Below are 57,671 nucleotides of genomic sequence, written 5' to 3'. Positions count from 1 at the left end.
ACTGCAACAGAGTTATTATATATACCAGTTATTAATTCTGGAGAAAGTCTTTCTAGAACTAAATTGAGGCCTGAAATTATTTCTTTTATTATTGGTTCAGCGGCATCAGCTACAAATTCTGAGTCAATTGATATTTTCTTTGGTCTATTTGTTTCAATGGATTTACCAATGATTTGAGTGCTTAAATTTTCTAATTCTTCATCGCAATGGAACATTCCAACCTCTATTTTAACAGCTTCTGCATCATGTATACCTATTTGAACATTATATTTCTCTTTAACAAGATCTACAATGTTGTTATCGATATCATCTCCACCCCATCTGACAGTTTCAATATCACTTATTCCTCCAAGAGAAATAACAACTAAATCTGTTGATCCTGCGCCAATATCAATAACCATAGTTCCATCAGGTTCTGCTATAGGTAATCCTGCACCAATAGCTGCAGATAGTCCCTCACTGATCACTAAAACATATTCAGCTCCAGCCTTCTTACCAATTTCTTCAGCTGCATTTTTTTCAACTTCTGAAGCATCTCCAGGAATTCCAATTACAATCCTACCAATCCTTTCTCCTTCTTTAGTTCCAATTTCCATAGCTCTTTCTAATAATGCTTGTGCTTGAACTATACTCTCAATAACTCCTTTTCTTAAAGGTCTAAGAGCTACAATATCTTCTGGTGTTCTTCCCAGCATCATTTTAGCTTCTTCTCCAACAGCTAAAACTGTACTAGCATCATCCTTTTTAACAGCTACGACTGAAGGAATTTGATAAAGGTCAAATTTATCTCCAGATGGCTTTGCAATAACTGTGTTTAAAGTACCCAAATCTATTCCTAGACTATTAGTGAGTCCTCTTTTCTGTTCTTCTTTTTTATCATCATCATTTCCAAAAAATTTCATAATCATCCCTCTACTATAATGTCTTTAAAATCTATAATAAATATTTTATTAGCTGTAGCTATTTCTTGAATTTTTTCTACATCTTCCTTATTTCCAGTTGAAATTAAGATAGTTGATAATACTACATCACTAAGATTAAATAATGGAGCTAACATGCTATTGATAAAAGCAGGAAGCTTTGTATTTATCTGTAAGTCAGTTTCTATAAATCCAGTAGTTTGATCTTCTAGTAGTATAGAAAATTCAGACCCCATACGTTCAATATCTCCTACAAATTGCTTTATAACATTGTCTGGAGCTACCAATAACATTAGGTTAGGTTCATTAGTTATATAATAAGGTGCAATCTGAATATAAGCACCGCCATTATCTTTACATATATAACTTAGGTCTCTTATTTTATCAGATTCTCCATACAACATTAGAAAATCAAATTTTTTAATAACATAAGAGTCTTCTAAAGTAACATGTTCTCTAAACAGTATTTTAACGCGCTCTTTGGAAGCAATAGCTGCATAAGCTATGTCATTAACTAGGTCTTTATTACCAGCAATAACACACCACATTCTTTCTGAGCTTTGTTCGTTGGAAACCTTGGCTGCTTTTCTCAGAACTTGTATTTTATCTTCTATCATTATGTACACATCATAAAATTATTTTCATATTTAATAAGTCAAAATTAATATATTAAATCAGATAATTAATTTAATACAAGTATTGTTGTTATCTTATTTTATCTAGTTGCATGAATATATTTATTGATTATGGTTAATCTCATTAATATATTTAATATATTTATTTATTTTCTTTATTTTATTAAGAACTTAATTATTTAAATATTTAATATTATAATATTAATAATTTTAGAAAAATATTTTAGAAAAACTATAAAATGAGAAATATGATATATGATATAAATAAAAGTATGATATATTAATAATCATTATAACCAATCATTATATTAATAAAGAATTATATTAATCATATGATTAGAGAATATTAATAAAAATTAAGTATTTTAGTATAACTTAGAAAAATTATCCCACATAATCAACATAAAGATTAAATAATAAAAATTATCTGTATTTAAAGCAAAAATTAATAAATAACAATAAAAAGAGTATTATTTGGAGTCATGACATGAAATTAAAAGAAACTAAAATAGAATGTTTTTTGGCATTGCCTGATATAATTTCATTGTTGAATTTATCATTTGGGTTTTTAGCTATTTTAATGGCTTTAAATAATCAAATAACAATTTCATCAATTTTTATTATCATTGCAGTGATATTTGACTCTGTAGATGGATGGATAGCTAGAAAATTATCTCGAATTGATAAATATGGATTTGGAAAAAATATTGATTCATTATCCGATATTGTTTCATTTGGAGTAGCACCAGCTGTACTTTTGTATATAATTGGAGCTAGTTTTTCCAATGAAATTGGCTATTTATCAGCAGTTATAGCATTGTTTGTAGTTATTTGTGGAGTGTTGAGATTAACTCGTTTTAATGTTATTTCTGACAAAATAGACTTTAAAGGATTTGTAGGAGTTCCTATACCAACCACAGGTATCCTATTATCAACTTTCATCTTAAGTAGACTTTTTAATATTTATTTAGGAATGTTTTTAATGGTTGTGGTAGGATTTTTAATGATAAGTAATATTAAATATAAAAAATTCTACAACCCCCAAATATTACCAATAATTGCTATATTAGTACTATTAGCTATTATTCCAAATTCAATGATATTTTGGGGAATCAACATCCCTGCAACGATAATTTTTATTATAACTTTAGTATATGTTTTTATTACTCCTATGCTTAATTTATTTAAAAATTAGCTATTAATTTTTTATTAATCTATTGATTTAATTCAAAATTGGCATCAATGTTCTTATAGAAATTATATATATTGTCTATATACTATTTTTCATCTACAAACATGACCCAACATTCTATTTTTTCTATATAGGGTTTGATAATTTGAAAAAAGGTAAAAAAATTGATGATGAATCTAATTCAAAAATAAATAAGATTACTAAGAAGATTCGGGCTAAATTCAATGATGATTTTAAGTTCAGATTAAATAGTAAAATTATGAATAAGTTTAAAAATAATTCTAAAGATATTTTTAAATTAAGAAATGTGAAAAAACAGTTAAAATCTAAAGATATTTTTAAATTACGTAACATAACAATATACCTTAAAAATTTTATTTTAAAAATTTTCAATAAAATAGATGATTTAACTAAAATAAATGTTAATAATAAGCAAAAAGAAGATAAAAAGTCAAATAATAAAGATTTAGAGATGAATAAAAATATTAATAAAAATAAAGAAAGAACTAAAGACTATAATAACATTTCTAATCAAAAAAAGGATAAATTTGTTGAAAGCAAAGATAATAAAATAGATGAGAGATTTCTTAGGCACGTTAATATTAATAATGATTATAACGATATTAATAATGATTATAATGATAAAAATGGTCTTAATGATCATGATTTAAATAAAGAAGAAAAGAAACATGCAAAATATCTAAAAGAATTTAAAAATAGAGAAAAATTTTTTGAATATGAAACTTCTAATGAAAAAATATATTCTAATGAAAATAAAAATTCTAATGAAAAAAGATATTCTAATGAAAAAAAATATAATTCATCATCTGATTTAGTTCAAAATAAGAAAGAGAAAAAACAATTTAATTTAAAAGATATTATCAAATTGGATAAGAATTCTGTGAAAGATTTTAAGAAAACTTTTCTTTCTAAAGATGATGATGAAACTAAAACTATGGTAGGAGGAGCTATTTTTGGCTTGATAATAATTGTTTTGTTGTTTTCTTCCTATTATTTTCTAATATATTCACCTTCTCAAGATGCATTAGCTGCAGCTAAAACAAGTAAATTGAATGAATTAAATTCTCTTTTTAAAGGCCCTTTAGCTCTTGATAATGATGCATTTGTTATTAAATCTCAAATTGAATCAGCTAATTCTCCAGAAGAAGCTAAATCTATTGATATACTTAGGCCAGCTACGGCAAAATGGAGAGAATATCATAATAGAATAATTAACAATGCCCATGATGATTTTAACAGAGTGATGGCAGTTTATGAAGCTACTTCTAATAAAAAAAATGTTATAATGGATGTTGAGGACGCTCATTCATTTGTGGATGAAAATGATGGAACAAGTTTAGCTAATCTTGAATTTAAAAAACCAGATACTGTGGCAGTTCCTATCCTAATAAGTAGACTACAAGCAGGGGCCGGACTTTTAACTGTAGGAAGTATTGTTGATATATATTCTTTAAATTCTGAAAGTAATCAGATTTCTGATTCCAAGTCCAATGATCAAAGCACTGATCAAAATGATTCTCAATCTGGTTCTAGTGAATCTTCAGATCAAGAAGTATCAAATGATGATTCAAATTCTAATTCCTCATATATTTCTTCTCCTACTTCTTCAGATGATAAAAAAATATCTAATTCCCCAATTATAAGTGGAGCTACAATTTTAGCTATTATGCGTTCTAAAGATAGTGGAGTTATAGATGCTAATTATATTAAAACTCACATAACCACAAATGGAGATCAGATAAATCAAATAGAAGATAGTAAAAGTTTTTCAACTAATGTTGAAGAAATGCTTAGAGGAGCTATTACTGGTGGTTTTAATGAGAAAGAAATTGCAGACTTGCTGAATAGCTATGGTTTAACTTTATCAAATTATGAAAGAAGCTCGAATATTGCAGAAATAGATGTTCAATATTTAATATTAGTTGAAGTTCCTAGAGAAGACGTTTCATTTGTTATTAATGATATGGATAACTTAATTCTAACTATTCCAACATCTTATGCTCCAACATGGATGGTGAATGAATTACAAGATACTTACAATAAATAGCTATTTATAATTTATTTTTAAATTATTTTTAAATTGTTTTTTTAAATATAACAAATCCATTTGTTATCTAATTAATTCAAATTAAAAATATATTATTTTATCTTGTAATTCAATAGCTTCTTTATCTTGTAATTCAATAACTTCTTTATCTTTCATTATATAATTAAAACTTGATAATAAAAGTAAGCATCTTAAATAATTCCATTTAAATGGATTATTTCTATAGAAAAAACCAGAATTAATGTCAATATCAAAAATAAATAATCCATTTTCATGATTGGATTTTCTTTTCTATAACTAACACTTTCACCAGTATATCCTCTGCTTAACATACTGTAGTATACTTTTTCTCCTTTTTCAAAAGATTTTAGAAATAACATCATTATAGTATAACCAACTTGTTTCAATCTCCAGAAATAGCTAGTTTTCTTATTCCAAATGCTAAATGACCTTGATTTTTGAGCTTTTCTAATAGTATCTAATTCATCATAAAAAACAAAGAGATATCTGATTGTCATACTCAGTATCATAGACATGATTTTTGGAAATCCTAGTTTTCTCATTGAATTTACTATTGTTTCAATTGGAGTAACAGAAGATAGAAGAACAATAGCTGATAGACAGACTATTAGTCTAGAAATTAAAAGAACTCCAAATAAAACTCCATCATAAGTTATGGTTAATCCCAAAGGTAATGTATAGAGAATAGCTCCGGGTTTTATAAAAGGTTGAAATACTGCTAAAAAGCCTCCAAAAGGCAAAATTAGTAGAATCCTTTTTGCAAAGAATCCGATTGATACCTTAGAAATTAGAAGTAAAATAATTAAATAGATTTCTAGTATCAATAGAATGATAAGATCAGTGGTGTATACACTATAAACAATTATCATAATGGTTAAAATAAGCTTTATTCTCCCATCTAAATTATGTATAGCACTATCCTTCCAAGATTCTTGTTCTATCTTATCTATTGAAACATTCATATTTTCACAGTATTGTAAATTATAGCTATTCTTCTATAAAACTTTTATCTCAACTAGAATCTCTTTTTCTTAGGAAAAATGCCAAAGCATAGGCTCCTACAAATACTATTATGACACCTATTACTATAGCTATTGATCCAGAAATAGGATCTTCACCAAGAGCAGGGATTATATAATCAGGCATAGGTGATTGAACCACTGCTTCATCACTGACACCTGGATTTAAAATTTTTTCTGCAGTACTCTCTAAACCATCAGGATTGCTTGAAGCTAAAAATGGGGCGAGAATAGCTATTACAACAGCTACTACTAAACCAACAATTATGAACTGTTTTGTTCTAGTTTCCATTTGTTTTATCTCCTTTTAATTAATTAATTTTTACTATCTACATCAGTTTAAAAACTTTTATTGCTTACTCTGGTTCCTAAAGCGATTAAATCAGGTCTAACTTGACTAATAGCTACATAAACTATAGTACTTATTACACCTTCTCCAACAATACCTATTATTATGTGATATATACCCATGAAATATAGTCCAGTTATTAATGGGAATGTTCCAGCTACCCACAATTCAATAGCAGCAGCAACTGCCGGAATAGCTACTCCTAAGAAACATGCAATGAAAACTGCAGGAATATCACTTATGAAAGACCTGAGTCCCTTAAACCCATAGAAACCAATGAAACTTCCGAGAACTCCCATGTTAAAAATATTTATTCCAAGGGCAGTTATTCCACCATCTCCAAATACTAATCCTTGAATTATTAAAACAACGGCTAAGACTAAAAACCCCGCAAAAGGACTTCCAATTAAAATAGCTACTATTGCTGCCCCCACCATATGTCCACTTGTTCCCCAAGGTATAGGTATGTTCATTGCTTGTATTGCAAAAATACCCGCTGCTAAAACAGCGAGTAAAGGAATTTGTTTTTCTTGTAAATTAGTTTTTGCCCATCTAACTGCAAAGTATCCAACTACTATTATAATTATATAATATATGATACATTGCCATAGCGGTATAAATCCATCAGGTATGTGCATTATATTCCTCCAGATATTTTATTCTACTCATTCTATGCAATTTTAATTATTCTATACAATTTAAGAAAAATATTAAGTATTGAATCAATTTTTCAATATTATACATGTATTTTTATGATATTAACTTATATTAATCTTAATCAAACCATATACATCTTTATTAGCTAATATACATCTTTATTGACTAATATTCATCTTTATTAGCTAATATTAAATAGTAATCATATTTTTAATTTTTCATAAAAATACGAAGTATTACTTTTTTCTCTTTTATTTATAAATACAGTATTACTCAAAATAGCTTCAATATTTTTAATTTTAATTTGTAGTAATATACAACCTTAAACTATATGATATAAGATACTATATCTACTATTTTTTATAAATGCATGTTTATAAACCTTTTCTTGGTAATACTACACCCCCATTTTTATCTAAAAAAGTAATAACTATAAAATTTAGTAACTCAAAATAGCAAATTTAGTAAATTATCAATTAATAAAAATAAATGATTCTCATTATTAATATATTCAAATAAACACTGAATTTTCCCCAATTTAGTAAACTAAATCTAATGAAAAAATTTATTAAAATTTATGAAATACATCCTAATTCACTAAAATTAAAAGAAGAAGTCAAAAATAGTGTTAAAAAATTCTAAATCCTATATCTTTCCTCATTTTTAAAATGTATGAGTTAAACAGAAAATATTAATACCAAAGATATATATATCTTAAATTCAAAATAAAATATCATTATAAATCATTATTAATTATGACTCTAGTAATTTATTAAGAAATTATACTCATAAAAATTTATAAATTTATAATATTCAAATAATTCTCATTAATCTTTTTTGAAAGATTTATGCTTAATTAATTAGTATTACTATAATGATATGAAATCATGACTAAATCAAAGCTTAATAAAATAATTAGAATTATTGTATAAAATAAAAATTTGCTAAATACTAGTGATTAATGTTATTTATTGTTAATATAGAAATTGCGAATAATATAATAAAAATAATTTATAATAAAGATTATAATAATTTATAATAAAGATTATGATATGTTTTTTATATTACAATATTTATTTATTATAGATAGAATATTTTATTAATAGTAAATTTATTATCAATTAATTTAAAATTGAGTTAAAATAATTGTTAAAATAATTAATAAGAATAAACATAAAAGTTGGTGATAATTTGACACCTAATTCAAGTAAACCTAAAGACTTTAAAGATGACTTTTGGAAAAGTAAAAATATTGAAATTTCTTTTGGTGACATCACTCAAGGTAATGAGAATGATGATGAAGACATTCTAATGGGACCTACTCCAAAACCAACAGTCACTGATTTAAGGTCTTGGGATATGAAATTATTAGAAAGATATCCTCCTTTTTATGCTCCATTTTGTGATATGTGTTGTTTATGTACTTTTGGTAAATGTGATTTAACTGGTAAAAAAGGAGCTTGTGGAATTGATATTGAAGCTCAACAAGGAAGATTTGCACTATTAACATGCTGTATTGGAGCTGCAGCTCATTCAGCCCATTCAAGACATTTGTTAGAATATTTAATCCATAAAATGGGTCCAGATTTCCCTATTGATTTTGGAAACAATATAGATATTGAAGCTCCTATTATGAGGACATTAATAGGTAAAAGACCAAAAACTCTTGGAGACATAAGAGAAGCTATGTCCTATATGGAAGAAGAGAACTTACATCTCTTATCTGCATGTCATACTGGGCAAGAAGGAAATTATTTAGATTTTGAATCAAAAGCACTTCATGCTGGTTTGATGGATCATATTGGAATGGAAATAGGAGATGTTTCCCAAATAGCTGCCTTAAATTTACCTAAAGGAGATGCAGACACACCTTTAGTTGAACTAGGTATAGGAGTTGTAGACCGGGAAAAACCTGTTATACTCTGTATTGGCCATAATGTATCCCCTGGAGCAGGAATTATAGATTATCTTGAAGACAATGATCTTGAAGATGACATTGAACTATGTGGAATCTGTTGCACTTCTATTGATATAACACGATACAATAGTAGAGCTAAAGTTGTTGGACCAATATCTAAACAGTTAAAATTCTTAAGAAGTGGTGTAGCAGATGTTGTTGTTGTTGATGAACAATGTATAAGATCCGATGTTCTTGAAGAAGCTAAAAAAGCGGATACTGCTTTGATAGCTACCACTGACAAAATGTGCTTAGGATTACCTGATAGAACCAATGATGATGCTGATTCAATTGTAAGTGACATACTATCTAAGAAAATTGATGGTGCTTTAATTTTGGACCCTCAAAAAGTCGGAGAAGTAGCCACTAAAATTGTCATGCCCCTATCTAAAACAAGAAAAAATGTCAAAACCCTTCCAGACATGGATAAAATCCAGGAAGATGCTAGTAATTGTAGCGAATGTGGATGGTGTGTTAGAGTTTGTCCAAATAATATTCCAATTATGGATGCAGTATCTACTGCAGGTAAAGGTGACTTTGAAAAAGTTGAGAAATTATATGATCACGATATCTGTTATACTTGTGGAAGATGTGAACAAGAATGTCCTGAAAATATTGAAATAATGTCATTAATGGCTAAAATTGGACAAAATACTCTTAACAATCAAAAATTCAATATTAGAGTCGGTAGAGGACCAATTCAAGATGTTGAAGTTAGAAGGGTCGGAGCTCCAATCGTGCTTGGTGATATTCCAGGGATTATAGCTTTTGTAGGTTGTACCAACTATCCTGATGGTTCAGAAGATGTAGCTAAAATGGCAGAAGAATTCTTAAAAAGGAAATATATTGTAGTTACCAGTGGATGTGGAGCAATGTCCATTGGAGAATACAAAGATGAAGACGGGAAAACATTATATGAGAAATATAGTGGTGATTTTGATGCGGGAGGTTTGGTGAATGTTGGATCCTGTGTATCTAACTCTCATATTCCAGGTGTAGCTATTAAAGTAGCCAACATCTTTGCTAAACGACCATTGGAAGGAAACTTCGAAGAAATAGCTGACTACATATTAAATAGAGTCGGTGCATGTGGAATGGCATGGGGGGCTTACTCACAAAAAGCAGCAGCTATTGCTTCTGGTGTTAATCGTTGGGGCATCCCAGTTATTTTAGGACCCCATGGTACCAAATACAGAAGATTATACCTTGGTAGGTCAGATAAGGAAGAAACTTGGAATTTAAATGATATGAGAACCGGAAAAGTCATTAAAGGAGAACCCGCTCCAGAACACTTACTTTATGCTGCAGAAAACCGAGAAGAAGCTACTGTGATGCTAGCTAAAAATTGCCTTAGGCCTACTGATAACAACAAAGGAAGACAAATCAAGTTGAATCACTATATCGATCTAAATAAGAAATACTTTGGTGTGATTCCTGAAGATGTTTATAAATATGTCAGAACTGAAAAAGACATTCCTATTACTTATAAGAATGATGTTAAGAAAATATTAGAAAAAAATAATTGGGAACCTAGAGAATTAGCTATGGAACCATCCATTCTAGATTTTCCAGAAGATAAAAAGGCCAAAAAATAGCCATAGGGTAGAATAAATAGGTCTGATTTTATAAAAAAAGTTTGGTGATTAAATGAATGAAAGAGTGATTCCATGGCAACCAACAGTTATCGCTGGACCAAAACAAGCATTGCTTGTGACTCCTGAAACTGCAAAATTAATGCTTCAAAAAGCTAAAAGGCCACTGTTCGTTGTTGGACCATATGCAAAAGATGAACCACTTATGAGCCATGTTGTAGACATTTCTAAAGAGTGGAATCTTCCAATTGTTACTACAGCAGATACTTATAAAAAGTTTAATGACAATGAAATCGAAACTGATTCTTATGGAATTGTGGAAATAACTAATTTACTTAAAGATCCAGAATGGAAAGGAGTGAAAGGTGAAGGACAACATGATTTGGCAATATTTGTAGGGTGTATTTATTACATAGCTTCTCAAGGGCTTTCTACCTTAAAACATTTTGCACCTCATCTTAAAACTTTAACAATATGTAAATATTTCCATTCCAACGCAGATGCATCTTTCCCAAACATGAAGGATAAGGAATGGTATGCTTATTTAGAAAAACTAAAAACTAAATAATTGAAAATAAATAGGTCAAATACCTTAATTTAAAAACTAAAATTAAGAATAAACTATCTTAAATATTTGGATATAATTATTTGGATATAATAGGTAAAATATATGAATATAATATATAATATAATATATTAATAAAAAATATTGAATTTATTAATTTAATAATGCTGTAATATTGAATTTATTAATTTAATAATGCTGTAATATTGAATTTATTAATTTAATAATGCTGTAATATTGAATTTATTAATTTAATAATGCTGTAATAATCCATATGATAAAGTTATACTAAAATAAATGAACTAAATTATAGATTAATGGTTAATTGATAGAGGAGGAATTGAATGTTTAGTGATATCCCTGTTGATGTAAGTCCAATGCATGAAGGTGAAAGGATACGTGCCGCTAATATGTTTGTAGAGTTAGCAGGTCCAAAATCCATTGGTGCAGAACTTGTTCAAGTAGATGAATCTGTTAAAGATGGAGAATATAAAGTAATCGGTCCTGAGTTATCTGATATGACTAAAGGTGAGATATATCCATTTTGTATAAAAATTGATATTAAAGGAGAAAAATTAGAAAAAGAGCTTGAAGGAGTTATTGAAAGAAGAACACATGATTTATGTAATTATGTTCAAGGATTCATGCATTTAAATCAAAGAGATCAAATTTGGTGTCGTGTTAGTACTGAAGCTATTGATTCTGGTTTTAAATTAGTTGATTTAGCTAAAGCATTGGGGATTTTATTTAAAGAAGAATTTCCTATCATCGAAAGTATATCTGTTACAATACTAACCAAAAAAGAAGATGTTGAAGAATTTGTGAATAAAGCTCGAGAAATTTACTCTGCAAGAGATGAAAGAGCAAGAGAACTTTCTGATGAGGATGTGGATGTATTTTATGGTTGTTTGATGTGTCAATCATTTGCACCAACACATATGTGTGTTGTAACTCCTGATAGAACTGCACTTTGTGGGGCTATTAATTGGTTTGATTGCAGAGCCTCAGCTAAAATGGATCCAGATGGATCAATTTTTGAAATTGAAAAAGGTGAAGTTTTAGATGATGTGAAAGGAGAATATAAAAATGTTAATGAAATAATAGCTCAAAAGACCCAAGGTGAAACAGACCGAGTATTTTTACACAGTGTTTTCGAATATCCTCATACTTCTTGTGGTTGTTTTGAAGCTGTAGCTTTTTATATTCCTGAACTTGATGGAATTGGAATAGTTGACAGAGATTTTAGTGGTGAAACACCATTAGGTATTCCTTTCTCATCTATGGCAGGACAATGCTCTGGTGGAAAACAAGTAGAAGGGTTCACAGGATTAAGTTTAGAATACATGAGATCACCAAAATTCTTACAAGCTGATGGAGCATATGAACGAATTGTATGGCTACCTAGTGAAATTAAAGAATCTCTTAAAGAATTTATTCCAAAAGAAATATTTGATAAGATACCTACAAATGAAGAGGCAACAACAATCAGTGATATTAAAACATTCCTAAAAGAAAAGAACCATCCAGTTCTTGAAAGGATTGAAAATACAAATGATGGAGAAGAAGGAATTGAAGCCACTGGTGAAATAGCTATGGAAGCTGAACCTACAAATCAAGAATTTGTTCCTGTAGCTAGTGCTTCAGAGATGTCTGTTCCAACTTCTGGTGGAGTTAAAATAATCTTTAAAAATGCGAAAATATATGCTGAGAAAGTTATAATCAAAAAGAAATAATCTCATGGATTATAAATATAATGTTAGAATGTAGCTATTGACTACTCTCATAATAATAATCCTTAGTGATAATACTTTTAATAGCTATTTTATAATAATCTTCAGTATAATATTAGAACTTGGTTTAAAAAGACTTAATTTATATTTAAATGTGATAAATTGATAATTGCAGTTAGTGGAAAAGGTGGAACTGGAAAAACTCTGGTATCATCTATTTTAGTTAAATTATTATCTAAAAAAGATAAAAATATTCTCATAATTGATGCAGATCCTGATTCAAATATTCCAGAAGTTTTAGGAATAGATGTTGAAAAAACTGTTGGAGACGTGAGAGAGGAACTTAAAAAAGATATAAATAATGGAAATATTCCTCCTGGAACCAATAAATGGGACATTTTAGATTATAAAATCATGGAATCCATTGTTGAAACTCAAGATTTTGACTTACTTATGATGGGAAGACCTGAAGGAAGTGGATGTTACTGTGCAGTCAATAATATGCTTAGAAAAATCATAGAAACCATTTCTTCCAACTATGATTACATAATAATAGACACTGAAGCAGGATTAGAACATTTAAGTCGTAGAACAACTCAAAGTGTAGATACAATGTTAATTGTTTCTGATTCTTCAAGAAGAGGTTTGCACACTGCTTCTAGAGTTGGAAAATTAACTGAAGAATTAGATTTATCTTTCAAAAATATGTATTTAATATTAAATAGAGTTAAAATGGGTAATGAAGCAGAATTATCTAAAAAAGCCCAAGAAACAGGTTTAGAAATTATCGGTTTAATTCATGATGACAAAGATGTAGTAAATTATGATTTAGAAGGAAAACCTTTAATTGACCTCCCTGATGATAGTGAACCTGTCATGGTTATTAAAAAAATAGTTGACAAATTACTATAATAATTAGACAACCAATTAAATTATTATTATTAATATTATTATTATTCATAATATTAATAATAATTAGTATTGTATTATTACTATTATTAATATTGATATTACTCTTATTATATTACCATTATTAAGTTAATTATTGTTAGATTAATTATTCTTATTAATTATTATTGATTATTATGATAATAAATTAGAATTTTTAATAACTTCAATATAAGAATAACTCAATATAAAGAACTTTAATATAATAATAATCTTATAAAATCAATTAATGAACTTATAATTAAATTTGTGATAAAAATAAATAGGATGTGGATTTATGGATCAAATCAATCAGCTTTTAAAGCTATTGGAAAATGCAGAATCTGTAGAAATTAATGAATTTAGAATGGATTTTGATGAATTAGAAATACAGTTAGCTCCAGCTATTCAGCAAACAGTTCAGCAAACTGTAGCTAGGCAAAAAACTATTGAAAAAGCTTTATTAAAAGCAGATGAATTTAAACCGCCAATTAAAGAATATCCTGGTCAAATCGCCCAGGTTCAACTTGGTGCAGGTTCTAGAGAACCTGTTTTCTTAGGAGGTCAAACTGCTCTTTATAGATTTGAAGAACCACAACCTAATCCTCCCGTAGTAACTTTTGATGTTTTTGATATTCCTATGCCTGGCCTTCCTAGACCTATTAGAGAACACTTTGAAGATGTTATGGAATCCCCAGGAGAATGGGCCAAAAAAGCTGTTAAAGACTATGGGGCAAATATGGTAACCATGCATTTAATTGGTACTGGTCCTAAAGTTATGGATAAATCCCCAAGAGAAGCAGCTAATGATCTTGAAGAAGTTTTACAGGCAGTTAAAGTACCTCTTGTAATTGGAGCTTCTGGAGATCCCATAAAAGATCCAATAGTACTTGAAAAAGCTGCTGAAGTTGCTGAAGGAGAAAGATGTTTACTTGCTTCTGCTAATATGGATTTAGATTATCATAAGGTAGCTAAAGCTGCTGTAGATTATGGGCATGCAGTTTTATCATGGGCAATTACAGATGTTAATATGCAAAAATCTCTTAACAAGTACCTTATGAAGGATGGTTTAAAGCAAGAAGATATTGTTATGGATCCAACTACCTGTGCTCTTGGTTATGGTATTGAATTTTCAATTGATGTCATCACAAGAACAAGATTAGGAGGTCTCAAAGGAGATCCTGATTTACAGATGCCAATGTCATCTGGTACTACTAATGCATGGGGTTCAAGAGAAGCATGGATGAAAAATGATGCATGGGGACCAACTGATTACAGAGGACCTCTTTGGGAAATTATGACTGGACTCACTCTAATGTTAAATGGTGTAGATATATTCATGATGCTTCATCCAACTTCAGTGAAGATATTAAGAGAAATAGGGCAAACATTTACAAAAGAGTATCTAAGTGCAGACATTAATGAAATTGATAATTGGATTACAGAACTATAATACTATGATAAAATATGGGAGGTTGAAGTATGAAAGTTACAGCAATGGATGTTTATAAATTGTTACCGCAAACAAATTGTGGAGATTGTGGAGAAGCTTCATGTATGGCTTTTGCAACAAAATTATCTGATAAAGAAGCATCTTTAGAAGTATGCACAGAATTAACTGAAGAACAATTTGATAAGCTTGAGAAATTACTTGCTCCTGCAGTTAGAGAAATAATAATAGGTACTGGAGATAAGACAAAGGTTATGGGTGGAGATGAAGTACTTTATAGATATGAAGAGTCATATTATAACCAAACATTACTTGCTATTGATTTAACTGACGATTTAACAGATGCAGAATTTGAAGAAAAAGTTAATACGATTGAAAACACAGAATTTGAAAGAACTGGAGAATTATTGAAGTTAGATGCAATAGCTTTAAGAAATAAATCAGGTGATGCAAGTAAATTTGCAGAAGCAGCTAAAAAACTTAAAAAAGCTTCATATCCAGTGTTTTTATGTTCACTTGATCCAATAGCTATGAAAGCTGCTTTAAATGAAATCGGCGATGAAAATCCTTTAATTTATGCAGCTACTGAATCTAATATAGATGAAATGGCAGAGTTAGCTATTGAATATCATTGTCCAATAGCCGTTTTTGCTCCAGGAGATTTAGAAAAAATGAAAAATCTCGTATTCAATTTAAGATCCAAAGAAATCAAAGATATTGTACTGGATCCAGGTACATTTACAGGTGATGGGATTGGAGATACGATTGATAATTTTGTTATGGTTAGAAGATTGGCTGTTGAAGAAAAAGATGAAGATTTCAGATTCCCGATTTTAGGAATACCTGCTTTGAGCAAATTAAAAAATAATGATGATGAAATTAGTCAAAATATTGATGAGGCAACAATTGGTTCAGTATTATTAAACAAATACGCAGATGCATTAATATTTAAAGGTACTGATATTTGGGAATTAATTCCTATTTTAACCCTTAGACAAAGTGTATACACAGATCCTAGAAAGCCACAATCTGTTGATCCTGGAATTTACGAATTTGGAGAACTTACAGAGGAATCACCTGTAATGCTTACTACAAATTTTGCACTGACTTATTATACTGTTGAAGGAGACCTTAAGTCTGGTGATACAACCTGCTATCTGTTAGTTCTTGATACAGTTGGAAAAGCAGTGGATGTAGCTATTGCCGGAGGCCAGTTCCATGGAAAAGCAGTTGCTGATTTAATCAAAGATTCCGGAATTGAAGATAAGATAAAAACAAGAAAAATGGTAATCCCTGGTTTAGCTGCACCATTAAGTGGTGAAATTGAAGATGAAACTGGATGGGAAGTAATGGTTGGTCCAAGAGATTCATCCGCAGCTCCTGATTTTATAGATGAAAAATTCTAGTAATTTCATCTATTTATATAATTTATATAAAAATTATCTAGATATTAGTTATCTAAAAAAATCATTTAATAAAATTATTTATCTAAAAAATGGTGTTTATAATTATCATTAATAAATTTTATCAAAAAATATTATTAAAAATAATTATCTAAAAAATTATTTAATAAAATTATTTATCTAAAAAATGGTGTTTATAATGAAAACATTGATGGTCACAGACCCACAAATGTGCACTGAATGCGAAGCATGCATCAATGCATGTAAAAAACAGTACGGAACATCTAGAGCCCGAAAAACAGGAACAATTCCTATTTTTTGCATGCACTGTCATCCAGACAAAGCTCCATGTGCGAGAATCTGTCCTACTGGAGCTATAGAAGATATTGATGGCACATTAAAAGTTAATGAAGATAATTGTATATTATGTAAACTTTGTTTAATAGCTTGTCCTATTGGAATAATAGCTATTAACAACGAGAAAAAGTCAGCTGAAAAATGCACATTATGTTTAGAATCAGATAATATAATTCCTGCATGTGTAGAAGCATGTAAGGATAACGTTTTAAATGTCTTTTCAATCGAAGACCTTCAAGATCTAAAAGATGATGATGAAATTGTTAAAGATTTAGAAGAAGCTATCAAGACATTTAAAAAATTAAGTTAATTATTATATATGGAATCTTCTTAAAGATTAAATTAATCATTATATATAGAATTTTCTTAAAAATTCTATATTATTATTCTAAGTAAACAATACTGAATCTTCTTAAAGGTGTTATATTAATTTGATTTTTTATATTATTTATATTGATTTTTTATCTTATTTATTTATTGATTTTTTATCTTATTTATTTATTGATTTTTTATCTTATTTATTTATTGATTTTTTATCTTATTTTTATATGATCATTCATTTTATAAGTTTATCATTCTTAATCTTTATTCCTTCCTTTTCCAACATACTTTTTTTCATATCCAAACCGCCTCTAAAACCTGTTAGTTTCATGTTTGATCCTACAACTCTATGACATGGAACAACAATAGCTATTGGATTTTTATTCAATGCATTTCCAACGGCCCTGTATCCTTTAGTACCAATAGAATCTCCAATTTCCTTGTAGGTTCTAACTTGTCCTTTTGGAATATTTATAGTTTCAAGGTAAACTTTTTTTTCAAAGTCTGTGATGTTTAAGCTATTTAAATCAATATACTGAGAAAGATCAATATTTTTTCCTTCTAGATATCCCTCCAATAGTATTGCCATATCATCACATTTAGTTAATCCTTCTTTTTTTATTTCTTCATTAGTTAAATCACTATTTTCATTTTGAAGAAAAACTCTCATGATCTTTTTATTTTTACAATAAACTTTAATTTTAGACATAATATCAACCTTTAAATCCAAGAATGTGTTTTTTATTAATTAAAAATGAATTTCTACTGATTACAGGGTATTAATTTTATATTAAGTAAGTTTTGATAATTCTATATTTTGTTCTCATTAACTATAATAGTATTTCTCATTAATTTTAAGATTAATATTATTCATTATTAAATCTACTATTTTTTAAAATATTAGCTAGGTATAGTAAAAATCCTAATACAAAGTATATTATAACATTAATATCCAATATTCCTGTTTCTACTCCTAGAATTGTGTAAGTTAATAGAATTGCATAGATTACTATGTAAAATGAGTCCTTGGTTTTTTGTAATAGCTTGTATCCTATTCCTAAGATGAATCCTAGGATCCCCATACCAATAACTAATCCTACACGACCAAAATCAAGAAGCATTGGCCCTATAAGAGTAGGGGTGACAGTTACTTCTGTCCTCCAAGCTATTAATGTTCCAATCATCATTCTAGGACCTAATTCACTTCCTGGTATCGAACTAAGTATTATTGATCCATGGGTGATTCCAAAATCTCCTGAAATGTAGCTTAAAAGATTTAAAACATGTAATGTGAAGTCAGCCCTACTTTGAAGAGAGTACAATGGACTAGTATTGGTTGTTATCATGAATTCTTCCAGTGATCTAAAGTAACCAATACCAATTATAATAGATATTGCTGCTAATGCTCCAATGATTACTTCCCAAACAGCTAAAATTTTACCATAATAGCCAATTATTATAGTCATGAGTAATACAGCTATTATTGGAGTTCTATATCCCAACGCTAATAGAAATGAGCTACTGATTACTGCTAAAATAAGAAATCTAAATCTGATTTGAGATTTAGTTATTATTCCTCCTTTAAATTTATCCAGATATGCCGAAAACATGAGCCCTATTCCAGGAATCATTAAAAAAACTGGCATTGTAAATATTGGCTTTAAAGCATATCTAAGAGATGGTTTTAAAAGAGGTATTCCTCCTGCAGAAGCTACACTTAAAAAAAAGAAAGCTATTCCCACTAAAACTAAACAGAATCCAATGGAATAAATATCATCTTTGTTAAATTTAATAAAAGAAAATTTTTCTTGTTTCTGACCATTTTCATTACAATTCCTCGCCTTATCTTTAGAGATATTACAAATAACATTTTGATTTTCTTTGAAAAAATACCTAGAAATTATAAAAGATCCAATTAAGAAACTAATAAATGCAATAGCTAAGTTTATTTGCAAGTTTACTGAAATAGGATTAATCGAAAGCATTAAAAATAGTGCAAAAACGATTATTACAATAGCTGGACTAAATATATGATTTGTGAGGATATTACTTCTTTTAAAAACACCTAAAAAGTTTGAACTAGGATAAAAACTTTTAAAATAGCTATTTACCCATTGTTCTTCAACAAATGCTGCAATTGCAAATATAATAGTAAATAAAAGTGATTTTCTAAATAATTTTTGAAAAAACCTACTTACATGGCTAATCAACCAATAAAAAGCACTCATTTTATCACTTATTTTTTCTTATAATATGTAATGACTTATTAATTAAATAAGTACTCATAAAATAATCATTCATTAAATAACCCATTCTTAAGTAATTTTTCTAATGTTAATGACATCATAAGCATTTTTAATAGCTGCAATATCTTTCTCTGTTGTACCATATATTCTAATGGTTATTATATCAGTTTGACCATTTAATGAGCCGAGAATCTCTGATGCAATAGCTATTTCTTTTGTTTTAGCCATATTTATAAGTAGTTGACTCTGTGCATCTATAGCTAGAGGTCTTATTGAATTTCTTTTGCCATTGATATAAAGTTCATTACTTAATTCCTGATAGCTTTGACTATCCTCCAAATCAGTAGCGATTGTTGTAGAAACCGTATAATTAGTATTGTTAGGTATCCCTTCATTTATCTCATTTAGATTGTCAATTTGCATTGGATTAATTTTAAATTCAGTAACATTTTTATACTTTTCCCCTGTTGTTTCAAGAGTTATATGTTCAATGTATATGTCTGCATTTTTTACATCTTTATATAATCCAGCAAGGACAGATTCTCCATCAACATCTATTAAAACCCTTACACCTGCTCCCGAATTATCATCTACCCATAAAACAGTCCCATGCAGCTCTTGATATTCTCCAGAAGAAGAATTGTACCCACCTACACTAGTTTTGATGACATTACCATCCCTATAAAAAGATAAATATTTTTCTACAAGCTTGTTTAATGTGGAAGAATCAAAAGAAACCGATTGTCCTTTATCATCATCTGCCCCTACTTGACTGAAAGCAAAAACAACAGCTACAATGATTAACAAGATTATAGCTATATCAACAATTGTTAATCTTTTTAAAATATTTTTAAAATTAGGTTTTTTCATTTTAATAACCTGTTTATTTCTTATTTATCATACTTATTTATTTTAAAGAGTAATAAATTTTTTTAAAATATTTTACTATTTCATACAAATATTTTATAAAAAATTATCTTATTATTTCTATAGAATTAATATCCTATATAATTAGTATCTATGGCATTAATATTCTATCTGACATTAATATTCTATACAATTAATATATGACATATTTTCTATTAATTCATTATTGTTTTCTTTTTGTTATTATTTTTTACTGTTAGTACCTTATTATTTTTATTGATTTATCTATGACTTTTCATAGTTAGAATTATTTACAAATGGCTTATTTAATTCAATGCCGAATGAATTTCCTAGATTTTCTTTGTAGCTATTTTCAAAAATATCGAAGATCACATTGAAATTAGTCTTCATCATCATGATGAATAGCACCAACTGGACAAACTTCCAAACATTCTCCACAGTTATCACAACCATCTTGAATAATTATTTTATATGCTTTTTTTTTAATTAAATCAAGTGGACAGACATCTACACAAGCTTCACAGATTGCACATTCAAAAAGGTCAATTTTCAATTTATCACCAGATTCTGTTAGTAAACTTTATATACTAAGATAATTAAAATTTTACATGTTGTAATATTATTAATAAATAAAATAAACAACGAATTAATTATAAAATTCTTAATATTTATAAATATTCATATTACATATTGTTCGTTTGTAAAATATAACTCTAAAAAACCGTTAAGATTATATATTATAGTGTTCAATTAATGTTGTTGTATGCAGGGGTGCCCGAGCGGCCAAAGGGGGAGGACTTAAGATCCTCTGGTGTAGGCCTTCGAGGGTTCGAATCCCTTCCCCTGCACTTTAAATTAATTTAATAGCTTTTTTTACTATTTTTTGCCTTAGTGGCTCAGCCGGTAGAGCGATACCTTGGTAAGGTATAGGCCGGGGGTTCGAATCCCCCCTAAGGCTTTAAAATTGAAATTAGTATCATGATAATTCTTATTTAGGATAGTAAGAAAGAGATTAATTATATTAAGTATTTTCTTTTATTATGAATTAATTAAAAAATGCATAATTATATTGTAATATTTTATTATAATAACATGTTATAATAATGTAATATAATAATATGTTGTTAATAATTGTAATATAATAATACGTTATTAATAATGTATTAATTTTAACTTAGTACGAATATTTCTTTTTAAAAATGATATTAAATATTTTCGACATTTTAATATCCAAAAAGCTATTTATTACAATGTTTTTTTTATTTTAAGTTGTTTAAATTTATTATAATTCAGTGTATAATTATAATCTATTAAAAATTTAAAAAAATTTTTTTAATTATAGTTCTATTTGAGAAAATTAAAATAACAAAAAAATGAATATAATAATCAAATTCTTATATAATCATTTAAATTTTTATATATAGTCCTGAAAGAAAAGATTCTAATCAATGGTTTATTGGAATATTAATCTGTTTCATGAATATAAGTTGTTATTATCTTTAATTTCTAAAATAATCTTTAATAATTTTATTATTAAAAATATATATATTGTAATTATTTAGATTGAGAAGTAAATGAATATAAAAGTTTTTAAAAAATATCATTACTTATAAACTTTATTTTCAGGACTATAATCAGTGCATTTTGGATTAATTTTTCTATAATAAAATTTATCAATGTTTTAATCAGAAAAAAATACTAATAATTAAATTATGAAATAAAGGAAAAAAAGAATGTTTGGAAAGAATAGTTACATTAATTAACTTCTTTCCAAAAAATAGATAACACAAAAACAACTTATTTATTTAGGCTTTTCTGTATACTGTTATTTTGAGTTTAGCTATTTTGTTGTATGCTAGGTTTTTGACCATTGTTTTTAGTATTTTAGATGCTTTGTTGTAGCTGTATTTGGTGTTTTTTGTTGTTTGTATTTTGTAAAGTTTGTATTTTTTGAGTATTTTTTTGAGTGATTCTGTGAAAGTCTTTGAACCTGTTTTTTCTCCATAATTTTTGATTGAGTAGGTTATGTAGTAGATTTTGTATTTTTTAGTCTTTTTTGAAGTTGTTTTTTTACTGTAAACTTTTATTTTTGCTGGTGTTAATGGTTTGTTAACATTTAAGGTTTTTGTTACACTTGCTGATTCTTTGAATACATATTTTCCAGTTGAATTGGTTATTGTTGTTTCTTGGGATTTTGCATAAACACTGTAGTTAGCTGTTTTAGGGACTTTGTAAATGAATCTTGCTTCACCGTATTTATCAGTTATTGCTGAACCTACTTGTTCACCATTAACATAGAAATAAACCTTCTCACCAGATAATAATTCATCTGTGTCTTTTTTTGTGACTGTTGCTATTATTGTGATTTGTCCATTACCTGAAACAACAGCTAATGTAGTACTAGTTTCATAAATGACATTAACAGTTACAGTACTGTTGTTAATTGATACAATATTATTAATACCAGTATTAGCTACGATATCACCTTTGTTATTGGTTGCGTTAGTATTGTTAATAGCTATATTGTTGTTGTCACCATTGTTGGTGATTAATCCATCTTTTGCTGTATTATTAGTTATAATAGAATTGTCAACTGTGATTTTATTATCATCGCCTTCACTGCTTACTAGTCTATCTTTATTACCTGATAATTCACTGTTATCTATAGCTATTTCGTTTTCATCACCAGTACTACTGATCGCTCCACCATTGTGTGCAATATTGTTATTTACTGTTGAATTATCCAAAACAATAACATTACTATCACCATTACTGTTGATTACTCCACCTTTATTTACGGCATTGTTGTTGTTGAAATCAGTATCATTAGCTGTTATATTATTATTTTCACCGTTGCTGTTGATTACTCCACCATTTCTAGCAGAGTTATTATTGAAAGTAGAGTTGTTAATATTAGTCTCATGGAAATTACCATTGATATCTATTACTCCACCATTAGAAGTAGCAGAATTATTCTCAAACAATGAACTATCTATATTAACTTTACCTTCTTCACCATTAATATCTAATGCTCCACCAATCTTAGCACTATTATTCACGAAAGTGCTGCCTTCTATATTAATAGTCTGATTAATACCACTAGCAAATAATGCTCCACCTTCTTTAACAGCACTATTGTCACTTATAATACTATTCTTAATAGTAAGCACATTATTATCATTAGTAAAACCTATTCCACCACCATTAATAGCGGCAGAATTATTAACTACAGTAACATTATCCAAAACAGAACTACTATCATCACCACTAATACCTAAAGCACCATAACTACCAGTACTTGCAGTGTTGTTTTCAAAAGTACAATTAACAACCAAATTAACACTATTAACTCCACTTATACTTAAAGCACCAATATTATTACTTGCAATGTTGTTTATGAACACTGAATTTTCGACAGTATTACTAGAACCAACTCCACCCATACGTAAAGCACCAATATTATTACTTGCAATGTTGTTTTCAAAAGTACAATTATCAACCAAATTAATACTATTAACTCCAAATATATATAAAGCACCACAAATACCACCTGCAGTGTTGGTTATGAACACTGAATTTTCGATAGTATTCCTAGAACCAACTCCCGCCATAGTTAAAGCACCATAATTATTTGCAGTGTTGTTTTCAAAAGTACAATTATCAACCAAATTAGTACTATTATCTCCAGTTAGATATGCAGCACCATAATCAGTACTTGCTTTATTGTTTTTGAATACTGAATTTTCGACAGTATTACTAGAACCAACTCCACCCATACGTAAAGCAGCACAACTAATTGCTGCGGTGTTGTTTTCAAAAGTACAATTATCAACCAAATTAGTATTATTATCTCCAGTTAGATATGCAGCACCAAAATTAGTACCTGCATTGTTGTTTTCAAAAGTAACATTATAAACCAAATTAATACTATTATCTCCACTTAGTCTTACAGCACCTTGATTCGCACTTGCTTTATTATTTTTGAATACTGAATTTTCGAGAGTATTATTGGAACCAGCTCCAGCCATATAGATTGCTCCACCATTATCTGCGGTGTTGTTTTCGAAGGTACAGTTAGTTATGGTTAATATTATGTTAGCTTGAGTTGATGTGATTACACCACCATTTGTGCTGTTTCCGTTTATGAAGGTTATGTTTATCAGTGTTAGGTTGATTCCTGCATTTATTGTGAATGCTCGTCCACTGTTTTCCATGTCGATTATTGCTCCACCTTTGTTTACGGCAGCTAGTGTCATATTTTTGCTGATCGCAAGATTTTTATTACCTGTTCCTGAATATACACCATCAATTAAGTACAGCGTACTTCCATTAGTAAAGCTATTGTTGTTGATTGCTGCATCTCGTATAGTAGTAGTGTTATCAATAGTAACATCTACTGCGTTTGCTGTGCCGATTAAACAAAAAGCACCAATAGCTATTATTGCGGAAATTATCAAAAAAATCGATAATTTCTTAAATCCATTTTTATACATAATTTAAATTCACCTCAATATTTTTTTATTTAATTAATATATCGAACCATGTTTTTACTTAAATATCTAATATTCGATATAATGCCAGCTATTAGTTAAAAACTAAAAAATGTTTAACAATCATCCCCTACTAACTAATATCTCATCAATAATAAATGGAAAAAACTTGTTAGTTACTGAAAGAACAGTTAGTATCCTATTAAACTATTAACTTTTAATTACTGGGCAAACATACTTATAATAATTACCCATATATAAAGATATCACTTCTACACACTTCAATACCAAAACAAGAAGAAACCACAAATCAGAACTAATTCCATAGACTACTCCCCCCCCCCCCTTAACATATAAAGAACTTAAAACCATGCACACAAAAATTAAACACAAAAAATTATCTTTTTCACAAAAACAAGTTATTTAATCCATCATCGGATTTTCAATCTATTCTTTTATTATAAAGAATAATTAATACAACACAATAACAAAATACTACCATTTAAATAAAATATTTTATAATGATTTTATCCCTTATTTTAACAATTATGATTTTATCCCTTATTTTAACAATTTTCTCAACTACTAGAAAATCACGAATAATACCATATAAAAACAATCTATAGATCCTATTATCTTTTTTTATCTAAAAACTACTCATCACAATCATAATAACCAAAAAACAATAGTACTTCACTTTTAATTTCATCATTGGTGTTTATAGAGAGTATAATTTTCACTGTTTAGTGTGAAATATTAATATTAGTCTATATTTTAACATCATTGCCAATGTTTATTAAAGGATTTAGACCCTTTTTTAGCATTTTTTTAATATTATCCTTAATTTTCAACAATATAGTATTATTAGGCCTGAATAATTGATTTAATGACGTTTAATACTTTTTATCACAATTTTTACATTTATATCTTCAAATATAAAACTTTATTTTAACAATTAATAATAAAATAAGTTTTATTTATCTATATTGTTCTTTGTTATGTTTATATGGAGCACAATTTGAAGACATTAGATTCTACAACTCAAAACAAGCACTAATAACCATACGTACACAATCATCAATTCCTAAAACAGATCCATGGTTAAAAAACTCATGTTCAATTTTTTTTTTCAAAAATTGAAAGAAAAAACGAAAAATCGAAAAGATTATAATCTATAGAACATATACTAATATCATGAGTAATTGATTTTATTTTCACACCACAATCTTTATCCACCATTATATACAGATTTAACGAATTCTTAACAAGTTTTTCATGCAAAAAATATATATCATCTGTGAAAAACTCATCAAAGTGAAATTTCGGCTCTAAAACAGAACACAATATCATGTTAAAAATCATGAAAAAAATTGAAAAACTACAATTTTTTACACCATCTAATTTTTTAAAGAAATGAAAAAAAATATATATGATGAATAAGTTCATTATAACTCCTAAAAAAATAAAATGATAAAATTCATCATGAAGATTGTTAAAAATAAAAAATAAATATAATAGTAATTCATCATGAAGATTGTTAAAAATAAAAAATAAATATAATAGTAATTCATGTAAAATTCGTGAAGGGATAAAATTGGCTAAATCTTTTGAAATAATAATGGCAGGACTTATATCAGGAATAGTTGCTTTAACCACAACATTCTTAGGAGTTGGAGGAACAGTAATTGGAGCTGTATTAGGAGCTATTGTTTACCAGATCTTATCTATAGTTGTTAAAGAGCCACTTGAAAATACAACTGTAAGAAAAGTGGAAAATGAAGTGGTTTATATATTGCCACTAGTTTTAATAGCCATTATTCTCACAATATTCATCATGTCTTATTTTTTTATAGAATTCCTTACATATTATGAACTATTGAAATCCGTCACAGAGAACAATTTACTAACAATTATGGGCATTGGTCTAATAGTTATGGGGATATACCCAATATTACAATCTAAAAATATTAAAAAGATTTATGGGACAATAGTGCTAATTTTAGGAACATTTCTTCTTATTAGAGGCTTAATGCCATATAATTCATTACTAATGGAAGCATATATACAATTAACTGGACAATATGACATGATTTCTATTTTTATCCTATTAGCTCTTTCAGCTATTATAATAGTAATATTCTCAGATTCAGTAACATTGTACAGAGGAAGGAAGCGGAATATGGATATACCTATAATAAGTAAAGATAACGATGAGTTTAAAACTATACATGTTGATAATTATAATACTAATAATTCTAGTTTAGATGCCATTAACAATGAGAAGAAAAATATCATTAATGAAATTAAAAAAGACATTATTAAACCTGATGAAATTAAAAACATAGCCATAGATGTTATTAAAGATATTAATAATCCCAATATAGATAATGATATTGAAAATCTTAATGCTACAATGGATAATGATAATATGTTTAATGAGAAAAATATGAACAATGGCAATAATAATGAGCATATCAACAATGATAAATATAACACAGGAAAAATTAACAAAGATTATGCTGAACATCGTGCAAAATCTACTATAAAATCTAATAAAACAAGTACTATGTCTAGAAATCAAAAATTTTTTAAAAGGAAATAGTATTTATTATCATATATTGAATCAAAGGATATCTAGTTAAGATTGATAAATTAAAAATAATATTATATGAAAACAGGATGTTACTAAAAATAATAAAATTGCAAAGAATGATTAATATTAGGAAACTAATAATATTAGTAATCTTAAGAATAGTTAACATAATGAGGATCCAATGCCAAAAAGTAACAAAAGATTAAAAGACATATTAGACATCATATTATATGAAAATCCATCTACTCAAGATGAAATAGCTAAAAAATTGAAAGTTAGTAGACGTTATGTGACAAAATTACTTAAGCCTTTGATTGAGGACAATATTGTTAAAAGAGCTTATATTATTGATTTAAAAAAGTATGAAGAGTTTTCTGAATTTTTTGATGATGGGAGTATTTCTAAAGATCACTCTGCAACTTTTTTAATTAAAGGTATGTTGCAAAAAATGTCTGAACATGTTTCAAAACAAATAAAAACAGCTTTTGATTCTTTAATAGAAAATGATAAAGAGAAAGCAAAAGTAGCTATGGAAATGGATTATACTACTAACAACATGTTTGAAAAATTACGCTCTTCTGTTGAAACAGTTGTAAGTATAGATCCTTATTCTCAATTTTCAAAAACAGTGACTTTTAATGAGATAGCTTATGATTTGGAGCGTATTGGGGATTATTCTGATCATTTTTCAAAATTTGTAATAAATGAGGATCATGAAATAAACGAAGATATTGTCAAGTTTTTAAAATCAATGCATAAAAAAATTAATAAGATGATTCATTATTCTATGGATGCATTCTTAAATGAGAATTTAGGAATAAAAGGAGATTTAATGGATTTAGAAGAAGATATTCATAATTTACAAAAGAAAGCTCTTAATTGTATAGCTATTGAAATGGCTGAAACATCTTTCGAAGATAAAGACACTTCTACTTATTATATTTACCTATCTAGACTAGTTAAATCCTTTGAAAGAATTGGAGACATTTGTATAGAAATAATGGACACAGCAACAGAATTTCATAAAAACATCCCTCGATCTACTGTTCCAAGAAACTTTAGGAAAGAATAAATACATATTAAGCTTAAACAAGATCTTATTGAAATCATTAGGAGATATATCTTAATATATACTAAAATTTAATAAAAAAATTCATTAACAATATAAACCCAAATATAATCATGATTTTTCTATTATTAGAATCATGAAGAATATCTATTTTTTCCATTTTATATCTTATTTTTAACATCCCTCATTTTTAATATTTTTGACATATTTTTTCACCTTTTGTGAATGTAAATTTAAAGAATTTAATAGCTATTTTTATTTTTGTTCTCATAAAGTGTACAATTAAACACTAAATGGAAATGTTTATATAGGTAAAAAATAAGGTAAAAAGTGAGGTGTAAAAATATGAATAGTAAATATATTATTGGAATAATAGCAATAATTGCTATAATCGGTGTAGCTGCTTTTACATTTACAAGTGATGGTAGTGCATCAAAAATAGACATTGTAGGTTCAACTTCTGTTCAACCTGTAGCTGAAAAACTTGCAGAAACATATCAAGCATCACATCCTGATGTTAAAATAAATGTGCAGGGAGGAGGTTCTAGTGTTGGTATAAAAACTGTTCAAGATGGTAGTTCTAATATAGGTACAAGTTCAAAAGACCTTAAAGCTGATGAAAAAAAAGGCTTAAATGAATATGTTCTTGGTAATGATGGTATAGTGATGGCAGTTAATACTCAGAATTCAGTGAAAGATTTAACTACAGAACAATTAAAAGATATTTTCTCTGGAAAAATAACTAATTGGAAAGAAGTTGGAGGTTCTGATGCAACTATAAACATTATAACTCGTGAAGAAGGTTCTGGAACATTAGATGCTTTTGAATCTATTGTTATGGGGAAAGATACTAAGATTAAATCTGATGCAATTGTTCAAAGTTCAACTGAAGCAGTGAAACAATCAGTAAAACAAGATCCTAATGCTATTGGTTTTGTTTCATTTGCTCATATGAGTGATGATGTAGCAGCATTAAATATTGATGGAGTAGCCCCTAGTGAAAGTGCTATAGCTGATGGAACTTACAAATTACAAAGACCATTCATCTTTTTAGTAAAAGAAAATCCTACTGGCCAAATTAAAGAATTTATCGACTGGGTTATGGGTCCTGAAGGCTCAAAAATAATAGCTGAAGAAAAGATAGTAAAAGCTAGTAAATAACAATTAAAAATCTTTACGATGATATTAATGATTAAATAGCCTAAATTAATTATATTATAACTAATAAAAATAAATTGTCTTATCTATCTTAATTCAGATAAAGACAATATTTCTATTTGTTTTTTGATATTTTTAATTCTTTTTGATATTCTATATCATGCCAATTTTTAATAAAATAGTTGATTAAAATAAAAATTCGATTTGATTTATTAAAATAAATTAATAAAGAGATTTATTTTCGATTATAGATGTTTATGATTGTTTGTATTAAATAAAAATTCAATATCTACAGTGAAATAATATATAGATAATTAATTAAGAAAATTAGTTTTTATTTCTAAAATTACATCATCAAAAAACCTTAATTTTTAAATAGTTCTAAGTTGAACTAAGGTTAAGGTGATGATATGAACTCAAAATATAAGAAAATAATACTAGTTATTTTAATTATTGTTGGTGCATATTTACTGATTAATCCTGGTTCAAACTATGAAAGAATTGATATAGTTGGTTCTACATCTGTACAACCTGTTGCAGAAAAATTAGCTACAGAATTCATGAAAAATCATCCTAATATCAAAGTATATGTACAAGGAGGAGGTTCTGGAACAGGAATAAGAAGTGCAGAACAAGGAATTGCATCAATTGGTATGAGTTCTAAAGAATTAGACGAAAATGAGAAAAAAAATCTTACTGAAATAGAAATTGGAAAAGAAGGAATCGTCATTGCCGTTAATAATAAAAATAACATTTCAGAATTAACAATTAATCAAATTAAAGATATATTCAATGGAAAAGTTACTAATTGGAAAGATATTGGGGGAAATGACCTAGAAATCCATATTATAACTCGTGAAGAAGGTTCTGGTACAAGATCTGCTTTTGAATCCATTGTTATGGGATCTACTAAAATTAAATCTGATGCAATAGTTCAAAGCTCAACTGAAGCAGTAAAACAGTCCGTATCTTCTGATCCTGGAGCTATTGGTTTTGTTTCATTTGCCCACATGAGTGAAGAAGTAAAAGCTCTATCTGTAGACAATATTTATCCTACAGAAGAAACAATATCCAATGGAGAATATGAATTACAACGACCATTCTTGTTTCTTATTAAAGGTAAGTCATCAGGAATTGTGGAAGAATTTTTAAATTGGGTAAAGTCTCCAGCAGGAAACAAAATAATTAAAGAAGAAAAAATCATTCCAAGTTAATGTAGATTAATAAAATTAATATAGATTAATAAAATTAATGTAGATTAATAGCTTATTAAATAGAACCATTTTAAAAAAACTTACTTCAAAAAAAGAACCATTTTAAAAAATTTACTTCAACCATTTTAAAAACTTACTTCAAAAATAATCATTACAGAATTAATCATTTCATCAATTATATTACACCAGTAAAATAAATAAAAAATTGATAATTTAAAACTTATTGAGGGTAATTATGGACAAAAACAATCTTTCTGAATTTATAATAGAAAAAGGTCTTTTTATAATGGCTATTTTTTCTATTATTATAATTTTTCTAATTATTTCCTTTGTATTACTAGAAGGGCTACCTGCTTTTGAAGATTATGGATTCTTCCAATTTATATTCGGTCTTACTTGGGCACCAAATGATAGTCAATATGGAGTCTTTGCAATGATCATAGGTTCCATATGCGTAACCTTATTAGCTATGCTTATGGCGGTTCCTTTATCATTATTATGTGCAATATTCATGGCTGAAGTGGCCCCAAGTAAAGTAAGAAAAATCTTAAAACCAGTTATCGAAACCTTATCAGGAATCCCTTCTGTTGTCTATGGATTTTTTGGTCTAATAGTATTGGTTCCAATAATCCGTGAAAACTTCGGTGGGACAGGTTTCAGTATGTTTACGGCTTCTTTGATTTTAGCAGTTATGGTTTTACCAACAATTATCACCCTATCTCAAGACTCTTTAAGAAGTGTTCCACATGAATACAGAGAAGCTTCTCTTGGACTTGGAGCAACTAATTGGCAAACTATAAAAAACATTATTTTTCCTGCAGCTCTCCCTGGAATAATCACATCCATCATATTAGGAATGGGTAGAGCTATTGGAGAAACATTAGCCGTTATAATGGTAGCAGGAAATGTTGTACAAATTCCAAACTCAATTTTTGATCCTGTGCGAACATTAACAGCCAACATAGCTATTGAAATGGGTTATGCGACAGGTCTCCATTATAATGCATTATTTGGAACAGGTATTGTACTCTTTATAATAATAATAGGATTATTAGTAGTTGCAAATTACATTCAACACAAATACAAAGTAGATGTAGGAGGAGGATATTTATGAGGATTAAATTCATTAGTTTTCTTACAGTATCCTACCCATTAGATAATCAAAGCGAAATTAACAATAATTATATTTATTGGAGAGGTAACTAAATGTCTATCAAGATTTGGTCTCCTAAAATTTCACAAAAAATAATGAATGCTGTTTTTATAATCTCTGGAATAATAACAATTTTGTTATTAGTCTTGATTATAGGATATATCCTAATTAAAGGACTTCCTGCAGTTAGTCTTGAATTCATATTTTCAGATCCTATTGATTCTGGTAAATATGGTGGAATATTCCCAATGATAGTTTCTACTCTTTATGTAACTGCTATTGCAGGTGTTGTAGCTACCCCTTTAGGTATTGGAGCGGCAGTATATATGACTGAATATGCTAGTGAGAATAAACTTGTTAAAATAATAAGATTCGGTTCTGAAACTTTAGCTTCCATACCTTCAATCGTCTTTGGTCTCTTTGGTCTAACCTTTTTTGTACTATTCCTTGGACTTGGTTGGTCTGTACTTTCTGGAGGATTGGTTCTAGCAATGATGGCACTTCCAACAATATTCCAAGTATCTGAAGTTACAATTACATCCATTCCTAGCTCTTACCGAGAAGGTAGTTATGGATTGGGGGCTACAAAGTGGCAAACAATTTATAGAGTTGTTCTACCCGCTGCAATTCCAGGAATAGTTACTGGAGTTATTTTAGGGATGACAAGAGCTATTTCAGAAGCGGCTGCTGTTATGTTTGCTGTTGGTGCATCTTTATCAGTTCCAATATCCATATTCGATCCAGGACGACCTTTACCACTTCATTTATATATTTTAGCTACTGAAGGAATCTCTCTTGAAAATGCATACGGAACTGCGGCTGTATTAGTTATAATAGTATTAGCTATCACAATAATAAGTAATTGGGCTGTAGATAAATATCAAAATAAAATCATGGGGAGATAATTAAGATTTTAATAAAAGATAATAAAAATTGTTGTATCAAAACAAAAAAATAAATAAATAAAAATCATCATATCAAAACAAAAAAAAAAGACTAAAAAAAATAAATAAAAATCATCATATCAAAACAAAAAAACTAAAGAAAGTAAATAAAAATTATAAATCAAATTATTATAAGATTTAACAAGGGGTTAATAATGAATAGGATAGAAGTAAAAGATTTAAATGTGTACTTTGGAGATGCCCACATACTCAAAGATATCAATACAGAAATAGCTAAAAACACTGTTACAGCTTTAATAGGGCCTTCAGGTTGTGGTAAATCTACATTTATAAGAACTTTGAATAGGATGAATGATTTAATCCCTAATTTTCGCCATGAAGGAGATGTATACCTTGATGGTAAAGATATATATAATCCTAAGATGGATGTTGTGGATCTAAGGAAAAAAATAGGTATGGTTTTTCAAAAGCCTAATCCATTCCCTAAATCAATTTTTGAAAATGTAGCTTATGGACTTAGGATCCATGGAGTAAGTGATAATGATAAGTTAAATCAAAGGGTGGAAGAGAGCCTAAAATCAGCTGCTCTATGGGATGAAGTTAAAGATAAACTTGATAATTCAGCAATGGGACTATCTGGAGGGCAACAACAAAGACTCTGTATAGCTAGAACAATAGCCAATAATCCAGAAGTTATTTTAATGGATGAGCCTTGTTCTGCATTAGATCCCATCTCTACAACAAAAATTGAAGATTTAATCCATAAACTCAAAACAGAGTATACAATTATTATCGTAACTCATAATATGCAACAAGCAACAAGAGTTTCAAAATACACTTCATTTTTCTTGAATGGAGAGATCATTGAAAGTAACCTTACTGATAAGATTTTCATTGACCCAAAAAACAAAAAAACTGAGGATTATATTACTGGAAGGTTTGGTTGATTAAAATAATTGTAATTTATGTTAATTAAAATTGTTTTAAATCTCATTCAAGTAAACTTAAATTATTAGAATTTAAATAATTACTTACATACAAATTAAAACATTACAATTAACTAATTATTTATTGTAGGTACAATAAATATAAAATAAAGAGTAAAATTTAATTAATCTATTGAAAAATAAAAGTATAATAAGGGGATGTCTAAATGGATAAAGAATATCCAAGAATATCATTTAAAAATAGAATAAACAATGTTAAGGATGAAGCCGAAAAAATAGGGCAAATGGCTATTGAATCTCACAGAAAAGCTATTACATTACTTAATAAATATGACGAAAAAGTAGCTAAAGAAGTAGTAACTAAAAGTAAAGAGATAGATGAATCTACTTTTAATTTAGAAAGGATGTGCATCAAATTTTTAGCTGCTGAGCAGCCAGTAGCTGGAGATCTAATGTTCATTGAATCTACTATTCGAATTGCTAGTCATATAAAAAGAATTGCATATTTAGCATCTAATATAGCTGATGCTAGTGTTTCAATAAAGGATATTCAAGTTCCTGATAAACTAACAGAAGATATACAATATATGGCTGATTATGTTCAAATGATGTTAAGTAAGGCAATTTATGCCTTTTTAGATCAGAACGTAGATATGTCTAAAGAATTACGTAAAGATGACGATAAAGTTGATGATATTTTTGATTCTGTATTAGAACAAGTAACACAAGCAATGTTTGAAGATAAAGAAAATATCGCGCAAATAATAAATTTCCTATTCATAGCTAGATTCCTTGAAAGAATTGGTGATAGAGCTGTCAATATTGGTCAACGAACAATATATATGGTCACTCTTAAAAAACCTAAACGCGGATTAAATTAATAATCTAAACAGGGTTTAATTATTCAAGAAAATATGAATATTATCATTTTTACTTTTCATTTTTATATTATCTTTTTCTAAACAACTTCTCCTATAATATCCTTTTCTACATTACTTCTTCTAGCTTATTAATTTAGAAAATAATAATTGTTAAAATATTAAATATAACAAAAGATTATTATCAATTGGATCTTTCTGAATTCAATCAAATCTTTCTAGATTCAATTAAATCTTTCTAGATTCAATTGGATCTTTCTGGATCTTCTAATGTTGCACTAGCATACCTATGAGCCCAACATTGAATACAAATTCCAATAGGTAAACTTGCCGTGTGTGTATCTATTTTATCGATTTTAACATCAAGGGCAGTTGTTTTTCCTCCAAGACCCATTGGACCAATTCCAGTTTCATTAATTTCATTTAAAAGATCTAATTCTAATTTAGATATTGTTGGATCAGGATTTCTCTCTCCAATTTTCCTAAGAAGTGCTTTTTTAGCTATCTTCATGACTAAATCTGAATTTCCACCAATTCCCACACCTACAACAATCGGAGGACATGGTTTTCCACCTGCTTTTATCACAGTTTCAAGTACAAAATCTTTAATTCCTTTTATTCCTTCACTTGGTAAAGCCATTTTCAGAGCATTATTATTCTCAGACCCCGCTCCTTTTGGTAAAATTGTGAATTCTATATAGTTTTCATCTGTTAATTCAATATCAACTATAGGGATATTTATTCCGATGTTATCTCCAGTATTCTTCCTAGTAATAGGATCCACCACATTTGGACGAAGAGGAATTTCCCTTGTAGCTTTTTTAACTCCTTTAATTATTCCATCATGTAAGTTTTCAACTTCAACATTTCCAAGTTTTACAAAAATTATGGGTAGACCTGTATCTTGACACATAGGGATGGACTTATCTTCAGCAAGTTTAATATTTTTTAAAATTGCTTCAATATTCAGACATGCAACTTCATCATTCTCAATTTTAAGTGCATCTTCCAATGAGATAGTGACATTTTCAGGTAATTTTGTAACTGCTTTTTTATAAAGTTGATAAATAGTATCTTCAATAAGATCTTCACTTATCATTTTTTCACTCCAATGATATTATCTATTTAATTAGCTATTAGAATAATTAGTATTAAGGTAGATATTTATTTATTTTAATTTATCTAAATTATTTGAATATTTATCAAATATTCATGTATCAATTAAATATTTATCTATTATTTAAGATGCTTGATTATTAGTTGAAATAAAAACTTATTCTTTATGAATATTAAAAACTTAGATTTTATTTTATAAACAGAAAAAATTTATAAATCTTAAAAATCATTTATGTTTCCTTAAATATAGCAACACTAATAATAGATATGTTTTGCTTTAATATATTTTTTTGTAAAATAATAATTAGGTAATAGCATAATAATTACAATAATTATCTAATTATATACATTTTAAAAAACAATATTAGAACTAAATAAAAAAATATGATGAAAGCAACTATAAGAAAAATAAGCAAGTATAAGAAAAATAAATACAATGATTAAAATAGCTAAAAAGAGACCAAATAGATGAAAAAATAAAATAAAAATATAAAAAAGCCAAATATTAAATAAAATAATAAATAAAAACTAATCAAATTAGAAACTAGTAATTTAATTATTCTTAAAGCTATGGTAAAATGCCTTTAAGCCTTTTAAATTCAGAAGCTATTTTATCTTGTTTTGCAGAAACAATTCCTTTTGAATCGTTTATAAGTGCATTTGTTGGGCAATACTCTACACATTGTTGAGTATCTTCATTGATACACAAATCACACTTCTTTGCTAAGCCAATTTCGTCTATGGAAATTGCTCCAATTGGACAAACATTTTTACACATTCCGCAACCAATACATTTATCATTATTGATTACAATGGCCCCTCCAAGTTCTTCTATCGCATTTTCTGGACATATATTTAAACATGGAGCTTTTTCTGGTGTACAATGCATACAAAATAATGGTACTCCCTCATTTACTCTAATTGCATTTTGTGGGCAGTTCCTCTCACATTTCATACAATCTATACAAAGATCAGGATTTGAAATTAATTCACTCATTTTAACTCCTCAAGAGATTTTTTTACTTTCTTTACTTTTAAAAGTTCAATTAGAATTTTTTTTATCTTTATAAGATCTATTAGACCTTGTGGAACTTGTTAGTATGTTAATAAAGTTATTTTTCTTAGGTTTATTTTTAATTCCTGCCATTTTAGATAAGAATTGATCCTGTTTCATAGATTTAAGTTCATCAGTGTCAATTAGAGCAATAGCACGTTTAGAACACGCTTTAATACATGCAGGACTTTCTCCTCTTGATTCACATCTATCACATTTTTGAGCTTCTCTATTTTCAACTTTAACTGCACCAAATGGGCAGACCATCATACATAATCCACAAGCTATACACTTCTCTTGATTTATACCATTAGAAGACATGGCATCTGTTGGACATATGATTACACAGGGAGCATTTTCACATTGTTGACAAATTATAGGATAGTATGAACCTTCAACTTCTCGAATAGTAATTCTTGATGTTCCATAAAGTCCACAACAAGCTTGTTCACAATCTAAACAACCATCACATAAATCAGATTGTATTGTTATTTTTTTCAAGCCATATCCCTCCTAAATTCCAAGTTCTGCACATTGTTTATCGACATATTCTTGAATTTTTTCCTTTTCCTCATCAGAAAGATGTTTAAATCTTTTTTGAGCATTTAAATATTCATTAACTGGTTTTCTAATTTGTGGTTTGTAGGTCAATTTAAATTCACCTTCCACGATTTCATATAATGACCATGACCCAGTTTCAACAGCTAATCGTCCGAGTTCAATAGTTTTTGATGGATCATATCCCCAACCTGTAGTACATGGCTGATTTAAATGAATATAAGCAGGTCCATTAGTTTCAGCTGCTTTTTTAACTTTTTTCATAAAGTCTTCAGGATATGAGATTGAAGCAGTAGCTACATAAGGTACTCCATGAGCTGCTATAATCAATGGCATATTTTTTTTAGGCCTATCTTCACCAAAACTTTCTGTTCCATGAGGAGAAGTAGTTGTTGACGCCCCATATGGAGTAGATCCACTTCTTTGAATCCCAGTATTCATATAAGCTTCATTGTCATAACAAATATAGATTAAATTATGTCCTCTTTCCATTGCTCCAGATAATGATTGCATTCCAATATCTGCAGTTCCACCATCTCCACCAAATGCAACAACATTTACATCTTCTTTACCTTGAGCTTTAAGTGCGCGTTCAACGCCAGATGCAACTGCCCCAGCATTTTCAAATGCTACATGTATCCATGGAATTTCCCATGCAGTTTCAGGAAAAGGAGTACTGATAACTTCTAAACAACCTGTAGCTGAAATAGCTACTGTATTTTTACCTAATACTTTAAGAGCTAGTCTTACTCCTATAGTAGCACCACAACCAGCACATCCTCTGTGTCCTGGAGCAAATAATTCTTCTTCAGGTATTTTCATTGTGACCCTCCTTTTAAACCTATCCAAGTAACATCTTTAACTGGATTTTTAGTTTTTTCTATAATTTCCTCAATCTCAATAGGAGTTATATCTCGTCCACCAAGTCCAATTATGAAATCATAAGCCTCTTTATCTGTTTTAACTTTAATATCATTATAAAGAGCTCCACCAGTTCCAAATGAAACATTTTTATCAACAACAGCTACTTTAGGTACATCTCTAAGAATTTTATTAATTTCTTCAGATGGGAAAGGTCTGTAAACTCTTATTTTAAGAAGGCCTATTTTCTCTCCCTTTTCCCTTAAATCATCAATAACTGTTCTTATAGTACTACAAATTGACCCCATGGCCACTATAACTATTTCAGCATCATCACATTTGTATGGTTCAACTAAACCATGTTTTCTACCAAAAATTTCTCCAAATTCATCATCCACATTTTTGATTACCTCTAGAGAATTTTCCATGGCTTCTTCAACTTGATAACGTGCTTCCATATAATAGTCGGGATCTGTGAGAGATCCGAGTGACATTGGTCTAGTTGGATCTAAAAATGCATATTTTGGCTCAAATTCAGGCAAAAATTTTTCCACTAGCTCTGGATCCGGAATATCTACAGGTTCGACAGTATGAGTTAATATAAACCCATCTAAACAAACCATACTTGGAAGTAAAACATTATCATTTTCTGAAACTTTATATGATTGAATCACAGAATCAAGAGCTTCTTGAGCATTTTCCACATATATTTGCATCCATCCAGAATCTCTTTGAGAAATTGAATCTTGTTGATCATTCCAAATATTTAACGGTGCAGAAATAGCTCTGTTTGCATCCGCCATAACAATAGGCATTCTCATTCCTGCAGCTGCAAATATAATTTCATGCATGAGCATGAGTCCTTGGGAAGACGTAGCTGTAAAAACTCTAACTCCAGTCCCAGATGCTCCAATAGCTGCACTTAAAGCACTGTGTTCAGATTCAACCCTAATATATTCTGCTTCAAGATCTCCATTAGAAACAAATTTGGCAAGATATTCTGAAATTGTTGTTTGTGGAGTAATAGGATAAACAGGGACAACTTTAGGTTTTGATAATTTTACAGCTTCAGCAATTGCTTCATTTGCCGTGATAACTTTTAATGTCATATTTTTCTCCTTTTACCATAATTTTTAAATTTGATTTGAATTTATTTTGGATAGTTTTAAATAGTTAATACCTTTAAATAAGCTATATTTTTAAATATTTAATAAACTAATACCTGTAAATATTTAATAAGCTAATATTTTTAAATATTTGATACATTCAATAAGTTAATCTTTAAATAGTTAGTATTATTAGAATTAGTAATAGTTAGCTATTCTCTTTCTATTTCAATAGCTTTAACTGGGCATTCTGTTACACATATACCACAGCCTTTGCAATAATCGTAATCAATATCATGATCTTTATTTATACTGCCCTCTGGGCAGAACATTATACAATTATCACAATCATTACATTTTTCTTTGTCTAAAACTGGTTTAAATGTTCTCCAACTCCCAGTTTTATTAATACGAGTACTTCCAGGATTAACTATTGCTCCTCCTTTAGATTCCATTAAATCACCTTTGTTATGTTTAATAATATGTAAAATAGTATATTAATTTTTAATGTAATTTATTAATAATATAATTATTTTTAATGCAATTTATTAATAATATAATTGATTAAGGATGTAAATATAATACTATAAATTATTAATGATGTAATTGTTAATAATATAATTAATTAAGGATGTAAACATAATACTATAAGTTATTAATAACATATCAGTAATCAATAATCAAATAAATCAACTACATCTAATACTATATAATCCCAATAATTATATTGAGATAAGTTTTGCTTAAATTGTGTCATAAGCTATTTTAGCTGCTTTAGCATTCTTTTCCCCAACTTTACCTGAGAATGTTTCTTTAATAACTTTAATAATAGAATCAAGAGTAACTTCTCCACTTTTTTTTGCAAAAGATCCTAGCATAACAGTATTAACAATTGGTAGACCAAGATTATCAAGAGCTATTCCAGTAGCATCTATAGCATAAACACCATCTTTTTTAGTTACATCTTCATTTTTTGTATTTATGATAACTTCACCATCATCTTTTAATCCAGAAAATACGTCAATAACATCCAATAATCCATCATCAAGAACAATGACATGATTTGGGTTGTATACTTGATATCTTATTTCTATGGGCTTAGTATCTATCCTAGTAAAGGCCATGACTGGAGCTCCTCTTCTTTCTACTCCAAAAAATGGAAAAGCTTGAGAATATTTCCCATCTTCAAATGCAGCTTTAGCTAATATCTCTGCTGCAGTAACGGCACCTTGTCCTCCACGACCATGAAAGCGAATTTCAATCATTAAACTTTCCTCCATTCATCATGTATAATCATTATAAATTACAAGATATATAAAGTTTTATAATTTGTTTATAATTGATAATTTATTATTCATTAAAATCAATATTTAAACAAACAATCCTATTAAATTATTTAAAATAGCTATTAATTCTATAAAAATTCATATTTATTCTAATGAAATTAATTAATCATATTATTAATCATTTTGAATAATTAAAAATTTAATTATATTATTTTAATTTTTAAATACATTATTTATTTTCAAATCATTCATTAAAATTATCTATTATTGAAATTATTTATTATTAAAATTAATTAATTACCTATTTATCATGATTAATTATTAAGAATAATATTATTATATCTTTTCATATATAAATATATAACTATTTTATGAAGAAAATATTGTAATATGAAATAAATTAATAAAAGAAATTAATAAAAAAATTATTAATTATTATTAATGAATAAAAGAAATTAATAAAAAAATTATTAATTATTATTAATTATTATTAATGAATAAAGATTATTATAGAAAGAAATTATCAACTTCACTAATTACAAACTATTTAAATAATTACAAAAGATTCTTAAATGATGAAAAATATCCAAAATCATAGGTTTTAATTATGAAAATTCTTATTATAACTGGAAAATTAGCATATCCATTGGTTAAAAAATTAACTAATGAATCTAACGAAGATGTTATTATCCATGTTGCTGATACACAAATAGCTGCTTTTTTAACTCCAAATAAAGTTATTAAAGATGTTAAAAAATATTATTCTGATGTTTTAAAAGATATAGATATGATATTGGTTCCAGGATTAATGAAAAAAGATAGTACAGAAATAGCTAAAGCTCTTAATATTCCTACTTTTAAAGGTTCTGCAGATGCTGCAGATCTTTCTATGGTTTTAAACCTAATTGAAGAACTAGAACTATCAGAAACTAAAACAGCAGACAAATTAATTGAAGATGAAAAGCGAAAAAAAGCATTTGAATTCATAGAAAACTTCGAAAACGACAGTGAAAAAGTTTTAAAGCTCCTTAAAAAACCAAACAATATTTTAATCAAAGACTTAGCTGTTGGTGAAGATTTTCCCATGCGAATATTAGGTGAAATAGCTAATGCTCCTTCATTATCAAAAGAGGAATTGATATGGAAAGCACAATATTTCATAGATAATGGAGTAGATATGATTGACATTGGAATGATAGCTGGAGAAGATATGTCTTCTGAGATTCCAAATATCATATCAACTTTAAGATCAGTGATTGGAAATAGGCCATTGAGTATTGATACATTAAATACCAAAGAAATTAAAATAGCTGTAGAAAACGATATAGACTTGGTTTTAAGCTTAGATTTGGGAAATTACAAGGAAGTGCTTCCAATATTAAAGGAAAAAAATATTCCTGCAGTGCTTCTTCCAACAAATTTTTCAGAAAGTTTTATTCCACATACACCCAAAGAAAGAGTATTGGCCATGAATAAACTAGTTAATGCTTGTGAAGGAATTGATACAATTGCAGATATGGTTTTAGATCCAATCAACAGTAGCAGTATAGTTGACTCAATAATAGCTTGTAGAGAGTTCAGAAAAACACAAGATATCCCAATGTTTTTTGGAGTAGGCAATGTTACTGAATTACTAGATACAGATTCCACAGGAGCTAATGCATTGCTTGGAGGAATAGCTATGGAACTCAAAACCAGCGTACTTTTTACTCCTGATGAAAGTGGAAAGACCTGGAATAGTGTAAATGAATTAGCTATTTCATCAAAGATGATGTTTTTAGCCAAACACAGAGATTCGATCCCAAAAGATCTTGGTTTGAATCTACTTATTTTCAAAGACAAGAAAAAAAGACAATTTGAGCAAATACAAGAAATCCAACAAATCAATGAATCAGATGAAGAAATATCTGAAAACCTTGATATACAAACATACAATGCTGAGAAGGAACTTAGATTCATACTTGACCCAAAAGGTAGTTTTAAAATAAAAGTTGAGCATGGCACAAGATATGATAAAAGTAAAATAGTAGTTACTCACTTTAAAAAGGCAAAACCCGATTTAGCTATTCAAGGGCAAGATGCAAGAAAAATATACAACGAATTAGTTGAAAGAGGACTAGTTACTAGGCTAGAACACGCAGCATATCTAGGAGCTGAACTTCAAAAAGCAGAAATAGCTATGATAACAACTAAAGAATATGTTCAAGACTTTGAATTGTTCAAAAAGCCATTGATATTAAATAATAAATAAAAATAGATAAAAAATATGCTATTTGCTAAAAACAGATAAAAAACATACTATTTACTCAAAAAACAGATGAAAAACATACCATTTGCTAAAAACAAAAACAGACAACAAAAACATACCATTTGCTAAAAACAAAAACAGACAACAAAAACATACCATTTGCTAAAAACAAAAGAAAAATATGTAGTTAATTTTTTCTTAAAAAATCAATAGCTTTCCTAAATTCTTTTACAAATGTTCTAACTTGTTCTTCAGGAATAGAAAAACTAACTCTAAAATAGTTATCTCCAAAGCGATTACTTGTATAAGTTCCTTGACGAACAAAAATCTTCCTTTCAAGTAGATATTCAACCATTTCTGTAGGATTAATACCGGTTCCTTTAAGATCAATAGCTAACATATTACCCTCAGAGGGATAAACAGGAATAAAAGCTCCAGGAATTTCATCAACGACTTCTTTAATTATTTTTTGATTATTTCTAGTTGTTGTAATAACTTCTTTTATCCAATCATCTTTTGATTTAAGAGCAGCGATTGCACCAGCTTGTGCAATTAAATTAGTCCCTAAATCATTAATTAGTATAGTTCTTACAGAGCTGATTATATTTGAAGCTCCAATAATTGATCCAATTCTGAGACCAGCCATTCCACAAATCTTTGAAAAACTATAAATAGTTATAGCATGATCTGGAGCATAATCAGCAGCTAAAAAATGTTTCCTTGCAAAATCTTTGTATGTGATATCATGTAATAGATAAATATCATTTTCTTCAGCTATTTCTGCAAATTCTTTCATTTCTTCTTCAGTGTATGATGAACCTAAAGGATTTAAAGGATCAATTAGTACTACTATTTTTGTATTTTCATCCATATTAGCCCTTACAAGTTCAGGGGTTAACTTATAGCCATTTTCACTACTGTATATAGGTACAGATCTTACTTCATTTGCAAATCTACTTGCAAAATTATCTATGATCAAGTAACCAGGATCACAAGTTATGACATTGTTATGTGGTTCTAATATATCATTCATACAAAGATACAAAGATTCTGTTCCACCAGCAGTTATTAAAATATCAGAATCTTCAAGATTTAAATCTTTTAAGATCAATTTTTTAAGCTCTGGAAAACCTTCTGGAGGAGGATATTTAGCATACTCTCTGCTTTCAACACAACTAAGCATTGCATCTCGTATTTGATTTTCTTTATGAAGATGATTAGTGTTTTGACCCATCCATATAATTTCTTTGTCATTAAAAACGAATTCAAAAAATTCATTAGCTGTATCAAAGCCTTTTGGAGCTATCTTTGCAGCTTTCGCGTATTTTTTCGTTGGAATCATCATATCACATCATTCTATTGGAAAGTCATATTACACATTCTAAATAATAAAAATAGCTAATTGTATAATATATGTTAATATTATAAATAATATATTTTATTTATAGTTATATTACTAACTTATCTATAGTTATATCAAAAGATATTTATAAAACTAGTGGTTATTGAAATTAATATAAAACTAGTGATTAATTAAAATTAATATAAAACTAACAATTAATCAAAATTAATATAAAACTAACAATTAATCAAAATTAATATAAAACTAACAATTAATCAAAATTAATATAAAACTAATGATTAATTAAAATTACATTATTTTATTATCCATCTACTAAGCGATTACTACTCAATTCCATTATTAGTAATAGCAAATTCTATGTTTTTTCCCTCTTGTATGGACTTATGTCTTCTTAAAGTAGCTATACGTTTACCATCTCTTTCAGACCTTGAGAGTTCTACAATAATCTTACTCCAATATCTTAAAATTGTTCCCCCAACAGGAGTAATTGTGCCAATTCTTTCTTCATCAAAAGAAGAATAAATCTGATTAGTTATAAAAATTGCAATGTCATGATTACGAGCAAGGCGGGATAATGTTCCCATTTGGATTCCCAAATTTTTATTTAACAATTTTGATTTTTTTTCTTCTTGAAGCCTATAAAGAGCTACAGCAGAATCTAACAATATTAAATCAATATCTTCAACATTAGCATTGAGCCATGATTCAATAGTTTTTAAATCATTCCCTTGTTCTTGAAATGAATTTGGCTCGAAAACAACTATATTTTCTGCTATCCTATCAAAATCATCTCCAGCTATTTGTCTGATTCTATCAATGGATATTCCTCCTTCAGTGTCAATATACACTACTTTTTTATCACTTTGAGCTACTTGAATAGCTAAAGTCAAAGATATATTCGTTTTTCCAGAACCAGGAGGCCCATAGAATTGTGTGATAGTCCTTTTTTCAATTCCCCCTCCTAAAAGATCATCTAAAGCTGAATGAGTTTTTATTTTAGGAGAATTTTTTAAATTTGTTAATACTTTCATGATTTCCTCAAATTAAGATTGTTAAAACGATTTTAAAAAACAATCAAATAGTTTGTCAAAATTTAATTTACTGAATAACTTAATATTAAACTTAAGTTAATAAGTAATTTACTTATAAAATGAATTCAAGATTAATATACTTATAAACCTAGTTCAAGATTAATATACTTATAAACCTAGTTCAAGATTAATATACTTATAAACCTAGTTCAAGATTAATATACTTAAAAATCTAGTTTAAGATTAATATACTTATTTATAATTATCTAAACAAAATTATAATAATTAACAGTTAATTGTCAAAATTTACTTGTAATAATTATATCAATAATAGAATTTAAAATTATAGTAAATAAATTTAGAAAAATTATATATTTAAATAATAATGTTTTAACATTGTATTTTTGAATAAATTTTATAGAAAATCATGAATCTATAAAAAAGAATAAAAAATTATGGGCTTGAATAACTTACTATTTGCTAAACATGTGAAAGATGTCCAGATCCTTGTCTTAAAATCTTAATTTCTTTAGTTGTTAGGTCAACCACAGTAGAAGGGGAATTAGAACCTAAAGGGCCAACATCAATGACCAAATCGACATCTACATTTAATTGGTTAGCTATTTCTTTTGGAGTCCTTAATGCTTCTTTACCTGATAGATTAGCGCTTGTAGCAGTTATGGGAAAAATATGGGACAGTTTTCTAGCTATTTCACTTTTAGGAACCCGAATACCTATTTTTCCATTATTAGTCATAAAATAATAAGGTATGGAAGAATTTTTAGATAATATAAAAGTGAATGGACCTGGAAGATTATTCATTATCAAATTTTTATATTCTGAAGGTATGTTTGCTATTAAAGAAATTACTTCAATTGAAGAAACACAAACAGACATGGGTTTATTCTTATCACGACCCTTAATATTATATATGTTCCTTATAGCTTTTTTGTTATATATATTAGCCCCTAATCCATAAAGGGTGTCAGTAGGATAGATTATAATCCCTCCATCACTTAATATATTAATAGCCTCATTTAATAAGGTAGGGTCAGGATCATCAGGATTCATTTTTATTATTCTCATTTAAATCACAAAAATCGATATAAAGATTGGAATTAACTATTATAAATAGATCTGGCTAGTATGCAAATTATTTAGATACCAGATTATATAAATTATTAAATCCTTACAAACTATTATTATATGAATCATTATCCTATATATAAATAACTTAGATTAAATAAAAGGCTGTGTCAAATAAAAATCATGATAAATCGATAGCTATTATTAAATAAGGCCTATTGTATTTAACTATATCCAAATACAATAAGAAATTCAATGAAAACTTCAATATATAAATAATAAAGATATATTAGATTCAAACATATCCAAATACAATAAGAAATTCAAGAATGACTTAATATTAATATGTTGGATAATGCTCAATTATTTATATTTGAAAAAAAATTAGCTAAATTTATAAAGTCTAAGAAACTATAGTTAAATTATGCTTGAAAGATTTAGACCCTTTTTAAAAAGAATTCTTGAACCTTTAGCTAAGAGGATCAATATAAATCCCAATATTATGACAATTATATCCCCATTTATGGCAGCTATTTCAGCAATATTTTTTGGGACAGGAGATTTGTTTCTTGGAGGAGTGTTTATACTGATAGCTGGAGTTTTTGATGTTTTTGATGGAGCTATAGCTAGATACCATAATAAAACATCCAAATTTGGGGCTTTTCTTGATTCAACTATGGACAGATTCTCTGATGCAATAATAATAATTGGAATCATTTTTGGAGGATATATATCTTGGATAATAGGTGTTTTAGCTATTCATTCTGCAATAACAGTTAGCTATGTTAGAGCAAGTGCCGAATCAAAAGGAATCAGCTGCAATGTAGGAATAGCTGAAAGAGCTACAAGACTTCTTCTTTTAGCAGCTGGATCATTCATCGCATTTTTCTTAAACAATAGTATCTATATGAATTGGACTGTTATATTGCTTGTTATACTTTCATACATAACTGTAGTTCAAAGAATCTATCATGTTTGGAAAGCTACAAGCTATGAAAGAATAAATCTTAACAAATAAACTCAGTAAAACTAGAGTGAGACTGTATTATGGAATGTGAGGAAAGGATTCTTATCGACATTGAAAAGCTTGATGAAAGCTTTAAAGAAATCAAATCAATAAAATTTACAGCTGAAGAAGAAGAAATAATAGAAAGAGCTAAAAGTTATAAAGAAGATTGTAAATATTACCTTAAAAAAGGAGACGAAATATCTTCTTTTGGATGTATTACCTATGCTCATGGACTAATAGATGCTATAAAACTCAATCATTCCATTAATTAGATCAAACCCAAATATTTTATTTTTTCAATTAATTTTAATCATAATTAACTTATTCATTTCTGATTAAACAAAGAGTAATCAATAAAATAGCTTATTTTTAAAAATTAGACAAAGTGAAAATTAGTATTATTAATACATTAAAACTTAAAAAAAATAAAAATAAGAAGAAAAATAATTATTTCTCCTAAAAAAAATAAAATAAAATGATGAATATCAAAATTTAATTACTAATTTTAATTATGATCTACCAACAATAGGTTTAATGTATTCTTTTTATATTTTTGTTTAAGTCAAAATCCTCATCAAATGATGCTGTTTCTTTTATTCCTAGTTCTTCCATTAATGCCATATAAAAACAGTTGAAAAATGCTATTCTTTTAGGATAATATAGTTTTAACTACTTCATACCCTTAATATAATAATCAATTTTATCTTACATTTATATTACTGTTAATATGCTTTTATAATATTTATATTTATGCCCTTATTATGCTCCCTAAGAGCCACTAAATAATTAGTTTTAACTGGCTAATTTAAAATATGGATAAAGAAACAATTAATCTTCTTTCATTTGTGAAATCTTCAAAACATAGGGTTAAAATCTTAATTTTTATAGGAGAACAAACAAAAATACCTTAAGAAATAGCTAAAGAAATTAATCTAAGCAATACTCATACAAGCAAATACTTGAAATCATTGCAAGAAAAAAGTCTAGTAAAATGTCTAAATGAGGAAGCTAAAAGAGGATTGATTTTACAAAAGAAGAAAAGGAAGCAATATCAAGAGCTAAAGATTGTCATGAAGGTTGTAATCATTATCTTGAAAAAAAAGATGAATATTACCTCATTTGAATGTATTATCTATACCCATGGATTAATTGATACTTTAAGAATCATTTATAATATTATTTAGCTAAGTATATTAGATTCATCTATGATATTCTTCAGGCCTCTAAGATAAATTAAAAATAGATTAAATTAATTAAAATAAGCTAAATTGGTCATAGATAAAATGGATTTATTAACTAATGAATTATAATTAATGGATTTGTGAAACTATCCAGTGAATCTTAAGAAAAAACTTTAAATAATACATCATACTTATATATGCATGAAAGTAATCCCCTAAGGGATTACTCGAGTTTTTTCTTTTTCATCTGATTGTAAGTTTTTATAAGCTTCCTTTCAGATGATAAAGCTTTAGCTATTACTTTTTTAAGAAATATAATCCCAATTAAAGTAATACTCAGCTTTAAATTCATGAAGTTTCACCTCCATTAATTTTTATCAAAGCTACTTTTTATAAAAAATTTCACTTTGACATTAAATCATTAAACTTTATAATATAAATAATAATATAATATAAATAAGTATTAAATTATTAATATAATTTTATAAATAAATAATATATAACTCATGAAAAACAAATAAAATTAAAAAATAAAATATAAAATATAAAATCACTAAAAGCTAATAGGAGCTAATAAAAACTAATATGGGCTAATAAAAACTAATAGGGGCTAATAAAAGATGATAAAAGCTAATAAAATTTAATAAGATTTTTAAAACGAATTTAAAAATATATAAAAAATAAAATAGCTATTAAAAATAAAGATAAAAAATAAGATAAAAAAGTAAAAACAAAAAATTATGAAAATTATGGAAATTAATCCATCTTTTCAAATCTTGATTCTAATTTTTCTAAAACTCCAGGTAAAGAAGTATATTCCATTTCTTCACTTGGTAATCTGTGTGGTTCGAAAGGACCATGTCTTCTCATATAATCAGCAATATCTGCTGCTTGTTGTCTTGTTCTATCAAATGCAGGATCATCGAACAAATCAACTGGCCCAATTAATTTACTATCTGCTACTTGGAAACCTAAACCAATTACTCTTGGAGGTCCATCGAATCTAATAGGATTAGCTTCTTCTTGACTAGTTGGCATTAAAGGACCATTGTGAGAACCTCTCATCCATCCACTTACTAAATGAGGGAATGCAAATGGTTCAACAACTTCCCCTGCTGAAGGGAATCCAGACTGTGCCCTTACAATAGCTGCAGGGTCATCTTTACCAATGTAAGAACCTGCCATTAAATTTAATCTTTCTGTACTTAAAGAAGCAGCTATTTCACCATTCTTTTTAAAGATTCTTTTAATAACATATCTTCCAGTAGAACCTAAAAGAGCGAGTAAATCATAAGATTCTTCAGGACAATTCATAATAACTTTTCTATGCTCCATTACATCGAAAACTTCAAATTTAAATCCATCATGTAAACTTGGGTCTATAACTAACCCTGCAGTGTTAAATGGATCTGCAAAGATCCTATACAATGGTAAATTAAATGCTCCAGGCTCAGTCTTATCACAACAATAAACAATGATAGGATCGCTTGGTCTTTCTTTAAATTCCATTTCAGCTACTCCAGGACCCATACCTTTGATATTTCCAGAGAAGGTATCAGACAATAAATCTTGACCTGCACCATACAATTTCAGCCCTCTAGCTACTTCAGTAGCTTTCATAAAAGCATTGAATGCTGTTTCATGGACTTCCTCATTTTCTTCACCATTTCTGTGAGTCATGATCATATCTATATCGTCACCACAGCGAGTTATATAATAATCTTCTAATAATCCTTCTTCTAGTGCTTTTGCTAGTACTTCATCACATGTGTCTATTAAATTAGGATGAGCTACTAAATGACCTGCAACACTTCCAACATCAGCTTTAATAACACTTATAGTAGTTTTTGTCATAATTCTTCCTCAAATAATAATAAATCCATATATACAATAATAGATATATCAGATTAATTATTTTTATTTTGTTTAATAATTTTTTTGACTATGAAAATGATTATAAAACATTTCATAATATTTAATCAAAAAATAGTTTACATATTTAATATATTTATACTATATAAGTTATTTAATATAAGTTTTACTAAGTTTAAGGTTACCCCTCATTAATATCTTAAATTATTATACATATAAATTTTAGTATAACAAGATAATAATTTTCATGATTAGTTAATATTTTTATTTTATTTAATATTTTTAAATTGAAATTAAAAAACTAATATTCTCTCCTTAAAAAATCATGGAATTTAACATCTTTTAAAAATGTAATACTGAATTAAATAAATTTAAACACGCTTGAAAATAAAATATATTAAGGTTAAACAATTAAAAGAAGTGTATGGATCGGAAAAGTAGCAAAACTTGAAATATGTTAAAAAATAATAACAAAACTTAAAATATGTTAAAAAATAATAACAAAACTTGAAATATGTTAAAAAATAATAACAAAACTTAAAATATGTTAAAAAATAATAACAAAACTTGAAATATGTTAAAAAGTGATTAAAAATAATTAAAAAGAAAAAATTAAGAATAAAGTTTATCTAAAGCTTTTAAAATCTCTTCAGATTGATTAATAGCTTCAACAGCATCGTGAACTCTTTCTAAATTAGCTTTAGTTTCGGGATACTTAGGTACTGCTGAACATCCCCCATCATTAAGTTCCGAAATTGGGAATGTACCGATTTTTTTAGCTATTTTCTCAATTTCCACCTTATCTAAACCTATGAGTGGGCTTAGAATAGGAAATTCAGCATTATCACGAGTAGCTAAGATATTTGGGAGAGTTTGAGAAGCTACTTGTCCAACACTACTACCATCTATTATTCCCAAAGCTTTTTCTCTTTTAGCTACTTCACTAGCTAATTTATACATGCCAGATTTACATAAAACACATGTTAATTTTTCTGGAGCTTTGTCTTTACACTTTTGTAGGTAATCTCCATATTTAACAATTTTTGTCCTTATTGGACTTCCTGAAGCATATTCATTAAGTTTATTTATTAATTCTTTAAAGTTTTCAGTTACTTGAGGCCCTGCAAAAGGATCATTGTCAAAGTGAATAGCTGTTATTTCACATCCACGTTTCATCATCAAATAAGCAGCAACCGGAGAGTCAATTCCACTAGATATAAGCGCAACAAGTCTTCCTTGTGTTCCAAGAGGTAATCCACCAGGACCTTGTATTTTTTCATGGAATATGTAAGTTTCACCCTCCCTTACTTCAAGAAAAATCTTAATTTTAGGATTAGTTAAATCAACAGGAGCTCCTATTTTTTTAACAACAACACTTCCAGCAAAAGCTGCAAATTCCTGTGAAGAAAGATCATGTGTTCCAACCCTTCTGCATCTAACTGCAAACGGTGTATCAGAATCGATTAAACCTTGTTTTTCTAGTTCCTCTATATACTTAGTTAAATGTTTTTCAATTTCATCTAAGTCGGTTGTTAGAGAAATAGCTGGTGAATAGGAAACTATTCCAAAAATTTTATCTAATTTTTCTACGGCATCATCAAAATTTTCAGGAAAAATGAAAAATCTTGCTTGATTAACATCAATGTCACATTTGATTGAAGATTTGATATTAGAAACTAGTTTTCTCTCAAATCTACCTCTAACACGAGGACTCTTTAATCCTACTTCACCATATCTACCTATTATTAAGTCATATTTCATTAAATCCCTCATGAATAAATTATTAATGTTGATAACAATTATTATTATTATTATTATTATTACTCTATTATACTACTATCACTATTATGCTACTATCACTATTATGCTACTATCACTATTATTATTACTATTATTGTTGTATCCCTATTCTAAAATAATTTCTTTAAAATTACATCAATTTTCATATCATTAATTGTGATTATAAAATTAACTAATAGTTATAAAAATTATATACTATAAATAGAAAAAAATTCAAAATATAGTATTATTAAACTATTAGAAATTAATTATAATAAAAATAAAATAATAATATTCTATGAAATTGCATAAAAATTATAAAAAATAATTTAATAATATTATGCAAAATTCTAATTAAAATTCTATTACAAATAAGAATAAGAATTTTTAAAAGAAAAATAAAGAATCTTTTAAAATTCAGATTTTAATTCAAAATCTTATTCAAATTACAACAAATCTAAATTCAAATCTCTATTTCAATTTTGTGTTCTAGTTTAAATTAAATTCTCATTAAAGTGTGAATTCTCCATCCTTGATTAATTGTTTTAGTTTAAGAGAAATCTTTTTACCTCTTTGAATATCAGACTGTCGGCAAGTTATTGGAATATTATGAGTTTCCTCATCGATTTCAATATCAACAGAACCAATATTCATTGTGTAAGTGCTATTTTTAGATAAATAAACACATAATCCACATCCAAAACAATCATCTAAATTCAAAGTTCCATCATCATTAATTGCATTTGTTGGGCAACTAGTTTTAACTATTTCATTTTCAGATGCATTGAATTTATCTTTATTAAAAGTTGGTCTCTCATCATAACCGTCCCAAACTTTATCATAGCTAGTTTCAGTTAATGGCAAATGTCTTCCATGAATATCAGCTACTACAAGAGGAATATCAGTATTTAATATTAAAACATCTTCAAATGCTTTTTCATCGAGTATTGGTATAGGAATAGCTACGGAATCGTAGATTTCAGGACCTGCTCCTGTTTTAAACCCTCCAATATATTCTGGTGACATTTCAAGTAAGTCTGCAGTTAGCATTAAATTTGGTTTAGCATCAGAACTTCTTGTACCTGAACCTAAAACTCTTCCTTGTGCTCCATTGAAAAGAATTTTAGTTCCTTCTCCGATTAAATTACTTTTAACAGTATTTTGTAAAGGATTTAAATCACCACAACCAGAAAAGGTGAATTGGTCTAAACCACCTTTCATTGGGATTCCATTGAAGATAGAACTAGCAGTATCATTAGCAGGGTTTACAAATGCTGTGTAATTTCTAAAAGTCATTCTTACACCAATCACTTGAGCTCTTGTAATATCGTCTTTTGTAATTGTTGTTTCATATTTTTGACCTTCTATTGATTCTACTTCAACATCAATTTTTTCTCCCTTTAAGAAATCTTTAAATAAGAATCCGCCACCATATTCATGATCTTTGGTACTATGTTCAGTCCCATAAGAAATCACATCAACAGAGCCTAATAATTCATTAGGACAAGGTCCTGGGAATGCTGGAACTCCATTAAGAAAGACATTCTTAGCTTTTCTAAACACTCCAGGGGCAGTAATCCCTATATGAAATATAGCTGCAGTTCCTGACATTATACCACATGTTCCTGTAGTTACTACATCAACATCCTCAAATTTAGGAGTTTTACCTTCTTTAATAAGCTCTTTTAATTCATGAGCAGTTAATACATTAGCTTCGCCTTTAGCTATTTTCTCATTAATCTCATCCAAAGTTCTTGTAGTCAAGAAAATCACCTTTTAATAAATCATCTTTTTAATAACATTATAATAAAATTGAATTTTGTGTAAACATTAAATTTACATCATATTTATGAAATTTAATTAATTATAAAAATTTATTTACTTTCTAACTTAATTAATTATAAAAATTTATTTACTTTCTAACTTAATTAATTATAAAAATTTATTTACATTCTAATTTAATTTAGAATATATTCTATGAAATTTACATTTGCTAGAAATATTAATTTTTAACTCATCAGTAAACTTTATTTTTATTCCTCATGTTATATAAATATTAACAATTGTTATGTATTAATTATATTTAAAATTATCTATTATAATTATAAATAATATATGTTTTTTAAATTATTTAACTATATTAAGTTAAATTTGAAAAATAAAAGAGAAATGAAAAAAAATGATAAAATGGGAGTGTCTCATAATTAAGTTTTGTATGAACAAATTTGTAAAAATCAGCGCGATTTTCTTTTTTTTGTTTAATTTATCTGAATAATTTATTCAAAGCTTGTAGATTTGTTTAGTGAAAAAGTAATTATGAAACACTCTCATAATTATTATAATTAATCGATAAACAATAAAAAAAACTTTAATTAGTTAATAAATTACAAATATGAATAAAAAAAATAAATAAATAGAGGAGAAAATAAATAAGTCCTCCTAAAAAATGTTTAATCTTCTTTTCTTCTAATGCTTATTCCAAACACACTTATCAACACTAATATGATAGCTATTATCGGTATTCCTGTATTTTTCATAGTAGCTGTAGCTACTGGATTGTTATTTGTTTTATTAGTATTATTACTATCATTGTTGTTGTTTTGGGTTTCAAATTCAACTGAAACTGGATTAACATTATAGTTTACATCATCAGATGAAACTGTAATCACATGACGGCCGACACTAAGTTTATTAGTTGATATATGGATTCTTCCAACACCAAAAACATCAGTAACGATATCTCCGATGTATTTGCCATCCAAATCAACACTAACTTTATAGTCAGGTATTGAGTCACCGTCTTCATCAGACACTGTGACAATAACATCAACAGAACCATCAGAATTTTTAACTACATCAATATCAACAATAACTTGACCTTTTACAACATTAAAAGTTGTAGTATTGGTATAGCTAAAGTATTTATCGTTTCCAGCATAATCTACCATAGCATTAATGCTTCCTGTATGATTTGGTTTGTAAGTAAGACTCCATCGACCATTAGAATCAGTAGTCAAAGAATAAACTTTACCATCAACAGTAACAGCAATCGGAGCATTAGCTATTACATCACCATTCTCATCAACAAGCACTCCATCGATTGTTATGGTTTTACCAACCTTAACATTACCTGGAACATTCATAGTTGAATTAACAGCTAATTTAGTAACATTGAAGCTAGTAGTATTAGTAAAGCTTATGTAATTTTCGTTACCAGCAAAGCTGACAACAATCTCTAAATCAGTTCCAGTACGATTAGTAGTACAATTTAACTCCCAATAACCAAAAACATCAACAATTACATCAGTAAAGAGATTACCATCAACAGTAACATTAACAAAACCAATACCTGTAAAATTAGCTAAAACACCACTAACAGTAACATTCTCACCAATATGAGCAAGATTAGGACTAACAACAATAGTCGAATTAGTACTACTCTTATTTACTGTGAAAGTAGTAGAATTACTAAAAGCATCATAATTACCATCATCAGCAAAACTAACAACAATATCAAAAGTACCAGTACGATTGGTATTGTAATTTAACTCCCAATAACCAAAACCATCAACAGACACATTAAATAGCGTACCATCAACAGTAACATTAACACTACTTATCCCAGTATGATTGGCTAAAACACCACTAACAGTAACATTCTCACCAATATGAGCAAGATTAGGACTAACAACAATAGTTGAATTAGTAGAACCTTTTATCGTATAAAAAGTTATATTCACATATTGATCATCTGAAGAAGCATCTACAGTCTGAATTCCTCCAGATAAAATAGTAAACACATAAGTAAAATTACCATTACGGCTGGAATTATAAGCTGCACCATTAAAAGTACCATTAATAACAAAATCAGGTAAATTCGCAACACCAGCATTATTCAAAGTAGTATTCAATACTAACAGAGAAAAACTAACATTATTACCAATTTGAACATTATCCAAAGTACTAGAGTTAGTAATATTCAAAATATAATGATTACTGGTATTAACGCCAGAAATAGTATCACTTATATTGTTTTTCCCCCACCAATTCAAATTAGCATTAGACCTTCTTCCACTATCATTGATTACAATATCAAAACCATTAGCATCAATATTATTAAATATATAATTATAATTAACAATTGCACTACTGCCATAACAGTAGATAGCACCACCAATACTATTTGCAGTATTATTAATGAAAGTAGAACCACTAACATCTAGATAATCACCAGAACAATAGATAGCACCAGCATTACTATTTGCAGTATTGCTAATGAAAGTAGAATCCCTAACACTAAAATTAGCACCAGAAGAATATATAGCACCAGAAGAATATACAGTTGCAGTGTTGTTAATGAAAGTAGAACCACTAACACTAAAATAAGAATTCGAATAAGAGTAAATAGCCCCACCACTACCAGGTGCTTTGTTGTTAGTGAAGTTAGAACCAATAACACTAAAATAATTAGCACCCCTACGAGCAAGGTAAATAGCACCACCTTGGCTAGTTGCAGAGTTGTTAATGAAAGTAGAACCACTAACAATCCCATTAGTACAATAATTAACGGAGATAACACCACCCATATTTGCTTTGTTGTTAGTGAAAGTAGAACCATTAATATTTATATTATTACCCGTGCTGGAGATAGCACCACCATTAGTAGGTGAGGTGTTGTTAGTGAAAGTAGAATCACTAACATTCATATTAGCACCATTATTGTTGATAGCACCACCATCACTATTTGCAGTATTGTTAATGAAAGTAGAACCACTAACACGCATATTAGCACCAGGATTGTAGATAGCCCCACCATAAACTGTTGCGTTGTTGTTTGTGAATGTGCAGTTGATGAAAGTCATTGTTGTTGCAGCATAGGCATTAGATATTGCTCCACCATTACCCGCAATATATCCATTGGTGAATGTTATATTTATGAAAGTCACATTCAAGTTATTGCCGATGTTGAATATTCGTCTTTGTCCTTCTGCATCAATTACTACATCAGTAGCAGGTCCGTTTCCTTGTATTGTCACATTTTTGTTGATAGTTATTCCTGTATTGGTAGTTCCTGTGTAGTTTCCTGGAGCAAGCAAAATTGTATCTCCAGGATTAGTAGTTCCTGATGTTATTGTTCCATTTATACCACCAGGTGTTGTATTATTAATAGGTACAGTAGTTGCAAAACTAGAGTTTAAGCTGATAGCTAATAATAAAATAGTAGCTATTAGTATACTCGTTTTCACTATTGCTTTTTTATAGTTTTTTATTTTTTTCACCTCCATTTCATTCAATTATTGATAAAAATCAGTTAAAAAAATAGAGAATAATCACTACCTATTAACCGATAATAATTATATTCTATGCCATATATAAACTTTATTGGAAAATAATATATATATATATATATATATATA

Annotated in this window: 48 protein-coding genes and 2 tRNA genes (1 of these 50 running past the window's edge); 23 read left to right on the top strand and 27 right to left on the bottom strand. The window is 27.9% G+C overall.

The annotated features are described in order from the left end of the window. Nucleotides 1-902, bottom strand: the 5' portion of a protein-coding gene (locus MBCUT_RS07465; protein WP_067260064.1) for a rod shape-determining protein. The gene continues 169 nt to the left of window position 1, outside the view; the window shows 902 of its 1,071 coding nt (coding positions 1-902); the start codon lies at nucleotides 900-902; the stop codon falls past the left edge of the window. A gap of 2 nt (nucleotides 903-904) precedes the next feature. Next, nucleotides 905-1,537, bottom strand: coding sequence for a hypothetical protein (locus MBCUT_RS07460; protein ID WP_067260063.1), 633 nt, complete (start codon nucleotides 1,535-1,537; stop codon nucleotides 905-907). Between the two features lie 505 nt (nucleotides 1,538-2,042). On the opposite strand from MBCUT_RS07460, the gene MBCUT_RS07455 reads away from it, so the two are divergent. After that, nucleotides 2,043-2,750: an archaetidylserine synthase gene (locus MBCUT_RS07455; protein ID WP_067260062.1), complete on the top strand. Its 708-nt coding sequence runs from the start codon at nucleotides 2,043-2,045 to the stop codon at nucleotides 2,748-2,750. A gap of 142 nt (nucleotides 2,751-2,892) precedes the next feature. Next, nucleotides 2,893-4,815 (top strand): DUF515 domain-containing protein, encoded by a 1,923-nt coding sequence (locus tag MBCUT_RS07450; RefSeq protein ID WP_067260061.1) that lies wholly within the window; start codon nucleotides 2,893-2,895, stop codon nucleotides 4,813-4,815. A gap of 191 nt (nucleotides 4,816-5,006) precedes the next feature. On the opposite strand, the gene cbiQ is transcribed toward MBCUT_RS07450, so the two are convergent. Genes cbiQ through cbiM form a run of 3 tightly spaced genes read right to left on the bottom strand, consistent with a single transcriptional unit; the run spans nucleotide 5,007 to nucleotide 6,842 of the window. Continuing rightward, on the bottom strand, nucleotides 5,007-5,798 hold the full coding sequence (gene cbiQ, locus MBCUT_RS07445) for a cobalt ECF transporter T component CbiQ (RefSeq protein WP_067260060.1): 792 nt from the start codon (nucleotides 5,796-5,798) through the stop codon (nucleotides 5,007-5,009). 49 nt (nucleotides 5,799-5,847) lie between these two features. Continuing rightward, nucleotides 5,848-6,147 (bottom strand): PDGLE domain-containing protein, encoded by a 300-nt coding sequence (locus MBCUT_RS07440; protein WP_067260059.1) that lies wholly within the window; start codon nucleotides 6,145-6,147, stop codon nucleotides 5,848-5,850. A gap of 47 nt (nucleotides 6,148-6,194) precedes the next feature. Continuing rightward, entirely contained in the window at nucleotides 6,195-6,842 is a 648-nt protein-coding gene (gene cbiM, locus MBCUT_RS07435) for a cobalt transporter CbiM (RefSeq protein WP_067260058.1), read from the bottom strand. A 1,210-nt stretch (nucleotides 6,843-8,052) separates the two neighbouring features. Here cbiM and cdhA point away from each other — a divergent pair. From cdhA to MBCUT_RS07400, 7 genes are all read left to right on the top strand, one after another. Then, nucleotides 8,053-10,413 carry a CO dehydrogenase/acetyl-CoA synthase complex subunit alpha gene (gene cdhA / locus MBCUT_RS07430; RefSeq protein WP_067260057.1) on the top strand — a complete coding sequence of 787 codons (2,361 nt, stop codon included), beginning with the start codon at nucleotides 8,053-8,055 and terminating at the stop codon, nucleotides 10,411-10,413. 52 nt (nucleotides 10,414-10,465) lie between these two features. Then, nucleotides 10,466-10,978, top strand: coding sequence for a CO dehydrogenase/acetyl-CoA synthase complex subunit epsilon (cdhB, locus tag MBCUT_RS07425; protein WP_067260056.1), 513 nt, complete (start codon nucleotides 10,466-10,468; stop codon nucleotides 10,976-10,978). Between the two features lie 341 nt (nucleotides 10,979-11,319). Then, nucleotides 11,320-12,708 (top strand): CO dehydrogenase/CO-methylating acetyl-CoA synthase complex subunit beta, encoded by a 1,389-nt coding sequence (cdhC, locus tag MBCUT_RS07420; protein WP_067260055.1) that lies wholly within the window; start codon nucleotides 11,320-11,322, stop codon nucleotides 12,706-12,708. Nucleotides 12,709-12,867: 159 nt separating this feature from the next. Then, nucleotides 12,868-13,617, top strand: a complete 750-nt coding sequence (locus MBCUT_RS07415; protein WP_067260054.1) for an ATP-binding protein — start codon at nucleotides 12,868-12,870, stop codon at nucleotides 13,615-13,617. Between the two features lie 313 nt (nucleotides 13,618-13,930). Further along, entirely contained in the window at nucleotides 13,931-15,085 is a 1,155-nt protein-coding gene (cdhD, locus tag MBCUT_RS07410; protein WP_067260053.1) for a CO dehydrogenase/acetyl-CoA synthase subunit delta, read from the top strand. 29 nt (nucleotides 15,086-15,114) lie between these two features. Then, nucleotides 15,115-16,488 (top strand): acetyl-CoA decarbonylase/synthase complex subunit gamma, encoded by a 1,374-nt coding sequence (acsC, locus tag MBCUT_RS07405; RefSeq protein WP_067260052.1) that lies wholly within the window; start codon nucleotides 15,115-15,117, stop codon nucleotides 16,486-16,488. 196 nt (nucleotides 16,489-16,684) lie between these two features. Then, nucleotides 16,685-17,152 (top strand): 4Fe-4S dicluster domain-containing protein, encoded by a 468-nt coding sequence (locus MBCUT_RS07400; RefSeq protein ID WP_067260051.1) that lies wholly within the window; start codon nucleotides 16,685-16,687, stop codon nucleotides 17,150-17,152. A gap of 246 nt (nucleotides 17,153-17,398) precedes the next feature. Here MBCUT_RS07400 and MBCUT_RS07395 read toward each other — a convergent pair whose 3' ends face one another. The 5 genes from MBCUT_RS07395 to MBCUT_RS07380 all read right to left on the bottom strand — a co-directional run bounded on the left by MBCUT_RS07395 (nucleotide 17,399) and on the right by MBCUT_RS07380 (nucleotide 20,850). After that, nucleotides 17,399-17,872, bottom strand: coding sequence for a methylated-DNA--[protein]-cysteine S-methyltransferase (locus MBCUT_RS07395; protein WP_067260050.1), 474 nt, complete (start codon nucleotides 17,870-17,872; stop codon nucleotides 17,399-17,401). 157 nt (nucleotides 17,873-18,029) lie between these two features. Continuing rightward, the gene (locus tag MBCUT_RS07390; RefSeq protein ID WP_067260049.1) at nucleotides 18,030-19,391 is read right to left on the bottom strand and encodes an oligosaccharide repeat unit polymerase family protein; all 1,362 of its coding nucleotides are present in this window, start codon (nucleotides 19,389-19,391) and stop codon (nucleotides 18,030-18,032) included. Between the two features lie 87 nt (nucleotides 19,392-19,478). Then, complete coding sequence (locus MBCUT_RS07385; protein ID WP_067260048.1) at nucleotides 19,479-20,279, bottom strand: hypothetical protein; 801 nt, start codon at nucleotides 20,277-20,279, stop codon at nucleotides 19,479-19,481. Nucleotides 20,280-20,561: 282 nt separating this feature from the next. Then, nucleotides 20,562-20,693: a hypothetical protein gene (locus MBCUT_RS11770; RefSeq protein ID WP_281177978.1), complete on the bottom strand. Its 132-nt coding sequence runs from the start codon at nucleotides 20,691-20,693 to the stop codon at nucleotides 20,562-20,564. Next, a complete protein-coding gene (locus MBCUT_RS07380; protein ID WP_067260047.1) occupies nucleotides 20,677-20,850 on the bottom strand; it encodes a 4Fe-4S binding protein in 174 nt (57 codons plus the stop codon). The genes MBCUT_RS11770 and MBCUT_RS07380 overlap by 17 nt, the downstream gene beginning before the upstream one ends. A gap of 212 nt (nucleotides 20,851-21,062) precedes the next feature. On the opposite strand from MBCUT_RS07380, the gene MBCUT_RS07375 reads away from it, so the two are divergent. Both MBCUT_RS07375 and MBCUT_RS07370 read left to right on the top strand, forming a co-directional pair. Further along, a tRNA-Leu gene (locus MBCUT_RS07375) sits at nucleotides 21,063-21,145 on the top strand. A 37-nt stretch (nucleotides 21,146-21,182) separates the two neighbouring features. Continuing rightward, nucleotides 21,183-21,255 (top strand) — tRNA-Thr (locus MBCUT_RS07370). A gap of 847 nt (nucleotides 21,256-22,102) precedes the next feature. Here MBCUT_RS07370 and MBCUT_RS07365 read toward each other — a convergent pair. Together MBCUT_RS07365 and MBCUT_RS10940 are read right to left on the bottom strand one after the other, a co-directional pair. Further along, nucleotides 22,103-24,790 carry a beta strand repeat-containing protein gene (locus MBCUT_RS07365; protein WP_067260046.1) on the bottom strand — a complete coding sequence of 896 codons (2,688 nt, stop codon included), beginning with the start codon at nucleotides 24,788-24,790 and terminating at the stop codon, nucleotides 22,103-22,105. A 207-nt stretch (nucleotides 24,791-24,997) separates the two neighbouring features. Beyond that, on the bottom strand, nucleotides 24,998-25,159 hold the full coding sequence (locus tag MBCUT_RS10940; RefSeq protein WP_157082532.1) for a hypothetical protein: 162 nt from the start codon (nucleotides 25,157-25,159) through the stop codon (nucleotides 24,998-25,000). A gap of 1,222 nt (nucleotides 25,160-26,381) precedes the next feature. Here MBCUT_RS10940 and MBCUT_RS07355 point away from each other — a divergent pair. From MBCUT_RS07355 to phoU, 8 genes are all read left to right on the top strand, one after another. Then, nucleotides 26,382-27,389, top strand: a complete 1,008-nt coding sequence (locus MBCUT_RS07355) for a hypothetical protein (protein ID WP_067260044.1) — start codon at nucleotides 26,382-26,384, stop codon at nucleotides 27,387-27,389. Nucleotides 27,390-27,561: 172 nt separating this feature from the next. Continuing rightward, on the top strand, nucleotides 27,562-28,452 hold the full coding sequence (locus MBCUT_RS07350) for a phosphate signaling complex PhoU family protein (RefSeq protein WP_067260043.1): 891 nt from the start codon (nucleotides 27,562-27,564) through the stop codon (nucleotides 28,450-28,452). 342 nt (nucleotides 28,453-28,794) lie between these two features. Then, nucleotides 28,795-29,610, top strand: a complete 816-nt coding sequence (locus MBCUT_RS07345) for a phosphate ABC transporter substrate-binding protein (RefSeq protein ID WP_067260042.1) — start codon at nucleotides 28,795-28,797, stop codon at nucleotides 29,608-29,610. Between the two features lie 407 nt (nucleotides 29,611-30,017). Further along, entirely contained in the window at nucleotides 30,018-30,821 is an 804-nt protein-coding gene (locus tag MBCUT_RS07340; RefSeq protein WP_067260041.1) for a phosphate ABC transporter substrate-binding protein, read from the top strand. A 235-nt stretch (nucleotides 30,822-31,056) separates the two neighbouring features. Beyond that, complete coding sequence (pstC, locus tag MBCUT_RS07335; protein ID WP_067260040.1) at nucleotides 31,057-31,935, top strand: phosphate ABC transporter permease subunit PstC; 879 nt, start codon at nucleotides 31,057-31,059, stop codon at nucleotides 31,933-31,935. Between the two features lie 92 nt (nucleotides 31,936-32,027). Continuing rightward, nucleotides 32,028-32,879, top strand: a complete 852-nt coding sequence (gene pstA, locus MBCUT_RS07330) for a phosphate ABC transporter permease PstA (protein ID WP_067260039.1) — start codon at nucleotides 32,028-32,030, stop codon at nucleotides 32,877-32,879. A 194-nt stretch (nucleotides 32,880-33,073) separates the two neighbouring features. Next, nucleotides 33,074-33,826 (top strand): phosphate ABC transporter ATP-binding protein PstB, encoded by a 753-nt coding sequence (pstB, locus tag MBCUT_RS07325; RefSeq protein ID WP_067260038.1) that lies wholly within the window; start codon nucleotides 33,074-33,076, stop codon nucleotides 33,824-33,826. 206 nt (nucleotides 33,827-34,032) lie between these two features. After that, nucleotides 34,033-34,707 carry a phosphate signaling complex protein PhoU gene (gene phoU / locus MBCUT_RS07320; protein WP_067260037.1) on the top strand — a complete coding sequence of 225 codons (675 nt, stop codon included), beginning with the start codon at nucleotides 34,033-34,035 and terminating at the stop codon, nucleotides 34,705-34,707. A 241-nt stretch (nucleotides 34,708-34,948) separates the two neighbouring features. Here phoU and MBCUT_RS07315 read toward each other — a convergent pair whose 3' ends face one another. The 7 genes from MBCUT_RS07315 to porC form a co-directional block, all read right to left on the bottom strand. Further along, entirely contained in the window at nucleotides 34,949-35,803 is an 855-nt protein-coding gene (locus MBCUT_RS07315) for a fumarate hydratase (protein ID WP_067260036.1), read from the bottom strand. Nucleotides 35,804-36,388: 585 nt separating this feature from the next. Further along, the gene (locus MBCUT_RS07310; RefSeq protein ID WP_067260035.1) at nucleotides 36,389-36,817 is read right to left on the bottom strand and encodes a 4Fe-4S dicluster domain-containing protein; all 429 of its coding nucleotides are present in this window, start codon (nucleotides 36,815-36,817) and stop codon (nucleotides 36,389-36,391) included. Between the two features lie 45 nt (nucleotides 36,818-36,862). Next, the gene (locus MBCUT_RS07305; RefSeq protein ID WP_067260034.1) at nucleotides 36,863-37,375 is read right to left on the bottom strand and encodes a 4Fe-4S dicluster domain-containing protein; all 513 of its coding nucleotides are present in this window, start codon (nucleotides 37,373-37,375) and stop codon (nucleotides 36,863-36,865) included. Nucleotides 37,376-37,387: 12 nt separating this feature from the next. Continuing rightward, nucleotides 37,388-38,254: a pyruvate synthase subunit PorB gene (gene porB, locus MBCUT_RS07300; protein WP_067260033.1), complete on the bottom strand. Its 867-nt coding sequence runs from the start codon at nucleotides 38,252-38,254 to the stop codon at nucleotides 37,388-37,390. Beyond that, entirely contained in the window at nucleotides 38,251-39,402 is a 1,152-nt protein-coding gene (gene porA, locus MBCUT_RS07295) for a pyruvate synthase subunit PorA (RefSeq protein ID WP_067260032.1), read from the bottom strand. Before porA ends, porB begins: the two co-directional genes overlap by 4 nt. A gap of 209 nt (nucleotides 39,403-39,611) precedes the next feature. Beyond that, nucleotides 39,612-39,854: a pyruvate synthase subunit PorD gene (gene porD, locus MBCUT_RS07290; protein WP_067260031.1), complete on the bottom strand. Its 243-nt coding sequence runs from the start codon at nucleotides 39,852-39,854 to the stop codon at nucleotides 39,612-39,614. A 288-nt stretch (nucleotides 39,855-40,142) separates the two neighbouring features. Then, a complete protein-coding gene (gene porC / locus MBCUT_RS07285) occupies nucleotides 40,143-40,664 on the bottom strand; it encodes a pyruvate synthase subunit PorC (RefSeq protein WP_067260030.1) in 522 nt (173 codons plus the stop codon). Nucleotides 40,665-41,292: 628 nt separating this feature from the next. On the opposite strand from porC, the gene MBCUT_RS07280 reads away from it, so the two are divergent. Beyond that, the gene (locus MBCUT_RS07280; protein ID WP_067260029.1) at nucleotides 41,293-42,936 is read left to right on the top strand and encodes a dihydropteroate synthase-like protein; all 1,644 of its coding nucleotides are present in this window, start codon (nucleotides 41,293-41,295) and stop codon (nucleotides 42,934-42,936) included. A 184-nt stretch (nucleotides 42,937-43,120) separates the two neighbouring features. Here the strand turns inward: MBCUT_RS07280 and MBCUT_RS07275 are convergent, their stop codons facing one another. The 3 genes from MBCUT_RS07275 to MBCUT_RS07265 form a co-directional block, all read right to left on the bottom strand. Then, nucleotides 43,121-44,275 carry a pyridoxal phosphate-dependent aminotransferase gene (locus tag MBCUT_RS07275; protein WP_067260028.1) on the bottom strand — a complete coding sequence of 385 codons (1,155 nt, stop codon included), beginning with the start codon at nucleotides 44,273-44,275 and terminating at the stop codon, nucleotides 43,121-43,123. Between the two features lie 344 nt (nucleotides 44,276-44,619). Continuing rightward, entirely contained in the window at nucleotides 44,620-45,327 is a 708-nt protein-coding gene (gene radB, locus MBCUT_RS07270) for a DNA repair and recombination protein RadB (RefSeq protein WP_067260027.1), read from the bottom strand. A gap of 480 nt (nucleotides 45,328-45,807) precedes the next feature. Further along, nucleotides 45,808-46,413 (bottom strand): L-threonylcarbamoyladenylate synthase, encoded by a 606-nt coding sequence (locus MBCUT_RS07265; protein ID WP_067260026.1) that lies wholly within the window; start codon nucleotides 46,411-46,413, stop codon nucleotides 45,808-45,810. Between the two features lie 424 nt (nucleotides 46,414-46,837). On the opposite strand from MBCUT_RS07265, the gene pgsA reads away from it, so the two are divergent. From pgsA to MBCUT_RS11360, 3 genes are all read left to right on the top strand, one after another. Then, nucleotides 46,838-47,431, top strand: coding sequence for an archaetidylinositol phosphate synthase (gene pgsA / locus MBCUT_RS07260; RefSeq protein WP_067260025.1), 594 nt, complete (start codon nucleotides 46,838-46,840; stop codon nucleotides 47,429-47,431). 29 nt (nucleotides 47,432-47,460) lie between these two features. Continuing rightward, nucleotides 47,461-47,694 (top strand): DUF357 domain-containing protein, encoded by a 234-nt coding sequence (locus MBCUT_RS07255; RefSeq protein ID WP_067260024.1) that lies wholly within the window; start codon nucleotides 47,461-47,463, stop codon nucleotides 47,692-47,694. A gap of 696 nt (nucleotides 47,695-48,390) precedes the next feature. Then, nucleotides 48,391-48,606, top strand: a complete 216-nt coding sequence (locus MBCUT_RS11360) for a hypothetical protein (RefSeq protein WP_169805422.1) — start codon at nucleotides 48,391-48,393, stop codon at nucleotides 48,604-48,606. A 220-nt stretch (nucleotides 48,607-48,826) separates the two neighbouring features. Here the strand turns inward: MBCUT_RS11360 and MBCUT_RS11765 are convergent, their stop codons facing one another. The 5 genes from MBCUT_RS11765 to MBCUT_RS07235 all read right to left on the bottom strand — a co-directional run bounded on the left by MBCUT_RS11765 (nucleotide 48,827) and on the right by MBCUT_RS07235 (nucleotide 57,533). Beyond that, entirely contained in the window at nucleotides 48,827-48,955 is a 129-nt protein-coding gene (locus tag MBCUT_RS11765) for a hypothetical protein (protein WP_281177976.1), read from the bottom strand. 404 nt (nucleotides 48,956-49,359) lie between these two features. Next, nucleotides 49,360-50,457 (bottom strand): fructose-1,6-bisphosphate aldolase/phosphatase, encoded by a 1,098-nt coding sequence (fbp, locus tag MBCUT_RS07250; RefSeq protein WP_067260023.1) that lies wholly within the window; start codon nucleotides 50,455-50,457, stop codon nucleotides 49,360-49,362. A gap of 630 nt (nucleotides 50,458-51,087) precedes the next feature. Then, nucleotides 51,088-52,236: a tRNA uracil 4-sulfurtransferase ThiI gene (thiI, locus tag MBCUT_RS07245; protein ID WP_067260022.1), complete on the bottom strand. Its 1,149-nt coding sequence runs from the start codon at nucleotides 52,234-52,236 to the stop codon at nucleotides 51,088-51,090. Between the two features lie 528 nt (nucleotides 52,237-52,764). After that, nucleotides 52,765-54,018, bottom strand: a complete 1,254-nt coding sequence (locus MBCUT_RS07240; protein ID WP_067260021.1) for a methanogenesis marker 16 metalloprotein — start codon at nucleotides 54,016-54,018, stop codon at nucleotides 52,765-52,767. A 686-nt stretch (nucleotides 54,019-54,704) separates the two neighbouring features. Then, entirely contained in the window at nucleotides 54,705-57,533 is a 2,829-nt protein-coding gene (locus tag MBCUT_RS07235; RefSeq protein ID WP_169805421.1) for a beta strand repeat-containing protein, read from the bottom strand. Between the last annotated feature and the right edge of the window lie 138 nt (nucleotides 57,534-57,671).

Source organism: Methanobrevibacter cuticularis, from assembly GCF_001639285.1.
Lineage (GTDB): Archaea > Methanobacteriota > Methanobacteria > Methanobacteriales > Methanobacteriaceae > Methanobaculum > Methanobaculum cuticulare.
This window is presented reverse-complemented; position numbering and strand designations above follow the sequence as displayed.

Coding starts and splice junctions, on each gene's coding strand:
- MBCUT_RS07460 (WP_067260063.1), bottom strand. CDS start 1,537: ATGATAGAAGATAAAATACAAGTTCTGAGAAAAGCAGCCAAGGTTTCC.
- MBCUT_RS07455 (WP_067260062.1), top strand. CDS start 2,043: ATGAAATTAAAAGAAACTAAAATAGAATGTTTTTTGGCATTGCCTGAT.
- cbiQ (WP_067260060.1), bottom strand. CDS start 5,798: ATGAATGTTTCAATAGATAAGATAGAACAAGAATCTTGGAAGGATAGT.
- MBCUT_RS07440 (WP_067260059.1), bottom strand. CDS start 6,147: ATGGAAACTAGAACAAAACAGTTCATAATTGTTGGTTTAGTAGTAGCT.
- cbiM (WP_067260058.1), bottom strand. CDS start 6,842: ATGCACATACCTGATGGATTTATACCGCTATGGCAATGTATCATATAT.
- cdhB (WP_067260056.1), top strand. CDS start 10,466: ATGAATGAAAGAGTGATTCCATGGCAACCAACAGTTATCGCTGGACCA.
- cdhC (WP_067260055.1), top strand. CDS start 11,320: ATGTTTAGTGATATCCCTGTTGATGTAAGTCCAATGCATGAAGGTGAA.
- cdhD (WP_067260053.1), top strand. CDS start 13,931: ATGGATCAAATCAATCAGCTTTTAAAGCTATTGGAAAATGCAGAATCT.
- acsC (WP_067260052.1), top strand. CDS start 15,115: ATGAAAGTTACAGCAATGGATGTTTATAAATTGTTACCGCAAACAAAT.
- MBCUT_RS07400 (WP_067260051.1), top strand. CDS start 16,685: ATGAAAACATTGATGGTCACAGACCCACAAATGTGCACTGAATGCGAA.
- MBCUT_RS07395 (WP_067260050.1), bottom strand. CDS start 17,872: ATGTCTAAAATTAAAGTTTATTGTAAAAATAAAAAGATCATGAGAGTT.
- MBCUT_RS07390 (WP_067260049.1), bottom strand. CDS start 19,391: ATGAGTGCTTTTTATTGGTTGATTAGCCATGTAAGTAGGTTTTTTCAA.
- MBCUT_RS07385 (WP_067260048.1), bottom strand. CDS start 20,279: ATGAAAAAACCTAATTTTAAAAATATTTTAAAAAGATTAACAATTGTT.
- MBCUT_RS11770 (WP_281177978.1), bottom strand. CDS start 20,693: ATGATGATGAAGACTAATTTCAATGTGATCTTCGATATTTTTGAAAAT.
- MBCUT_RS07365 (WP_067260046.1), bottom strand. CDS start 24,790: ATGTATAAAAATGGATTTAAGAAATTATCGATTTTTTTGATAATTTCC.
- MBCUT_RS10940 (WP_157082532.1), bottom strand. CDS start 25,159: ATGGTTTTAAGTTCTTTATATGTTAAGGGGGGGGGGGGAGTAGTCTAT.
- MBCUT_RS07350 (WP_067260043.1), top strand. CDS start 27,562: ATGCCAAAAAGTAACAAAAGATTAAAAGACATATTAGACATCATATTA.
- MBCUT_RS07345 (WP_067260042.1), top strand. CDS start 28,795: ATGAATAGTAAATATATTATTGGAATAATAGCAATAATTGCTATAATC.
- MBCUT_RS07340 (WP_067260041.1), top strand. CDS start 30,018: ATGAACTCAAAATATAAGAAAATAATACTAGTTATTTTAATTATTGTT.
- pstC (WP_067260040.1), top strand. CDS start 31,057: ATGGACAAAAACAATCTTTCTGAATTTATAATAGAAAAAGGTCTTTTT.
- pstA (WP_067260039.1), top strand. CDS start 32,028: ATGTCTATCAAGATTTGGTCTCCTAAAATTTCACAAAAAATAATGAAT.
- pstB (WP_067260038.1), top strand. CDS start 33,074: ATGAATAGGATAGAAGTAAAAGATTTAAATGTGTACTTTGGAGATGCC.
- phoU (WP_067260037.1), top strand. CDS start 34,033: ATGGATAAAGAATATCCAAGAATATCATTTAAAAATAGAATAAACAAT.
- MBCUT_RS07315 (WP_067260036.1), bottom strand. CDS start 35,803: ATGATAAGTGAAGATCTTATTGAAGATACTATTTATCAACTTTATAAA.
- MBCUT_RS07310 (WP_067260035.1), bottom strand. CDS start 36,817: ATGAGTGAATTAATTTCAAATCCTGATCTTTGTATAGATTGTATGAAA.
- porB (WP_067260033.1), bottom strand. CDS start 38,254: ATGAAAATACCTGAAGAAGAATTATTTGCTCCAGGACACAGAGGATGT.
- porA (WP_067260032.1), bottom strand. CDS start 39,402: ATGACATTAAAAGTTATCACGGCAAATGAAGCAATTGCTGAAGCTGTA.
- porD (WP_067260031.1), bottom strand. CDS start 39,854: ATGGAATCTAAAGGAGGAGCAATAGTTAATCCTGGAAGTACTCGTATT.
- porC (WP_067260030.1), bottom strand. CDS start 40,664: ATGATTGAAATTCGCTTTCATGGTCGTGGAGGACAAGGTGCCGTTACT.
- MBCUT_RS07280 (WP_067260029.1), top strand. CDS start 41,293: ATGAAAATTCTTATTATAACTGGAAAATTAGCATATCCATTGGTTAAA.
- MBCUT_RS07275 (WP_067260028.1), bottom strand. CDS start 44,275: ATGATTCCAACGAAAAAATACGCGAAAGCTGCAAAGATAGCTCCAAAA.
- radB (WP_067260027.1), bottom strand. CDS start 45,327: ATGAAAGTATTAACAAATTTAAAAAATTCTCCTAAAATAAAAACTCAT.
- MBCUT_RS07265 (WP_067260026.1), bottom strand. CDS start 46,413: ATGAGAATAATAAAAATGAATCCTGATGATCCTGACCCTACCTTATTA.
- pgsA (WP_067260025.1), top strand. CDS start 46,838: ATGCTTGAAAGATTTAGACCCTTTTTAAAAAGAATTCTTGAACCTTTA.
- MBCUT_RS07255 (WP_067260024.1), top strand. CDS start 47,461: ATGGAATGTGAGGAAAGGATTCTTATCGACATTGAAAAGCTTGATGAA.
- MBCUT_RS11765 (WP_281177976.1), bottom strand. CDS start 48,955: ATGAATTTAAAGCTGAGTATTACTTTAATTGGGATTATATTTCTTAAA.
- fbp (WP_067260023.1), bottom strand. CDS start 50,457: ATGACAAAAACTACTATAAGTGTTATTAAAGCTGATGTTGGAAGTGTT.
- thiI (WP_067260022.1), bottom strand. CDS start 52,236: ATGAAATATGACTTAATAATAGGTAGATATGGTGAAGTAGGATTAAAG.